Origin of the sequence: Cyanobium sp. FACHB-13342, from assembly GCF_014697415.1 — a bacterium.
Lineage (GTDB): Bacteria > Cyanobacteriota > Cyanobacteriia > PCC-6307 > Cyanobiaceae > Cyanobium_A.
Genome location: NZ_JACJRT010000008.1, coordinates 273,492 through 328,666 on the forward strand (window position 1 = coordinate 273,492; position 55,175 = coordinate 328,666).

Consider the following 55,175-nt stretch of genomic DNA (forward strand, 5'->3'; position numbering starts at 1 on the left):
GCTTGAGCGACAGCGCCAAGGCCTTTGCGATCATCCTGTTCACAGACATCTTTGTGGGGTTTCACAGCCCTGAGGGCTGGACCGTTCTCCTCGATGGTGTGGCCCATCACCTGGGGCTTCCCGCTCGCGAGAACTTCATCATGTTGTTCATCGCCACCTTCCCGGTGGTTTTGGCGACCGTGTTCAAGTACTGGATCTTCCGCTATCTCAACCGGGTCTCCCCTTCGTCGGTGGCCACCTTGCACAACATGAACGGTGGCGGTTGATTCAGCAGCAGGTCCCACCCTGGTGCTGGGCCCTGCCCGCAGTGGCAAAAGTCGTTGGGCCGAGCATCTGGCCATCCAATCCGGCCAACCGGTGGTGTATCTCGCGACCGGACCCTCACCCACGGATCAGGATCCCTCCTGGTCCAGCCGCATCGCCGCCCACCAACGCCGCCGCCCGTCCAGTTGGCGCACCCTGGAGGTGGGAGCTGATCTGGCTCCATCCCTGCTCGACCTTCGACCTCCAGGCCTCGCCCTGGTGGACTCCCTCGGCACCTGGGTGGCGGCCGGACTCGACCTGGATGCCGCAGCTTGGCGGTTGCGCTGTGCCGGCTTAGAACAATCCCTGCGTCACTGCGCCGTGTCCGTGGTGCTCGTCAGCGAGCAGGCCGGCTGGGGGGTGGTCCCGGCCACGGCCATCGGGGGACTGTTCCGGGACCGACTGGGAGCCTTGGAGCAGCAACTGGAGCCCCTCTGCTCAGGCCTTTGGCTGGTGGTGGCAGGTCGGGCCCTCGACCTGCGGGCCTGCAGCGTGCCCGTACCGGCCGGCTAAGCGGCCTTTCACCGATCACCATGCCAAGGATCGTCCTCTACCAACCCCAGATCCCCCCCAATACGGGCAACGTGGCCCGCACCTGTGCAGCCACCGGCACCGATCTGCACTTGATCGACCCGCTCGGCTTTCAGATCGACGACCGCCAACTCCGCCGTGCCGGGCTGGACTACTGGCCCCTGGTGGCTTTGGAGCGTCACGCGAGCTGGTCCGCCTTTGCTGAGCGGCGTCAATCCCGGGGGGGGCGCCTGATTGCCCTGAGCAGTCACGCCGATCAGGCCTACACCCGTTGGCGCTTTGCGCCCGACGATTGGCTGCTCTTCGGCCGTGAGACCGACGGCCTACCAGCGGAGGTGATGGACCAGGCCGATGCGGCGATCACGATTCCGATGGCCCGTTCCGCCCGTGGTGGCCAGGTCGGCGTGCGCAGCCTCAATCTTTCCGTCGCCGTGGGCGTGGTGCTGTTCGAGGCGTTGCGTCAACAGGATCTCCTGACTTCAGCGGGATCGACTGGCACCACAGGCCTCTAGACAGATGGGCCCCTGCGGGTGTAGCGGCCGTCACTTGTGGCCCAGGGTTCCGTCCGCTACTCTCTGCCCGGCTCGGGGATGTCGGCTTCTCCACGAGCTTTGTCCGATGGGAAGAACTGCATGAAGCCTTTGCTCACCAGTCTGCGAATCCTGATCCCCTGCGCCGTGGCCGTGCCGGCCGTGGTTGTGGCTCTCTCCCCCGCCGACCTCGACAAGGCTTCCGTCGACACCCTCATCGCAGCCCTCCCCGCCCCCAGTGCCGATCGGATCTGGGTCAAGGTCCGCCAACCGATCACGGTGGAGGACCTTTCCACCAGCCTCCAGCTCGACGAGGAGCGGCTGGCCAAACTGAACGACGTCAACGAAGACCACCGGTTCCGCCAGGGTGACTGGTTGGTGGTTCCCAGCCTCAAGACCCGCCAGATCAAGCATCTGGCCGCCATTGACACCAGCGAGCTCCGCCGTACCCCCCCGCTGCAGTCGCTCCCGCCCGTCGAAGATCGGGCGGTGGTTCGCTTCGGCGACACCGTCGTCAAGATCGCCCAGCGCTACGGCCTGACCCTGCAGGAGCTCCTCCAGCTCAATCCAGGCTTGGAAACCGCCCGCCTGGTGGTTGGCAGCCAGGTCCGCCTAGCCCAGTCCGCTCCCGGTCGTACCCGCATGGTGCTGGGGCTCAAGCCAACCACCAGCGGCGGCGTGAGTTGGCCGGAATTGCCTGGTTTTGGGGAACCCACCAAGCCCTTTGACGGACCCACCTCCTCCCAGGGTTGGATCTGGCCGACCCGGGGCGTGTTCACCTCCGGCTACGGCTGGCGTTGGGGGCGCATGCACAAGGGAATTGACGTGGCCAACAACGTCGGCACCCCGATCGTGGCGGCCAAGAGCGGCCGGGTTGTCTTCTCTGGATGGCACGACGGTGGCTACGGCTATCTGGTCACCCTCGCCCACCCGGATGGCAGCCGCTCCCTCTACGCCCACAACAGCCGTCTGATGGTGCGGGTTGGCCAGGAGGTGGACCAGGGATCCCTGATTTCCCACATGGGCAGCACGGGTCGCAGTACCGGCCCCCACCTCCACTTTGAGATCCACCCCCCGGCTGCAGGGGCGGCCAACCCCCTCCAGTTCTTGCCACCCAGGGCCTGATAAAGTCAGTTCACCGCGGCTCGGTAGCTCAGCTGGTTAGAGCGTGGGATTCATAACCCCAAGGTCGGGAGTTCAAGTCTCCCCCGAGCCATTGGCGTGCGGACGGCCCTCGGGCCGTCTTTTTTTTGCCAACAAGCCCCAGTGTTGGGCTTGGGCTGGCGGTGCCGTGCAAGGCCCGGAACGGTTTAGCGCAGCTCCACGGCGTTCAGGCGTTCGCGAAAGCTGGCTGACCCCGCACCGTCGTCCCCTGCCCCCTCGGTGCCTGCGGTCCAGGTGGGCTCTTGTGCCGCTTGGGGAGGGGCCTGGGGCGCAGACGCGGCCACCGTGCTTTGGCTCGCCCCACTGCGGCGTCCGCGGCCATACCCCTGGGAGCGGCCTTCAATGGCTCGAATCAGGGCCTTGCTGCGGTTCACCTCACCCACACTCTGTCCCTCCTTGGGGCGTACCAGGGGGTTGGCCTTCAGTTCGGAGCGCAACTGGTTGAGCAGGCGAAAATGGCCAGTGGTGTTGTATTTGCGCAGCACGCTCGGCTCCCAGGCCATGGACAGCGATCTCGATGGGGTGACGTCTGTCCAGACTATGGCCACAAGCACCAGGAGGCTGTGATAAATTGTTGAAGTCTCAACTGGAAGTCGATCCGACTTTGGGCTGACCGTCCCCATGGGACTTGCCCCAAGCCTGGTCTGAGCGCTGGCTCACCGTCGTCCCCAGGACTGCCCTGGAGGGCCCTACGTGTGGTTGAGCCGAGGGCCCCTTCCAGTTGGTTCGACGCCCCTGTTCTTCATCCCCTCCAGCATGTCCCGGCTCGTTGGCCTGCAGGCTCCTGACTTCACCGCCACCGCCGTGGTGGATCAGGAGTTCAAGGAGATCACCCTCTCCCACTACCGCGGCAAGTACGTGGTGCTGTTTTTCTATCCCCTCGACTTCACCTTCGTGTGCCCCACGGAGATCACGGCGTTCTCCGACCGTTACGGTGAGTTCTCCAGCCGCAACTGTGAAGTCCTGGGCGTCTCGGTGGACAGTCAGTTCAGCCACCTCGCCTGGGTTCAAACCGAACGGAAAAACGGTGGTCTTGGCGACATCGCCTACCCACTCGTCGCCGATCTGAAGAAGGACATCGCCCGTGCCTATGAGGTGCTGGACGAGGACGCTGGTGTGGCCTTGCGCGGACTGTTCATCATTGATCCCGATGGGGTGATCATGCAGAGCACCATCAACAACCTGCCGGTGGGTCGCAGCGTGGAGGAGACCCTGCGTCTGCTGCAGGCCTTCCAGCACATTCGCAACAATCCTGATGAGGTGTGCCCCGCCAACTGGACTCCTGGCGAAAAGACCATGAACCCTGACCCCGTCAAGAGCAAGGAGTTCTTTGCCGCCGTCAACTGAGCCTCGGCTCCTGAACGGCAGCAAGGGGGCCACTAGGCCCCCTTTTTTTTGAGCTTTTTGGTTGAAAGGATTTGGGCTGGAGCTCAACCCAGCAGGCTGGCCAGCAGGCGCCGGCCATCAAGGCCTCCGGTGCAGGGGTCACAGGCCCGTTCCGGGTGGGGCATCAGCCCCAGCACATTTCCTGCCGGGTTGCTCAACCCGGCCACATCGCCCACCGAACCATTGGGGTTGGCCGCGTAGCGCAGCACCACCTGTCCATTGGCCTCAAGGGATGCGAGCTCCTCGGGGGCACATTGGAAACGGCCTTCACCGTGGGCGATGGGCAGCACGATGGACTCTCCCTCGCCATACCCCCGTAACCACTGGGATCGTCCGGGATGGACCTCCAGGGGCGAGGGTTCGCAGAGGAAGTGCAGGCGGGCGTTACGGGTGAGCGCTCCGGGGAGCAAGCCCATCTCGGTGAGCACCTGGAAGCCATTGCAGATGCCCAGAACGGGCCCTCCCGCGGCGGCAAAGCCACGCACGGCGTCCAGCACCGGGGCGAAGCGGGCAATGGCTCCACAACGCAAATAGTCGCCGTAACTGAAGCCCCCGGGGATCACCACAGCATCCAGACCGCCCAGATCGGTCTCCTCATGCCACAGAAAGCGGGTCGCGAGGCCCAGGCACCCCTCGAGGGCCCAGCGCACATCCCGGTCGCAATTGGATCCTGGAAACACCACGATGCCGATGGTCCTGGCGGCGCTCATGCCGACTGCTCCCCATTGGCGTCGACCATCTCCAGGCTCCAGTCTTCGATCACGGGATTGGCGAACAGCCGATCACTGAGCAATTCGAGCTGACTCCTGGCACTGGCTGCGTCTGCAGCATCCAACTCGAGCTCAATGGCTTTGCCGATGCGCAGACGGCGAACCCCATCGACACCCAACCTGGCGGCGGCAGCCCTGGTGGCTTCTCCAGCCGGATCCAGCACCGATGGTCGGAGGGAAACCTGAACGCGAGCGCGAAAGACGGGCACCTGAGGAGCTTGAGGTTTGTTAAATCTTGGCAGCTCGATGGTCCCCGTACCCAGGCCCTGGCCAGCTTGAAAGCAGCCCCCCTGTCCATCCCGCCGTGGGCCGGCCCGTTCCCCACTCCCCAGAGGCTCCATGCCCGCCAGCGCCAGCTTCGCCTGGCCGGTGTTTTCTTCTGAGGGCTGTCTTGGCTGCCTTTGTGAGTCTGGCGGCTCTGGGGATTGGCTTGGGCCCTGCTCAGGCCGACCAGCTCCCCCTGCGCTGTCGGGTGGGTGGTGGCCCCTGGCAACGCTGCAGCATGGAGGTGGAGCAGCCGGGTGAGCGCTGGTCCCTCCAGGTTGCCGGCCGACGGATCGCTTTCCGTCATGACGGCAGCGGTACGGTGACCATGCAGGATCCCGCTCCGACGTCTCCGGCCACCGGTGGGGATGGTGGGGCCTGGGTCCCGGTGGCCACCACCTGGATTGCGGGTCCAGCACTCTGTTGGAACGGCGTCTGCGCCCAGGGAGACTTTCCCCTGGATTGATGACCTTGGGCCTCTACACCGCTGCGGCGGCCTGCAGCAAGGCTGCCTCGATCGCCGCTTGATCGAGCTGAAAACCGAGCACGACCAACTCCAGGCCCGCTGGTGGAGTGGGCTGATCCCCAGCCGGATCTGGTGATCCGGATTCAAACCAACACTCCAAACGTGGGCCGACGGCCTGGATCTGCAGGGGTCGGGCCTTGCCCTCCAGCCAGAGGCGTCCCTTCAGACGGATCAGCTTGGGATCCTGGAGCACCTGGGTCAGCTGTTGCTCCAGGGCCGACCGTCCAAAGGCTCCGCTGAGGTGCAGGGCCAGTGATTCCATGGCGACGTGGCTGTGATCGTGCCCATGGTCATGGTGGTGGTCGTCATGGTCGTGGGCGTGGTGGCCATCGCCTTGGGGCTCCTGCCGCTCCAGACCGAGGACGAGCTCGGGTGAGACCGCTCCCCGTTCCATGGCCAGCACCGCGGCCCCGGGGCGCATCTGAGGCAGCAGGCGCGCCTCGAGCTCCCGAAGAGGCCCCTCCCCAAGGGAGTCGGCCCGGCTGATCAGCACCAGATCGGCGGCTTCCAGTTGTTCGGCAAACAACTCCTCGATGGCGGAGCCATGGTCGAGGCTGGGATCGGCCTGGCGCTGCGCCTCGAGGGCGGCCGGGTTGGCCACCACAGCTCCGGCGGCCAGCGCCTCTCCATCGACGACGGCCACAACCCCGTTCACCCGGATCCGGGTGCGGATCGCCGGCCACTGGAGCGCTGCGATCAACGGTTCGGGCAGGGCCAGTCCGCTGGTTTCCACAACGATGCCGTCGAGGCTGTCGGCGCGCGCCAACAAGCGCTCCATCGTTGGCAGAAAATCGTCCTGGACGGTGCAGCAGAGGCAGCCGTTGGCCAACTCCACCAATCTGGACTCGATTTCGTCGTCCGGACAAAATCCGCAGCTGCGCAGGAGGGCTCCGTCGATGCCCACCTCGCCGAACTCATTCACCAAGACGGCGAGGCGCTGGCCGCTGTTGAGCAGGAGATGGCGCAGGAGGGTCGTCTTGCCCGCACCAAGAAACCCGGTCACCACCGTGACCGGCAAACGTTGCTGCAACGAAGCCATCGTCAGCCCGCCACAGCCGCGACAGCCCAGGTGGCCCCACAGCCGGCGAGGGCCAGGGCCATCCAGCGAAGCTTGGCGGGAGACAGCCGGGCAGCCAGGGGCCTGAGCAGGACCAGGGCAAGGATGAGCAAGCCCCCCTGGCTGATCAGCAGCCCGGCGGCGTAGGCGGCCACGGGCATCGACGTCCAACCGAAGACGGGTCCACTCAGCACGTACCCGTGCAGGGCCATGGCAGGCAGCAGGAGCCCCAGGGGGAGGCGACGCAGAAGCACCAGGGCCTCCACCACCAGCGTGCAGGCCACCAGCACTTCAGCGCCAGGCAGACCCGGCCAGAGAAGTCCCGCGGCGCTGCCCAACAATCCGACAACCAAAAGACCGAGGGACCAGCGGCGGCGGTGCTGCAGACCCACCAGTGAGAGGGCGAGCAGGAAAAGCAGGTGGTCGGGCCCGAGCACCGGGTGGGCCAATCCACTCAGCACCCCGTTGAAGGCGGTGGGCGCCAACTGGCCGAGGTCGGCCACGTGGTGGGCCAGGGCGGGGGACCCAAGCAACAGGGGAGCAACCAGGGCCGTGCCGGCGACCACTGGACCAGGCATGGATCTGGATCTGGGCAACAAGGATGGTCCTCGCAGACCGGGCGTCTGGGTCGTCTGAATACTCATGGGTCCGGTCCGCGCCGTGGATGGAAACAAAACCGGCGGGCGTTCTGACTGGACGGTCGGAATGACGCGCCTTCACAGCTGCGGGACAGTGCCGGATTCGCACCGGACTTTCCCCCTTGCGTCCGGTGGCTGTTCCCCACCGGAACCGGTGTGCTGATGCTATCGGCCTGTCGCCCTATCGGCAGGCCAGGCTGTCCCGGGTCGCCACGCCGGACACGGGGTTGGTTCCTGTGGCCCTCTGGCAGAGGGCCTTCTGCTCGGGAAGATCGAGCACCGCATCACTGAAATCAGCCCCGTCGATCTGGGCCCCCTTGAAGTGGCTCTGCATCAACATGGCGTTGCGCAGCACGGCCCCACGCAAATCCGTGTCTTCGAAGTGGCTGGCAAAGGCCACCACATCCTCCAGGTTGGCGCCCTGCAGATCAGCCCCGCGCAGGTCGCTGCTGTTGAACACCGCCCCACGCAGATCGCTGGCGCTCAGATCAAACCCGGCCAGGGAGGCCTTGAGAAACTCCTGTTGCTGCAGGTTGCGGCCATGCATATCAGGCTGAAGGTCCTGGAGCGAGCGCTGGCTTCGCAGTTCCGGTGCCGTGATGGCCCAGGCCGGTGGGACCGCCAAGCACCAGGCCAGGAGGACGCCAAGCGCCGCCATACCCCAGCCCGTCCAACGGGTGATGGGGGTTGCTGTCAGAGAGCCCATGGGCGCGCATTTACGGTGGGTCATCAAGTTATGTCAACCATGGTCATGGCCCTGCGGGTGGTGGTTCCCCCCCATCCCCTGATCGGTCACTGGTTGGGAGTGTTGCGCGATCGCCACACCCCTGCCGCGCTCTATGCCACCGCCACAGCCGAACTGGGTCGCTGGCTGAGTTACGAAGCCCTGCGCGACTGGCTACCCCACCGGCGGGTTGACCTGGACACCCCCCTGGCACCCACGCAGGCCGACCTGGTGGATGCCGCCGTTCCACTGGTGGCCATCCCCCTGCTTACCGCAGGACTAGGCCTTTGGCAGGGGGCCCAGGCCGTCTTGCCATCGGCCCGGGTGATCCATCTTTGGGACCAGCACGGGGAGATCGCCGGCCTGGACTCTCCCATCGACCCCCGGGCCGGCGTGCTGCTGTTTTGCGCGGAGTTGGGCGACGGTGATCGGTTGATCCGGGTGCTCGATCGCCTCGCCGAGCAGGGCGTTAGCGGGGATCGACTTCGGGTCGTCACGGCCCTGGCCTCGGCCCCAGGACTCCAGTCCCTGGGTGAACGGCACGGCCATCTCACCCTTTACACGGCCGCGATCGATCCAGACCTCAATGCACTCGGTCAGATCGTGCCCGGCATCGGCCCCGTGACGGAGCGACTCTTCGCAGGCACCGTGCTGGAAAGCGTCGCTGGCCCTGCCTAGGCTGGCGTCAACACACCTCGGTTTGATGGGCGATCGCAGCGGCAACGCCACCCCAACGGGCAACGGATCCGCCCTCAGCGTGCTGGCCGGAGCGGTGATCGGCGCCGCGGGGCTGGCCTGGTGGCTGCTGTCGGAAGCAGAACGGCGCCGCCTTGAGGCCGATCGCCCCAGGCGTCAGCGTTCAATCCCTCTCCAGGACGCTGTGGCCGCCGAGCCCTACACCGAGCGCGACCTCCACGATCGGGTTCATGAGCTCAACCAGGCGATCGATGACGTCCGTCGCCAACTGGAAACCATGAACCCCCAGCCCTGATCCCAGGAGCTCCTTGGCGGCCGGTCGGTAGGTTTCTCTCAGCCCGAAAACTCGCCCATGCTTCGCTCCACCGCGATCACCCAGGGGATCCAGCGCTCCCCGAACCGCGCCATGTTGCGGGCGGTGGGCTTCGGTGACGGCGATTTCAACAAGCCGATCATCGGCATCGCCAACGGCTACAGCACGATCACGCCCTGCAACCTGGGCCTGAACGACCTGGCCCAGCGGGCCGAGGAGGCCGCCCACACGGCCGGGGCGATGCCGCAACTGTTCGGCACGATCACCGTGAGCGACGGCATCTCCATGGGCACCGAGGGGATGAAGTACTCCCTGGTGAGCCGTGAGGTGATCGCCGATTCGATCGAAACGGCCGTCAACGGTCAGAGCATGGATGCGCTGCTGGCGATCGGCGGCTGCGACAAGAACATGCCGGGGGCGATGCTCGCCATGGCCCGCATGAACATTCCCTCCATTTTTGTGTACGGGGGCACGATCAAGCCGGGCAAGCTCGGCGCCTGCGATCTCACCGTGGTGAGTGCCTTCGAGGCGGTGGGTCAGTTCAGCGGCGGCAAGATCGACGAGCAGGAGCTCACGGCGATCGAGAAAAACGCCTGTCCCGGTGCCGGCAGCTGCGGCGGCATGTTCACCGCCAACACCATGAGCGCGGCTTTCGAGGCCATGGGACTGAGCCTGCCGTTTAGCTCCACCATGGCGGCTGAAGACCCCGAAAAGGCCGACAGTGCCGCCCGCAGTGCGGAGGTGCTGGTGGCAGCGATCGAAGCCAACATCCTTCCGCGGGATCTCATGACCCGCGAGGCCTTCGAGAACGCCATCAGCGTGATCATGGCGGTGGGCGGGTCCACCAACTCCGTGTTGCATCTCCTCGCCGTGGCCCGCACCGCCGGTGTACCGCTGAGCATCGACGATTTCGAAACGATCCGCCAGCGGGTACCGGTGATCTGCGACCTCAAGCCCAGCGGCCGTTACGTGACGGTGGATCTGCACCGGGCCGGTGGCATCCCCCAGGTGATGAAGCTGCTGCTCGATGCCGGGTTGCTCCACGGCGACTGCGGAACCATCGAGGGCCGCACCCTGCGCGAGGTGCTGGCGGATGTGCCCAGCGATCCCCCCGCGGGCCAGGACGTGATTCGTCCGCTCTCCAATCCGCTTTATGCCAAGGGTCACCTGGCGATCCTCAAGGGCAACTTGGCCGAGGAGGGCGCCGTGGCCAAGATCAGCGGCGTGAAGAACCCGGTGATCACGGGCCCTGCCCGGGTCTTCAACAGCGAGGAAACCTGCCTGGCGGCCATCCTCGACAAGCAGATCCAGCCTGGAGATGTGGTGGTGGTGCGCCAGGAGGGCCCGGTTGGCGGTCCCGGCATGCGGGAGATGCTCAGTCCCACCGCGGCGATTGTGGGTCAGGGGTTGCTGGATTCGGTGGCCCTGATCACCGACGGCCGCTTTTCCGGTGGATCCTTTGGTCTGGTGGTGGGTCACGTGGCACCTGAGGCCGCTGTGGGCGGCACCATTGGCTTGGTGCATGAGGGCGACAGCATCACGGTGGATGCCAACCAGTTGTTGATCCAATTGAATGTGGATGACGGTGAAATCGCCCGTCGTCGCGCTGCCTGGGTGAGGCCCGAGCCGCGCTACCGCACCGGAGTGCTGGGCAAATATGCCCGTCAGGTGAGCAGCAGCAGCCTTGGCGCCGTCACCGACCAGCCCTGAGCTGGATCCCCAGCTGGCTTTGGGGCGGCTCAGTCCAGAGGGAGCAGCAGGGCCCGCAACCGCCGGGCCAAGGCCTCCAAAGGAGCCCCATCGGGCGGCCGTTCACAGCGCTCTCCAGATGCGGGATCCATCCACACCGGATGGTTCCCATGCCAGAGCAGGGGGCGTTCCTGATCCTCAGACCAGGCCAGGTTGAGGTTGAGCGCATCGCCGCTGCGATAGATCTCCAGCTCCAGATCCTCCTCAGGGCAGCGGATCCCATCTGGTTGACGGGCCTCCAGCCGTAGACAGCAATCATCCAGGTGCTGGGCCGCACCGAGTGGGAGCACGGCGTGCCTCAGGGGCTTGCGGCAGAGGTCGGCCGCCGCTGCCACCAACTGCTGCAGGTTGGTGTTGACCAGCTCAGGGGTAGCCACGAATCGAGAGCAGTTCCAGATGGATCGGACCGGATCGAAAGCCCGCATTCAGGCCACCATCATCGGCGAATCGGGAGTGCAGCACCTGCAATCGGGTGATCCGGGCTGGATCGAAGACCAGGGGCAGGCCCACCGGTTTCGCCCGGACCGAGGCCCGCAGATCGCGGAAGGGAATGCGCAGCAGGGTGGCGCCTTTACTCTCAGTGCCGAATTCGATCACCCAACGCAAGCCACCGGGGATCAGATTGGTCAGCCCTGCCAGTCCATCGGCGCAGGCCACGGCCAACTTGAACCGTCGTCCTTCCCCCACAAGCTCGAGCTCCAGGCCTTCGCATGCCGAAAGATCCAGCGGCGGCGAAAACAGGGGGGAGCGGGCACTGATGAAGCCTCCGCCCTCCTCGATCAACAGGCCATCAAACACCAACCCCTGGGGCCCGACCCGGCAACTGCCCTGGCTGCGCCCTCCCATCACGGTGTCGTTGAGGGCGTGCCAACCACTGAAGCCGTCCCCCGAGGAAATCGGGATCACGGGGCCACTCCTGCAGCCGCCGCGCGGTCAGCCAGGATCCACACGTCGGACGAGGGTCGGACCAGCTTGGCTGGGGTGCGCTCGGGGGATTCCTGGGGATCCAGCAGGCGGCGCAGCGCCTCCACTTTTCCCGAGCCACTCACGAGGAACAGCACCTGCCGGGCCGCCGACAGGGTTGGGGCGGTCAGCGTCACCCGGGGCAGCCCCTTGCCTTCGCCGAGGGTGACGGCCCTGTCCACCACACCCGGGGCGGCGGTACCCGGAAACAGCGAGGCCGTATGGCCGTCATCGCCCAGCCCCAGCAGCACCAGATCAAGCACCGGTGGGGTGGTGCGACAGAGCTGATGCAGGGTCTCCCCATAGGCCTCGGCCCCCTGTTCGGGCGAGGCGAGGGTGGTGGGCACCGCATGAAGGCAGGCGTGGGACCCTGGCTCCCCGGCGAGCAGGGTCTCCCGGAGCATGCGGGCATTGCTGGAGGGGTCATCGGCTGGAACCCAACGCTCATCCCCAAGAAGCACATCCACCCGCTCCCAGGGGAGATGCTGCTGGCCGAGTAACCGGTAAGCCGCCTTCGGCGTTTCTCCACCCGCCAGAGCGATCTGGGCCCGGTCCCGTTCCGCCAGCACTAGATCGAGGGTTGTGGCGATGGCCTGGGCCGTGCGGCTGGCGAGCTCGTCGGCGGAATCGGCCACAACCAGGCGGTAGAGGGTCGGGGACGGATTGGCGGGGGAGGGAGGGGGATTCATGGCCTTGGGCACCGGGCAGCAGCCTCAGTCAAGCCACTCCGTGTGGAAGCTGCCCGCTTTGTCGACCCGCTCGTAGGTGTGGGAGCCGAAGCAGTCGCGCATGGCCTGCACGAGGTTCTGGGGCAACCGACCGCTGCGGTAACTATCGATGTAATCGAGGGTGCTGCTGAGGCATGGCACGGGAATCCCAGCCAGAGCCGCACCGGCCACCACCTGGCGCAACCCGGGCAGACGCCGGTTGATCTGGTCGGCGAACCAGGGGTCCAGCATCAGGTTCGGCAGCGAGGCATTGGCGCCATAGGCGTTCTGGATCCGCTGCAGCAACCGGGCCCGGATGATGCAGCCCCCCTTCCAGATCTGGCCGATGGAGGAGAAGTTGAGGTTGTAGTTGTGCAGCTTGGACGCCTCCTGCAGCAGGGCCATTCCCTGGCCATAGCTGACGATGCAGGCGGCGATGCAGGCATCCCGGAGTGGGCCCATGCCATCGGCTGGCGATCCCAGCGAAAAGGAATGGGCGGGCGGAGCCGGAATCAAGGCGCTGGCACTGAGACGTTCTGGGCGCAGCGAACTCAGCACCCGGGCGTTCAGGGCGGCATAGATCGTGGGCACTGGCACCCCCATTTCGAGGGCGCTCACCACGGTCCAAAGACCTGTGCCTTTCTGTCCTGCCGCATCGACGATGGCCTCCACCAGGTCGCCGCCCGTTTCCGGATCCTTGGTGCGCAGGCACACCTCGGTGATCTCGACCAGGAATGAGGCCAATTCCTCGGTGTCATTCCAACCGGCGAGCACATCAGCCATTTGGTCGCCGTTCATGCCGCCCACCCGCTTCATCAGGTCGTAGGCCTCAGCGAGAACCTGCTCGATGGCGTACTCGATGCCGTTGTGGACGGTCTTGACGAAGTGGCCAGCGCCCCCCGGACCGATGTAGGTCACGCAGGGACCGTCGTTCACCTGGGCCGCCATCTTGCGCACCAGGGGTTCGATGGCGTCGTAGGCCGCCTTGGTACCCCCGGGCATCATGCTGGGGCCCTCCAGGGCACCCTTGGCGCCACCGGACACGCCCATGCCGATATACCCGAAACTCTGGCTTTCCAGCTCGGCGACCCGCCGTTCCGTGTCGGTGTAGAGCGAATTGCCACCATCAATGAGCAGGTCCCCCTCCTCGAGGTAGGGAGAGATGGCGGCGATGGTGTCGTCCACCGGCTGCCCTGCCTTCACCATCATCAGGATTCGCCGGGGCCGCTCGAGTGCACCCACAAACTCCTCGAGGGTGGCGGCGCCGACGATGTCCTTGCCTGCCCCGCGCCCGGCCAGGAAGTCCTCGGTTTTGGCATAGGTGCGGTTGTACACAACCGAGGAGTAACCGTTGCGCTCCGCATTGAGCACAAGGTTTTCACCCATCACACCGAGACCAATGAGGCCGAAATGTGCCTTGCCCATGGCGGAGTTTGAATCCAATTGGGCTCAGTGTGGCGAAGCCACGCAGCCCTCCACAGCATCCGTCACAACTTGCTGGCAATGGTGTCAGCAACTCCTGGCTTAAGGGCCAACGCTGGCTCAGATCACGGTGCCGTCTGCGATCGAGCCGTTTTTCACCACCACCACAATGCCGTTACGAATGTAGAAATTCAACTCGGGCCGATCAGCCTCTTCAACGTGATCCTTATTGACGATGGTCACGTTGTTGCCGATGCGTACGTTCTTGTCGAGAATCGCGCGCTTGACCGTGGTTCCTTTTCCCACCCCGAGGGGGATACCGCCTCGCTCCCGCAGCACGAGCCGCTCTTCCGAGGATTCGAAGTAGTCAGCGCCCATCACCAGGGTGTCCTGGAGAACGACTTCATCCTCAACCCTGGTCCGCACCCCCAACACGCAGTGGTGAATGCTGCATGCCTTCAGCAACGATCCCTCGCCAATGATCGAGGCGGTGACTTGGGCGTCCTGCAACTTGCTGGGCGGCAAATAGCGGGGACGGGTGTAAATCGGGAACTTTTCGTCGTAGAAGGAGAAGGCCGGGTTGGGTTGGTCGGTCAGGGCCAGGTTCGCCTCATAGAAGGCGCCAATGGTACCGATGTCTTCCCAGTAATCGTCAAAGAGAAAGCTCTGGAGCCGATCGCCCCGGGCCAGCGAGGATGGAATGATTTCCTTGCCGAAATCGGTGGAGGTTGGGTTGGAATTCAGCAGGTCGAACAGCGTCTCACGGCTGAACACATAGATGCCCATGGATGCCAGGTAAGGACGCTTGGCTGCTTCCTCCGCCGACAGTCCCAGCGCCTGGGTATCCACCCGCATGGCAGCCAGAGCTTCGCCCTTCGGCTTCTCCCGGAATTCCTGAATGCGTCCATCGGCACTGGTCCGCATCAAACCGAAACCCTCAGCCTGGGCGGCATCAACGGGCAGGGCACCCACCGTCAGCTGGGCTCCAGTGTCGATGTGATGCTGAACGAAACGGCTGTAATCCATGCGGTACAGCTGGTCTCCGGAGAGGATCAGGTAGTGATCCACATCCCATTCCTGGAAGAGCCACTGATATTTCCGCACCGCATCGGCCGTCCCTTCAAACCAGCTCGGGCTCTCTGGGGTTTGCTGGGCTGCCAACACCTCCACGAAGCCCTGGCCGAAGCCAGCGGAGAGGTTGTAGCTCATCGTCAGGTGACGGTTGAGCGAGGCGCTGTTGAATTGGGTCAGTACATAAATCTTATTGATCTCTGAGTTGATGCAATTGCTGACCGGAATATCAATCAGGCGGTACTTGCCCGCCAGCGGTACGGCTGGCTTGGCGCGCATCTTGGTGAGCGGATAGAGGCGTGTCCCAGCACCGCCTCCCAAAATGATCGCCAGTACGCGTTTCATAAACCCTGTTGCCGGCGGTTCTCGGGGCTGACCGTACTGGAGCAGCGCGCACCAGCGCGACCCTTTTGTTCAGTGGCGGCACGAACTGTTGCAGAGCCACCCTGCCTGGAGTAGGCAGTTAGCCCTCTCCAGGCTGCTCCTGAAGCTCAAACAGCTCCTCAAGCACGCGCATGGCGCTATGGCGTTGCTGGCGTGGTTGGGGGGCACGCAGGTTGGTGACGGGGGTGTGGAGAATCTTGTTGATGATCCCCTTGCTCAGGGCTTCCACCACCTTGCGTTCCCGGGCTGACAGATCCGGTCCCATCCGGCTCAGCGCCTTCTGCAGCTCCTGCTCGCGGATGTCCTCCAACTGGCGGCGCAGGCGGTTGACGACCGGGACGGCCTCCAGACCATCCCACCACTCCAGGAACAGCCTGGACTCCTCTTCGAGCAGGCCCTCGGCTTCGGCTGCCATTTCACGCCTGGCCTCCTGGTTGCGGTTCACGACTTCCTGCAGGTCGTCCACATCGAAGGACTGGACACCCGTCAGGGCGGCTGTGTCGGCGGCGATGTTTCTGGGGACGCCAATGTCCACCAACATCAGACTGGAGCGCCGGTTGAGGCCACGGAGGCGATCGGCCGTAATGATCGGATTGTCGGCAGCTGTGCTGGTGAACACCAGGGAGCAGGTGCTCAGGCAGTGGTCCAGATCCTCGAGGGGGCGGCACTGAACGGGCAGGGCTGGAAAGTCGGCCGCCAGCAGCTCCGCTTTGCTGACCGTGCGGTTGAGCAACACCACGCCCCGGCAGCCCTTGGCCTGGAGGTGCTGGAGCAACAGGCGCGCCATGCGGCCGGCACCCACCACCGCCACCTGTTCCTGGTCCAGGGGAACCAGCTCATCGAGGCCACGGGCTTGGCCCACCTTGAGTTGGGCGAGCTCCACGGCGGCGGAACTGATCGATACCGCACCGGTGCCGAGGTTGGTCTCGGTACGAACCCGCTTGCCCGTGCTCACCGCCTGGGTGAGCAGGCGATTCAGGATTGGGCCCACGGAGCGATGCTCCTGGCCCAACCGCACCATCTTCTTCACCTGGGAGAGGATCTGGCCCTCGCCCAGCACCAGCGAATCGAGGCCGGCCGCCACCCGCAGCAAATGGCTGATCGCTTCCTCGTGGTGGAAGGTGAACAGATGGGGGGTGAGCTCTTCGACCGCCAGACCGGAGTGCTGGCTCAGAAACGAACCCACAGCGGAAATACCCTGCTCCGGATTGCGGAGCAGGGTGTAGATCTCAAGCCGATTGCAGGTGCTGAGGATGGACGCCTCAAGCACCTGGTCATCGGAGCGGAGCTGCTGAAGCGAAGCCTCCATGGTTTGCTCCGGGATGCTGAGGCGTTCCCGGATCTCCACTGGAGCCGTGCGATGACTGAGGCCGACGACGGCTATGTGCATGGAGGCTGGCTCGAGGGCGCGGGCTGCGAAGGGGTCAGCTCAGCGCGATGCTCTTGGCCCCATCCTTGATGTGGATGGTGTTGGTGAAGCGGGCCGTGTTGTCGAGGGTGCTGATCACCAGGGAGCTGGTGCGGGTGCAGTCCTTCTCAAACTTGACGCCGTGGAACAGCAGGCCGTCGGTGATGCCACTGCCGGCAAACACCACGTTTTCCCCAGAGGCCAGCTCTTCGGCCTCGTAGATCTTGTCCACATCGGTGATGCCCATCTCGTTGAGGCGGGCAATGTTGCCCTCCTTGGTGTAGTCGGCCCACTCGGAGGTTTGGGCAATGGCGGGGTCGTACACCAGCTGGCCCTGGAAGTGGCCGCCTAGGGCGCGCATGGCAGCGGCGGAGATGACGCCTTCGGGGGCGGCACCGATGCCCATCAGACAATGGGTGCCGGTGCCGGCGAAGCCACAGGCAATGGCGGCTTGCACGTCGCCGTCGGAGATGGGTTGCACCCGGGCGCCGGTGGCGCGGATTTCGGCGATCAGATCCTTGTGGCGGGCCCTGTCCATCACCACGATCGTCAGTTCACTGGCGGCAAGACCCAGGCACTGGCTGAGGATCTGGATGTTTTCCGTGGCCGACTTGCGAATGTCCACCTTGCCCTTGGCCGCCGGGGGGGCAGCCAGTTTCTTCATGTAGAAGTCGGGGGCGTTGAACAGGCCACCGCGATCGGAAGCGGCCAGCACGGCCATGGAGCCGCGTTGGCTGTTGGCGCAAAGGTTGGTGCCTTCGCAGGGATCCACGGCGAAATCCACGCCGGGACCGGTGCCACTGCCGACCTCCTCGCCGATGTAGAGCATGGGAGCTTCGTCGCGCTCACCTTCACCGATCACGATGCGGCCCTGCATCTGGATCTGGCCCATGCGCTTGCGCATGGCCTCCACGGCAGCGGCGTCCGCCTCGTCTTTCTTGCCCAGGCCTGTGAGTTCAGCGGAGGCGATGGCGGCTTGCTCAACGACCTCAAGAATTTCCTGGATGAGGGTGCGATCCACGGTGATCCGGCAGGGGAATGGGCTTCAGGGAATGGCTTTGGCCCGGCGGGACACGGGGTCTGAGTCCTGCTGCTGCTAGGCCTTTCAGGCTTGAAGCGGCCGCAACTGTATCAGTGACTTCGACCCTCGCGGCTCCTTACAATCACCGTCCCTGTGCGACGAGCCCAGCATGAGCACCAAGTCCCTGGTCATCTCCCCGTCGATCCTCTCCGCCGACTTCTCCCGCTTGGGCGACGACGTGCGTGCCGTCGACCAGGCTGGTGCCGACTGGATTCACGTCGACGTGATGGATGGGCGCTTCGTTCCCAACATCACGATTGGTCCCCTGATCGTTCAGGCCCTCCGTCCTGTCACCACCAAGGTCCTGGACGTCCACCTGATGATCGTGGAGCCGGAGAAGTACGTGGCTGACTTTGCGAAGGCCGGAGCAGACATCATTTCCGTGCAGGTCGAGGCCTGCCCCCACCTGCACCGCAACCTCGCCCAGATCAAGGATCTTGGCAAAATGGCCGGAGCGGTTTTGAACCCGAGCACTCCCCTGGACACCCTCGAGTATTGCCTCGACCTCTGCGATCTGGTCTTGATCATGAGCGTCAACCCGGGCTTCGGAGGCCAGAGTTTCATTGACAACCAGGTGCAGAAGATCCGTGACCTGCGTCGCATGTGCGACGAGCGGGGTCTCGATCCCTGGATCGAGGTGGATGGGGGCATCAAGGCCGACAACGCCTGGAAGGTGCTGGAAGCGGGCGCCAATGCGATTGTGAGTGGGTCGGGAATCTTCAACCAACCCGATTACGCCGCAGCGATCACGGGCATTCGCAACAGCAAGCGACCCGTGGCCGTCGCGGCCTGAGCCCTTCCGGCCCACCCGGCTTCATCAGCTGTGGGCCCCCCTCTCCGGAGGGGGGCTTTTGCTTGGCCGTCAGCTGTCGAAGAACCAGCCGTAGCTGTGCAGACCGATTCCCAGCAGATTCACGCCGATGTAACAGACCACGATCACCACCAAGCCAGCAGCTGCCACCAGGGCGGGTTTGCGACCCTGCCAGCCGCGGATCAAACGGGTGTGCAGATAGGCCGCATAGACGAGCCAGCAGATCAGGGCCCACGTTTCCTTGGGGTCCCAGCTCCACCAGCTCCCCCAGGCTTCGTTGGCCCACACAGCGCCACTCACCAACCCCACCGACAACAGCAGAAATCCCACCGTGATCGTGCGATAGCTGAGGGAGTCGAGTTGTTCCACCACCGGGATGGCCACGCTGCTGAGCTGCATGGCAGGGGCCGCAGCAGGGCCATCAGGGCCCTCCCCCACGGCAGCCAGGCGGGCCTGGCGATAGCCACCGCTGCCGATCGAGCTGCTACGCAGCTCCAGTGCATTGCTGCGGTCCGTGAACAGCACGGCCAACGACAGCAGGGAGCCCACCAACAGGGCTGCGTAACTCACCATGATCACACTGACATGCATGACCAACCAGCTCGAACGCAGCGCTGGCACCAGGGGTGAGGCTTCCTGGAGACGGTCGGGCAGGGCAAAACTGGCAAAGGCCACACAGCCCAAGGCCATCGGTGTGGCAGCGGCGGGCACCAGGGGCGAGGGCCAGCTGCGTTCCACCAGGAGTTGGGTGAGGGTGCAGGCCCAGGCCAGGAAGCAGAGGGATTCGTAGAGATTGCTGATGGGGAAGTGACCCGAATCCCACCAGCGCAGCACCAGTTGGGCCGTCAGGCAGAGGTTGGCGACTGCCACGAGCAGCCGCACCGCCGTGCTGGTGCGGCCCCCGCTCAGGGACCAGAAGGCCAGGGGCAAGACCAGCAGGAGCAGGGCAAAGGCCGCCAGGCCCAGGCCAAGCACCGGATCAGTCAACAGGGCAGGCACAGGCATGGCATGAGGTGGGGGCAGTCTGGCGAATCGCCGGCGCGGTCAGCGGCTGGCCTGCCGCAACAGAAACAGGCCGCCACCAATGCCGATCACCACGGGCAACCAGGCTGACAAGTAGGGGCTCAGGGTTCCCTTCACACCGAGGGAACTGAACACGAACGCCACCAGGTAATAGCCGAAGATCAACAGCACGCTGAGGCCAAAACCCTGGCTGCGACTGCGTCGGGAGTGGGGTCTGACCCCCAGGCTGCTGCCGATCAGGCCGAACACCAGGCAGACCGCAGGGAAGGCGAATTTTTCCTGGATTCGCACCCGTAACTTGCGCGCTCCTTGAAGATCGCTGGCTTCCCGCAGCAACCGTTCGGCCGTGCGGGCCTGACCAATCGTCATCGAGTTGGAGTCCTTCGGCAATTTGGCCACCTGCAGGGGCTGGCTGCCCAAGGGGTAGAGGTAACGGTCGAAATCCGCCGACGTGGTGGAACTGTCCGCCCCCTCGGTGACCCCGAAGACGTGGCCATCCAGGAATTCCCACTGGGCATCGGGTTCACTCCAACGGGCGCGATCGGCACTGAGCAGGACCCGTTGATCACTGCGCGAGAGGTCGAGCAGGGTGACCCGCTCCATCAGGCCTTTGTTGAAGCGCTGGGCATAGAAAAAATGGGTCAGTCCCTTCTCCGTACTGCCATCGGGAGCCTGAATCTCCCCATACTTCGAGAACATGACATTGTCCTTCTGCTCACCCGCCACGGCCCTGCCGATGGCCCGGTTGAGGGTGTTCTTGGCCTCCAGCACGGTACGGGGCACGATCGCCTCGTTGAAGGTGAAGGTGAGCAGGGTCATCACCAGGGCGACGGCCACGGCAGGCATCACCATGCGCCAGGTGGCCACTCCCACACTGCGCAGGGCCGTGAGTTCACTGTTCCCCGAGAGCTTGGAATAGGTGAGCAGGGTGGCCATCAAGGTGGCCATCGGGAAGGACAACACCAGAAACGACGGCATTTCCAGCACCAGCACCCGGACCGCCACGTCGAGGGGGAGGCCAGACTCGGCCACCCGACGAACCAGCTCAAACACCGCGCCCACGGACAGGGAAACGGCCGTAAAGGCGGCGATGCCAAAGATCAGCGGACCGATCAGTTCCCCCAGCAACCAGCGATCCAGCAGGGGCAGTTGGCGCCAGGGTCGCAGTAGGGATTGGCGATAGCGGTGCAGCACGGTCATAGCCGGAAGGCCTCCCCGAGATAGTGCCGGCGGACCAGGGGATCGGATCCCACCTCTGCGGAGCTACCGGAGGCCAGAATCCCCCCCTCAGAAAGGATGTAGGCCCGGTCCGTGATCGCCAGGGTTTCGCGAACGTTGTGGTCCGTGATCAACAGCCCCATGCCGCGGTTCCTGAGTTGGTCGATCAGTTGCTGCAGATCGGCCACGGCGATCGGATCCACGCCAGCGAAGGGTTCATCGAGCAGCAGGTAGCGGGGCCCCTCCAGACCGACGGCGAGGGCCCTGGCGACTTCACAACGGCGGCGTTCACCGCCGGAGAGCTGGTATCCCTTGCGGTGCTGAAAGGCCGTGAGGTGGAAATCCGTGATCAGCCCCTCCAGCCGTTCGCGACGGTGCTCGAGGGGTGTGGCACTTTCCTGCAGGGCCAAGCTGAGGTTGTCGCGCACGCTCAACTGCCTGAACACACTCGGTTCTTGAGGCAGATAGCCGATGCCCAGCCGTGCTCGCTGGGGCATGGGCAGGAGCTCGATCCGTTGGCCATCCATCAACACCTGTCCTGAATCGGGGCGCATCAGGCCTGTCACCAAGCCGAAGGTTGTGGTTTTGCCCGCCCCATTCGGGCCCAGCAAACCCACCACTTCTCCGGGCTCAAGCTGGAGCGAGACATGATTCACCAAGAGCCGGCCGCCAATCGCCAGCACCACATCAACCAACTCCAGACTCATGGCTGGGGGGCCGTTGGTGCGTTGAGGCGATAGCGGGAGACGACCTGTTCTCCGAGGGCGGGCTCAGCCACAACCCGCTCCCGTTCCACCAGGTACACCAGCCGCTCGGCACGGATGCTGTGACCCCCCTCCTGGAGAACATCCACATCTCCACTGAGGACAACCCGCCCTTCGCGGCTGAAATACTGCGCCTGACGCGCGGTGGCGACCACCCGCTGATCGGGATAGACGATGCGGACGTTTCCGGTTGCGGTGACCACCCCCGTGCTGTTGTCAGCTTTCTGCAGGTCTGACTCAATCGTCACCAACCCATTGGTGGGTGTGACCATCACCGGGTTGGCAGCCGGCGCCACTGGGGGGTGCTGTTGGGCCGTGGCGGCTGAGGCAGCGAAGGAGGCGGCCAAAACCAACGGGGCCGCCAGCCGCCAGGACCAGAAACGCAGCATCAGATCGACCAATGGCTTGGGCCTGCACCGCTCTGTGGGCAATCTACAGACGGCTGTTGGCCCCCCGTTGCAACCAATCTGGGGGTTGGACACCCATCGAGTGACCCATTGTCTTGCAGGGCACGCAAGCGCATGGCGGCTGTCTGGCGGAGCGTTTCCAGCTCGAGGCCCAGGGCGTTGGCGTCGACACGGGCCAACCTGCCCAGCCCCTCCCCCATCAAGATCGTGGCCCCACGGCGATTGCCCCGTTCGTGGTGGAGTTCGGCGACGGCAATCTGCAGGATTCCCTGCAGAACGGGCCGCATGGCGCCAGCGGTCTCGTGCCAAAGGGCCTCAAATCCGTCGTGGCAGGCATACCACTCGCCCGCATTGAATTGGGCCATGGCTTCGGCCAGTCGCGGATCGGCCATCAACCCCTGTTCCTCAAGGTCCAGGGGGATGGGCCGTTCGTGGGGCTCAGGCACCCGTCAGCGCTTGGCCGCCTTTTTGGACGGCAGCTTGCGAAGGCGGATCGATTCGGGAGTCACCTCGAGCATCTCGTCTGGACCGATGTATTCGAGGGCCCGCTCCAGGGTCATCTGAATCGGGGCCTGCAAGGTGTCCAGCACTTCAGCGCCGGCGGAGCGGATGTTGGTCACCTGCTTGGCCTTGCAGACGTTCAGCTCCAGATCGGGCGGACGGTTGTGCTCGCCCACAATCATGCCCTTGTAGACCTTGGTGCCAGGCGTGATGAAGAACTGGCCCCGATCTTCTGCGCCCTTGAGTGCATAGAAGGTGGCTGTGCCCTCCTCGAAGGCAATCAGCACGCCGTTGCGGCGATTGTCCATATCGCCCTGCATCGGGCGGTAGTCAAGGAAGGAGTGGCTCATGATCCCTTCGCCGCGGGTGGCGCGGATGAACTCCCCGCGGAAACCGATCAGGCCCCGGGAAGGCACCACGAACTCCAGTTGGGTGCGCCCGTCGTTGGTGTTCTCCATGTTCTGCATCTCGGCCTTGCGGATGCCGAGTTTTTCGATGCAGGCACCCACCGACTCCTCGGGCACATCCAGCACAAGGGTTTCGTACGGCTCCGATGGGGTGCCATCGATGGTGCGGAAGATCACCTGGGGCTGGGACACCTGAAACTCATAGCCCTCACGGCGCATGGTTTCGATCAGGATGCCGAGGTGAAGCTCACCGCGACCGCTGACGGCCCAGCGGTCGGGAGAGTCGGTGTCTTCGACCCGCAGCGCCACGTTGGTGAGCAGTTCCTTCTGGAGGCGGTCGCGCACCTGACGGCTGGTGACGAATTTGCCCTCCTTACCGGCAAACGGCGAGTCGTTGATGACGAAGGTCATCTGCAGGGTGGGCTCATCCACCCGGATCAGGGGCAGGGCTTCAGGGTGGTCGGGGCAGGCGATCGTCTCGCCAATGTTGACCTCATCAAAACCGGCCACAGCCACGAGGTCGCCGGCGCGGGCCTCGTCAATTTCAACCCGCTGCAACCCCTGGAAGCCGAGCAGTTTGCTGATGCGGCTGCGCTTGATGCTGCCGTCGTCACGGATGAGGGCGGCGGGTTGGCCCGCCTTGATGGTGCCGTTGTGGATGCGGCCGATCATGATCCGGCCGAGGAAATCCGAGTAGTCGAGGGTGGTGACCTGCAGCTGCAGGGGCTTCTCAGGGTCGCCCACCGGCGGCGGAACGTGGCGCAGGATGGCTTCGAAGAGCGGCTTCATGGTGTCGCTCTCGGTCTTCATGTCCGGCTTGGCGTAGCCACCCATACCGCTGCCAAAGAGGTAGGGGAAATCGCATTGATCGTCATCGGCACCGAGCTCGAGGAACAGGTCGAGCACCTTGTCGACGGCCACTTCGGGATCCACCCGGGCCCGGTCGATCTTGTTGACGAACACGATTGGACGCAAGCCCTTCTCGAGGGCTTTCTTCAGCACAAAGCGGGTCTGGGGCATTGGGCCCTCATTGGCATCCACGATGAGCAGGCAGCCATCCACCATGCCCAGCACCCGCTCCACCTCGCCGCCGAAGTCGGCGTGGCCTGGGGTATCGACGATGTTGATGCGAATGCCGTCGTAATCAACAGCGGTATTTTTCGACAAAATAGTGATCCCGCGCTCGCGCTCGAGATCGTTGGAGTCCATCACACAGGTAGGAACCGCCTCTCCCTCACGGAAAATGCCCGATTGACTGAGCAGAGCATCCACCAACGTGGTTTTGCCATGGTCAACGTGGGCAATGATCGCAATATTGCGAATCGGCGTGCCTGGGTGTGCACTACTCATACGTGGGATGACCTACGGTTAGATAGGTCTGATTGAGTGATCGGTTGGGGTGGATTCGAGTTTGACGAGAAGCTGTCTTGAACGAGAATCTTGAACTTGAACGAGAGTCTTGAACGAGAAGCGACTTTTCACTTGAAGCCAGCTTCTGACTCTATCCCACGCCCCGGCCAGACCTGAGACTGCCGCGGGTCACGCCGAGACGGCTGTCGAGCTGTTCGCGCTGCCACAGCTCGCGACCGCTGATCTCACCCCGCAGGGTGGCGGCGTACTGCCGCACCCTGTGTCGGGCTTCCTCAGCCGACTCCAGCAACAACTCCAGCCTCACCTGGCGCACTCCAGCCCTGAGCAGCTGGGGCAACGCCTCGGCCGCGGTCTGCGCGCGCCCATTGAACAGGGTGTTGCGGCAACCAAGATCGGCCAACAGGGGGTGGTCACTGCCGCTGCGATCGCGCAGCACAACGCTGTGCTGCTCGCAGGGTCGGCCGCAGTCGGTGTGGTCATGCCCGTCGGAGAGAAACGCACAGAACAGGCAGTGCTCCATGTGGAACAGGGGCATGTGCTGGTGCACCGTCACGGAGATCCGACCGGCGGGGCAACCGCGCACCAGGGCCAGCATCTGCTGCAAGTCGAGGTCGTAACTGGCGGTGATGGATTGGAGCCGCCAGTGCTGCAAAAACCAGGCGGCCGTCAGGGGGTTCGCCACATTCAGGGAGAAGTCGCCGTGGCACGGAGCCAGGGGGCTGAGCATCTCAAGCTGGTCGGCATTGCGGACCAGATAGGCGTCGGGGCTGACCTTCAGCAGGGGGTCCAGGGTCCATCGCTCATCCGGGCGGGTGATGCGGGATCCAGCCAGCCAGATCCCCCGCGGCCAGCAACCCCGTCCGATCGCCACGGCTTCGCGCAGGTCGCTGGGCTGCTCCAGGTCGGCGATCACTGCGGTCACCGGTTGATCCCGCAGGGCCCGCAGCTGGTCGAGGTTGCGCACCAGCACGATCAGTTCGGGGGAGGAGCTGGCCTCGCCCTCAGGGGCGGGGGGCTCAGCACCCGGTACCGCGGCGAGCCGTTGCAGACAGGCGGGCAGATCGGGGGGCTCGGGGGCCGGAAGCCGGGCCGCTGGTTCCAGCTGGGCCAGCAGCTCCACCAGCTCCCGCCGCATGCGGTTGAGCTCCGCCAGGGGGAGAAACAGCGGCCCAGCCAGCTCGAGCTCCAGCCCATCGAGGCGCCAGGGGGTTCCACCGAGCCGGCCGAGCTGGGCCACCAGCCTGTCGTGGTCGAGGGGCTGGCCCGTGGCGCGCTGGAGGCACGCGAGCGAGTGCACTGTGAGAGCAGCGCCGGCCAGACGGGGCTGCTCTGATCTTCCCTCGAGCGCCAGCAGTCGGAGCTCCAAGGGCTGCCCCTCCCGCCCGGACACCGCCAGCCGCAGTCCGACGCTGGCTTCTGGGGTCGAAGCCGTTGCCAGCCGATGCCAGTGCCGCTCCAGGGTGGGATCGCTCGTCAGCCAGCAGGGGCTGCCCTGGCCAAGGCCGCGACCATCGATCCGACCTGGCCCCAGGCGGATCGCCAGTCGGTTGTCAGGTCTTGGCTGCACGGCCATGACCCGGCCACCCACCTCGGCAGGAGCCTCCAGGGGGTTGCTACCCGCAAGCTCAAAGACCACCCCATCGCCGGGTTTGAGCGCTGCGGAGCTACGCAGCGTCCACCAGCCCTGGGGATCCAGGTGCTCCAGCACCCCGATCAGGGGGCCCCGCTTTTTGCTCCAGCGCCCGTGCACCAGCTTGCGGTGGTCGATGCCATCCAACCAACCGGTGGACAGGCCGCGCGAAAAACTCAGCTCCAGGGCCCGGCGTTGCTCCGTACTTTGGGGGCCCGGCCTGTCTCCTTCGGCAAGGCGATTCAGGCTTTGGCGATAGGCCTCGGTCACTGCGGCCACGTAGGTGGCGTCCTTCAGCCGGCCTTCGATTTTGAGGCTGGCGATCTCCAGATCGACCAGCTGGGGCAACAGCTCCCAGGCCGCCAGATCCTGGGGGGAGAGCAAATAGCGCTGATCCTGCAGGTCCCGCTCCTCCCCATCCACGATCAACTGATAGGGCAGACGGCACGCCTGGGCGCATTCCCCCCGGTTCGCGCTGCGCTGGCCCAGCGCTTCGCTGGTGAGGCACTGCCCGGAGTAGGCCACGCAGAGGGCACCATGCACAAACACCTCCAGGGGCATGGCCAGTTGACGCTGACGCAACTGCTTCTGAAGCCGGCCCAGATCGGTCAGGGTCAGCTCCCTGGCCAGCACCACCCGTTCACACCCCAGGTCGGCGGCCTGGGCAACCCCGGCGGCGCTGGTGATCGACATCTGGGTGGAGCCGTGGATGGCCAGTTCGGGCGCCAGTTCCCTGGCCAGTCGTGCCAAGCCGATGTCCTGCACGATCAGGGCATCCACCCCGGCTTCGGCCGCAGCCTGAATGAGGCCCGCAGCCTCCGTGAGTTCTTCGGTGAAGACCAGCACATTCACCGTGAGGAAGCCCTTCACGCCGCGCTGATGGAGCCAGCCCATCAGCTCCGGCAGCTCGGAACGGCGGAAGTTGGCGGCCCGCATGCGGGCGTTGAAGGCCTCCACGCCGAAATAGACGGCGTCGGCCCCGTTGGCCACCGCAGCCCGCAGGGCTTCCCAGGTGCCTGCCGGTGCGAGCAGCTCAGGAACCGCCATCAGCGGGCCAGGCGCTGGGCCGGTTCAAACACCTTCAGCGCCGCTGCGGTTCCCTCAAAGCGCCAGTGCCAGGGCTCGTAGCTCACACCCTGGGCATTGCCCCTGGGAAAGGACAGGACAAAGTGATAGCGGGCGGCATGGTCCTGCAGCCAGGCGAAGGCGGCCGTCTGGTCGAACGCGGGTGAGAGGTTGGCGGCCGGCGCCCGACCATCGCCGAGATCGACGGCATAGCCCGTGCTGTGCTCTGAAAAACCAGGCGGGGCACTCACCATCGCCCGCTCCCGGGCATTTTGGTTCCGCTCCGATTTCACCCCGAAGAACAGGTCGTTCTGGACCGGGATCGAGCGAAAGGCACTCAGCACCGCCAAATCCACCCCGGCGGCGGCCGCATCCCGTTGCATGGCCAGCAGGGCCTGGGCGGCATCGCGATGCAGTTCCAGGCCGGGAGCCACGGCCACCCGTTGGGTTGGGGCTACCTCTGGATAGGGAAAGTGGCCCAGCAGTCGGCCGTCGAGGGAGGTGCGGGCATTGAGTCCCTTCACGGGCGGCGGAGCCAACAGCCGCAGCAGGGGCTGGGGTCGCCAGACCAACACCAGCGTTAGGGCCACCAGGAGCGTGCCCGTGCCCACCGTCAACCGCAGCAACCAGCGGTTGGCGGGGGTCAGGGCCGGGCTGGTGCGCCGGGCCACAGGAATGTCGTCCAAGCCCGTACGGCGGGGAGGACGACGGGTCAGGCGGGTCCCCTGGCTGGCACCGGACAACGGCCCTGTGAAAGAAGGAATAAAGATCCTAGGTGGGGAGAGCGGATTGGCCACCAGCAGGCCGCTCAGCGGTGTTAGCTTCAGCCCAACATCCTTCCTGGCGGAGCGGTTTTCAGATGTTGCGTGTGGCAGTGGTGGGTGGCGGCCCCAGTGGTTCCTGTGCGGCTGAAGTGCTTGCCAAGGCCGGCATCCAAACGTGGATCTTCGAGCGCAAGCTCGACAACGCCAAACCCTGCGGTGGAGCGATTCCGCTCTGCATGGTCAGCGAGTTCGACCTGCCCGAGTCGATCATCGACCGCAAGGTGCGCAACATGAAAATGATTTCCCCCTCCAACCGGGAGGTGGACATCAACCTGGACAACGCTGATGAGTACATCGGCATGTGCCGCCGGGAGGTGATGGACGCCTTTCTACGCAACCGCGCTGCCGATCTGGGAGCCCACCTGGTCAATGGACTGGTCACCAAGATCGATACGGGCACCAACCGTCAGGGGCCCTACACCCTCACCTATTCCGACTACGGGGCGGGCGAGGCCACCGGCGAAACCAAAACCCTGGAGGTCGATCTGATCGTGGGCGCCGATGGTGCCAATAGCCGGGTGGCCAAGGCCATGGATGCTGGCGATTACAACGTGGCGATCGCCTTCCAGGAGCGCATCAAGCTGCCGCCTGAGGAGATGAAGTACTACGAAAGCCTGGCCGAGATGTACGTGGGAACGGACGTGTCCCCCGACTTCTATGCCTGGGTCTTCCCCAAGTACGACCACGTGGCCGTGGGCACCGGCACCATGCAGCAGAACCAGGGCCTGATCAAGAGCTTGCAGGAAGGCATCCGGGAACGGGCCAAGAAGCGTTTGGTGAACGGTGAGGTGATCAAGGTGGAAGCCCACCCGATCCCCGAGCATCCCCGGCCACGTCGCGTTGTGGGTCGGATGGCGCTGGTTGGCGACGCCGCTGGCTATGTGACCAAGAGCTCCGGTGAAGGCATCTATTTCGCCGCCAAGAGTGGCCGGATGTGTGCCGAGCAGATCGTGGAGTCCAGCGCTGGTGGCACCAAGGTTCCCAGTGAAGCCGATCTCAAAAAGTATCTGAAAAAATGGGATCGCCAGTACGGCGCCACCTACAAGGTGCTCGAGATTCTGCAAAATATCTTCTATCGCAATGACGCAGCCCGCGAAGCCTTCGTGGAGATGTGCGATGACAAAGATGTCCAACGCCTGACCTTCGACAGCTACCTCTACAAGCGGGTGGTGATGATGAATCCCTGGCAGCAACTCAAACTGACCCTGCTCACCCTGGGTTCCGTGCTGCGCGGCAACGCCCTGGCCCCCCAGGGTTACAAACCGGTGGACAGTGCCGTGCGCGATGAGGCTGAAGTCAACGCCATGCTGGCGGTGAGCACCATCAAGGGCGGTATCAAGGTGGGAGCCAAGCAGACGGCTGCAGGCCGTTCCGCCGTCAAGGGCCCCGATGCTTCTGCTACCAAGACTTCCGAAGCTGGCGACGGGGAGCGCGAGCCGGTGCTGGCGGGAAAGGGTTGAGGCCCTTAGGGCAGCTCAGCGCTGATGGGCAGGTTGGGCGGCTTCACTGAGGGTGATGAGCCGCCCAGCCTCGGCGTCCCAGAGGATGTAGGTGAAACAGCTGGCAAAATCTGACAACCTCAGCACTCGGCTGCTGGCGAGATTGTCTGCATTGGCCATGTGGCAAGCCCTCAGCTGGTAATTGGGGATCCGTTCGCACAGATGGTGGATGCTGTGGAAGGAGATATCCGCCCAGAACCAGTTGAGCAACGGGGGTACATCCAGGTTGCTGCTTCCCTCCAGCGCACCCCGCAGATAACTCCAACCCTCGCTGCCACTGGCGTAGCTGCCTTCAAAATTGTGCTGTACAAAAAAGATGCACAGAAAAATGGCCGCAGACAGGGTCATCACCAACAGGTAGCTGGCCCAGAACAGTCCCTGGCCTAGCCAGGCTCCCATCAGCCACCAGCTGGTGAGCACCACCACGTTGTTGGCCACGAGATCACGGAACTCGCCCGCGGTGTACCAGTGGCTGGACTGGAACTGGCGACTGAGGCCGGGCAGGTCGACAAGACCGGCGAGGCCCTTCTGGCCGACATGGGCGGCCATGGCCTGGAGCCATTCGGTGAGTCCGAGCAGGAGCTGCAGCCGTGGCCTGACCAGCAGGTAGTAGCAGCCCCCCGGCAGCAACACCAACGGGTGGCGACTGAGGCCATAGAGCCAGCGCTGTCTTGGCTCGAGATCGACATAGGCGCTGCGGGTGAGCAGGGCCGAAGGACCGCGGTAGAGCTCCCAGTTGCCGTTGTGCAGGTGGTGAAAGGCATGCCCCCGGGCCCAGGGGTGCTGGGGAATGGCATTGAGGCAGCCGAGCAGGAAGCCCACCGGGCGATTCAGCCAACGGGTGCGGAACAGGGATTCGTGGCCGCAGTCGTGCATCAGCGCAAAGGAGCGCGCTGAAAACAACACCAGCAGCACCAGCACCGGCAGAAGCAGGACAAGCAAGCCCGAGCCCGCCCCAGCCAGGGGACCGATGCAGCCCCACAGCAAGGCGGTGGGCACGAGCGTGTTCAAGAGCTGCCACACCGCGATGCGGTCGTCGCTGCGGCGAAAGGGCTCCAACTGAAAATCCTTGCGGCGCAGGGTCTGTGCCGGCGCCACGGCCTGGGCAAAGGGGAGGCTTGTCAGGCGGAATCCCCGGTCTGGACAGGCATCAGGATTCCTGGAATTGATTCAGCCTAAATGGACCTCAGCCGGCGATGCGGCTGAAGTCCGCCAACACGGACGCCTGATTGCGCAGAACACCGAGCAGGTTGAGTCGGTTGCTGCGGACGGCGCCGTCGTCGGCCATCACCAGCACGCTCTGCTCCCCGTCAAAGAAGGCCGCCAGGGTGTCCCGGCTGGCCGCCAGAGCCTTGGCCAGGGCGGCGTGGCGGCTGGGATCAGTGCCGGTTGCGATGGGCACCAGCTGCTCCAACACCTGGAGCATGGCCCCCTCACTGGAGGTTTCGAACAGGCTGGCATCGACGATCCCGGCGGGGCTGAGCACGGTGGCGTCCAGGCTGCCCTTTTCGGCCAGACGGGCCGCCCGGGTCACCACGGCCTGGACCCCCGCCAACTCCCCGCTGGCCCGCAAGGCCGCCAGCAGATCGGCGCGCTGGCGGGCGTCGGACGGGTCGCGGAGGATGCGCTCCAGGGGCATTCCATCCCCGGCAACGGCCTGCACCAGATCGCCATCCACGCCCTGGTCCTCCAGCAAGCTCACCAACCGCTGCCGCAGGAATTCCGCCAATTCCGCGGCCAGCGCTGGCGCGTCCACCCCGAAGTGCGGCAGTAACGCTGCCCAATGGGCCGTGCAGCGCTCCAGCAGGGCCTGCAGATCGAGGGTCCAACCCCGCTCCCACAAAATCTGCAGCAAGCCATTGCCGGCGCGGCGGAGCGCGTAGGGATCGGAGGAGCCGCTGGGCCGCTCCCCTTTGGCATAAATGCTGAGCAGCAGTTCCAGCCGTTCGGCCAGGGCAACGACGGCGCCGGCATCGGAACTGGGTAGGCGGTCGCCAGCTCCACGGGGAAGGTAATGCTCCAACACGGCCAGGCCCACAGCGGCGGGTTCCCCTTCCGCCACCAGGTACTTACCCCCCATGGCCCCCTGCAGTTCCGGGAACTCGCCCACCATCTGGCTGACCAGGTCGTGCTTGCACAGGTGGGCGGCCCGGCGGGCATGGTCCCCGCAGCTGGGGGGGAGTTGGAGCTGCTTCAGCAACACATCGGTGCACCATTCCAGACGCTCGGTGCGATCCAGCAGGGAACCCAGGCCCTCGGCGAAGGTGACCCGGGCCAGCTGATCCCGGCGATCGATGCTGGCCACGGAGCGGTCGGCCCGCACGAAGAATTCCGCATCGGCGAGCCGTGCCTTGAGCACCCGCTCGTTGCCCCGCGACACCGTGGCTGCCGCTGCGGGCAGGGCATTGCTGATGAAGAGAAAGCGAGGCAGCAGACTGTCCCTGGCATTGAGGGCCAGGGGATCTGGCGACTGCCCCTGGCGAACCAGGGGGACATAGCGCTGATGGGCCCGCATCACCGTGCTGAGCACCTCCGCTGGGAGATCCAGATAGGCGTCATCAAACCCACCTTCCAGCAAGGACGGGGATTCGACCAGGTCGATCAGTTCCTCAAACAGCGCATCGGGGAGATCGGCCTCGGCACCATGGACGCCAGCCGCCGAGGTCACCGCTGAACGAATCATGGTGCCGCGCCGTTGGCGATCCACCTCCACCCCAGCGGCGGCCAGGTCGGCCGCGTAGCTGTCCGCACTGCCAATCTCCACCGTGGCGGCCACCAAGCGATGGCCCCGGCTGATCCTGCCGGCGCAGATCATCGGATCGCTGTCGGCCAGGGTGACGGGCATGGGCGTGTCCCCCAACAAGGCCACCAGCCAGCGCACCGGCCGCGAAAACCGTCTGTCCCCCTTCCCCCAGCGCATGAAACGGCGACCCTGCAGGGCCTCGATCCAGAGGGGGATCTGGGTGGACAACACCTCCAGGCTGGTTCGGCCTGGCTCCTGGCAACGGGCAAACACGAAGGGGCCCTTGGGCGTCTCCCGCAGCTCCAGGCTTTCGGCCGGCACCCCACAGCGCTTGGCAAAGCCAAGGGCTGCGGCCGTGGGCTTGCCATCGCTCCAGGCCTGGGATCCCGGCGGGCCTTTGCGCTCCTCCACCAAATCGGGTTGCCGCTCCGGGATCCCCATTGCCTGGATCACGAGCCGCCGGGGGGTGCTGGTGCAATGGATCCCGTCGTGGTGGAGTCGCAGCGCTGCCAGGTCCTGACGCACCAGACGCTCCAGCTGGGGCAGGGCCAGCCGTGCGAAATCCGCGGGCAGTTCCTCGGTGCCGATTTCGAGCAAAAAGGTCGACACGGACAGCTGGCAACACAGCGCGACTGTATTGAACGCCGTTCGCTAACTTCAAAGGGTGCCGCGCCTTGAGCGAAGGACCTGATGCCAGAAGTCATGAACGGCTCCAGTGCCAAGGCCCCTTCCAAATTTGAACAGCTCAAGGCCAGCAGCGGCCATCTCAAGGAGCCACTGCTGACCGAGCTCGGTAACACGTCCCCGAACTTCACCGAGGGGGCGGTTCAGATCCTCAAGTTCCACGGCAGCTACCAGCAGGACAACCGCGACAACCGCCGTAAGGGGGCAGATAAGGACTGGCAGATGATGCTGCGGCTGCGCAACCCAGGCGGTCGCGTGCCCGGTTCCCTCTATTTAGCGATCGACGAACTCGCCGATCGGCTCGGCAATGGCACCCTGCGGGCCACAACCCGCCAGGCCTTCCAGATGCATGGCGTGCGAAAAGACGACCTCAAAGAGGTGATCGGCACCATCGTGCGAGAGCTCGGGTCCACCCTGGCCGCCTGCGGCGACATCAACCGCAATGTGATGGGCCCGGCCGCCCCCTTTGAGAAAGGGGGCTATCCGGCCGCTCGCAAGCTCGCCGATGACATCGCCGATCTGCTCGCCCCCCAGGCAGCGGAAGGGTCCTACCTCGACATCTGGGTGGATGGGGACCTGAGCTATCGGATCAAGCCCAGTGCCACCGTGAAATCGGCGAAGGACCGCCAGCAGCAGGGTGGGGTCTTCAGTGGCGACAGCGCGGAACCCCTCTACGGAGACACCTACCTGCCCCGGAAGTTCAAGGTGGCCGTGACGGTGCCCGGCGATAACTCGGTGGATCTGCTGACCCAGGACATCGGCCTGGTGCTGTTCACGGACCCCCAGGGCCATCCCCAGGGCTGCAATGTCTATGTGGGCGGGGGCATGGGCCGCACCCACAACAAGGAGGAGACCTTCGCGCGCACGGCCGACCCCCTCGGCTACGTGGCCTTCGAGCACGTGCTCGATCTGTTGCAGTCGATCCTCGCCCTGCAACGGGATCATGGGGATCGGGACGTGCGCCGCCACGCACGGATGAAGTACCTCATCCACGACCGCGGCGTCGCCTGGTTCCGCCAGGAGCTGCAGGCCCACTACTTCGCCCATCCGATCAAGGGGATGCGCCTGGAACCCAAGGCCAAGCTGGAGGACTATCTGGGCTGGCACCGGCAGAGCCGGGGCCTCTGGTTCGTGGGTTTGCCCGTGTTGTGTGGCCGTCTGGCAGGGGAGTTCAAGCAGGGCCTGCGCCGCCTGGTGGACACCTACAAGCTTGAGGTGAGGCTCACCCCAAACCAGGATCTGCTTCTCTGCAACATCGGCACCTCCCAGCGGGCCAGCGTGCGGGCAGAACTGGCCGCCCTCGGCTACGACACACCGGAAGCAACTCCCCTCCTGGAGCGCCATGCCCTCGCCTGTCCGGCCTTGCCGCTGTGCGGCCTCGCCGTCACGGAGGCGGAGCGGATCCTGCCCGAGGTGCTCAACCGTCTCGATGCCCTGCTGCACCGGATCGGCATCACCCGCTCCGTGCTGGTGCGCATGACGGGTTGCCCCAATGGCTGTGCCAGGCCCTACATGGCTGAGATCGGCCTGGTCGGCAGTGGGGTCGACCAATATCAGCTCTGGCTTGGGGGCACCCCCAACCTCAGCCGGTTGGCCGAGCCCTACCTCGAGAAGATGCCCCTGGAGGCCCTGGAGACCACCCTGGAGCCCCTCCTGCAGGCCTGGCACAGCGCGGGCGGGCGCCGCAGCCTGGGGGATTTCGTGGTCAAGAGTGGTCGCAGCACCGTGCAGGAATGGCTGGCGGCCGGAGCTGGATGAGCCTGGCATCGCTTATCCGGGGCCTGGTGGGCTGTCTGGTGATCTGTTGGGCTGCGGCGGAGGCCAGCGCGGGGCTTGGACGCCAGCAGCCCCCACCTCCCAGCTCCCCTCCAACCCGATACGACCCAGACCGCACCACCTGTGAAGCCGAGCGCATCCGTAGCGCGTTCCGTCAGCAACTCCAGCCCTATGGCGACCAAAGCGATGCCGTGATCGCCCAGTTGCGCCTCATCCAACTCGACATGACGCGCAGCACGTTGCGGCGCTGTGTGTCCCGCGACCTGATGACCCGCCCGCAGGCCGATCAGCTATTTCAGGAGCTCTCCACCTCCCCGACGCGGCCATAACGGGCGCTGGGGCTCCCGCTGCGCCAGGCCCAGAGCTGATCGCCCCAACTGAAATGCCACCACTCATTGGGATGTTGCACAAACCCGGCGCTGGCCATCGACAGCGCCAACAGTTGGCGGTTCCGGTGCCACAGGGCGGCCTCGCCATCCGGATCGGCCTGGGCGGCAACCCGGTGAAACTGCGGTTCTGAGACGGCCCCGATCGCATCGATGGCCCCCCCCATGGGGCAGGGAATCCCGGCGTCATCGGCCAGGGTGAGGTCCACGGCGGCTCCGGTGCTGTGGGGAGGAGGGGTGGCTGGATCGTCGCTCGGCGGGGCCCAAAACCGCCCCACCTCGGCCTCGATTCGGTCCCGTTCCGGTGAGGGTTGGTCCGGGTCTACGCCCTGCTGGCCGCATTCGTGCTCAAGGGCATGGCGCACCATGAAGCGCTGCACCGCCAACGGACGCCAGGCATCGAAAATCGCCAGCCGCAGCCCGGGAACAGCCGCCTGCAGCGCCTGCTGCGCCTGCAGCAGCCGTTCCAGCACCCCCTGACGTAAGCGGAAGGGATCGCCGTTCGGGCCATAGGGGGCCCCGAGGTCCCTGTAGGGATGGGGCTCCAGGCGCCACAGGTGGCCCGGCAAGGGCAGCAGCGGTTCGCCGCACTCGTGAATCGGAATCGGGCTCCAGGGGCGCAGCGCCATGGGCAGAAGGCGAGGGGGCGTCAGTTGAGGCGGGCAGCCTGATCCATCTGCCGGCGGCGTTGCTCCGCCAGGGCCAGGGCCAAGCCTGGATGCGCCTGGAGGTCGGGATCGGCCTCGGTGATCTGGAGGGCCACAGCACGGGCCAGCTCCAGCACCTCACCATCGTCCGTGAGACTGGCAAGGGCCAGATCGGGCAAGCCTGACTGGCGCGTACCCAGCACCTGGCCCGGTCCCCGCAGGCGCAGATCCATCTCAGCGATCTCGAAGCCGTCGCTGGAGCGCACGAGCACCTCCAGCCGCTGCCGAGCCAGCACATTGCTGCTGTCGTTGATCAACAGGCAGTGGGAGGCGGCTGCCCCCCGGCCAACCCGCCCGCGCAACTGGTGCAACTGGGCCAGGCCAAAGCGTTCGGCATGTTCAATCACCATCACGCTGGCTTCGGGCACATCCACACCCACCTCCACCACCGTGGTGCTCACCAACACCTGGGTCTGCCCGCTGGCAAAGGCGCCGATGGCGGCCTGTTTTTCAGCGCTGTTGAGTCGGCCATGCAAGAGGCCGACACGGAGATCCGGGAATTCCTCCTCACTCAACTGGCGGTGGACCTCCACGGCCGAGCGGAGATCGAGCTTGTCGGACTCCTCCACCAGGGGGAGCACCACGTAAGCCCGTTGCCCCAGCGCCACCTGCTCCCGGATCAAGCCATAGGCCTGATGGCGCTGGCTGGCCTTGATCAGGTGGGTGCGAATGGGCTGGCGACCTGGGGGCAGGGCATCGATCTGGCTGACGTCGAGGTCGCCATGGAGGGACAGGGCCAGGGTGCGGGGAATGGGCGTCGCCGTCATGGTGAGCAGGTGGGGCTGGAGCCCCTTGGCGAGCAGGCGGTTGCGTTGGCGCACCCCAAAGCGGTGTTGCTCATCCACCACCACCAGGCCCAGGCGATCGAACTGCACCGGGTCTTCGAGCAGGGCGTGGGTGCCCACCAGCAACTGCAACTGGCCATTGACCAGATCCTCCAGCAGGCCCCGGCGGCGGGGCGCGGGGGTGGATCCCGTGAGCAGGGCCGAACGGACATGCAGCTGGTTCAACCACTCGGCCAACTTGCGGTAGTGCTGCTCGGCCAGCACTTCGGTGGGCGCCATCAACGCCCCCTGGCAGCCCGCTTCGATCGCGGTGAGCAGGGAGGCCAGGGCCACGACGGTCTTGCCGCTGCCCACATCGCCCTGTACCAACCGGGCCATTGGCTGGGGACGGGCCAGATCGGCGCGGATCTCTGCCAACACCCGCTCCTGTGCACCCGTGAGCGCGAAGGGCAACAGGGCCAGAAAGCGCTGCACCAAGCCCTCCCCGCCGGGGGGCAGGGCCAGGGGGGGAGCGGGGCGCTGGCTGAGCTGGCGCCGGCGCTGGGCCAGGCCCAGTTGCAGCAGGAGGAACTCATCGAACACCAGGCGGCGGCGACTCGCCTGCAGCTGCTGTTGATTGGCCGGGGCATGGATCCAGCTGAGGGCCTCGGCGCGGGTCACCAGGCCCTGGCTTTGGCGTAGGGCCTCGGGGAGGGGATCCGGCCACTGGCGAACCAGCGGGAGCACGGCTTCCACCACCTGGCGCAGGCGGTCGGCACCGAGGCCTTCCGTCAGCCCGTACACCGGCAGCAAGCGGCCGATGGTGTCGGAGCGGACCGGAGCCTGGGGCGACTCCAACACCTCCATCAAGGGATCTTGAAAGGCTGGGCCATAGGGAGTCTCTTTGACGAGCCCACTCACCGCCACCGTGGCCCCGGGGGGGAATTGGCGCTGCTGGGTTTTCAGCCAACCCGGGCTGGAGAAGCGCTGTCCGGCAAAAAACCGGCTGACGCGAATCTTGCCGGTGCAGTCCACCAGATGCAATTCGAGGATGGAGAGATTGGGGTTGCGCGGGCTGGCGAAGGCGTGGCTGCGCCGCACGGTGGCCACAATCGTGGCGGTCCGCCCCGGTTCCAGACCACTGATCCGCACCAGGTTGGCGTAGTCGAGGTAGTCGCGCGGGTAGTAGTGCACGAGGTCACGCACCAACAGCAACCCCAGCTGGGCCAAGCGGGATGCGGTTTTGGGCCCCACCCCCCGGATCTCCGCTAGGGGGGTGTCGGCGTCGAACTGGAGCTGGCCAGTCGCGCGGGGGCCCTCGGCACCGGGCTGCACCAACCGCAGACGGGGAGGCGCCACGGCCAACACGGGGCGCTGGGCCTGGCGCAGGGCATGGAGCCGCTCGCGACATTGGCGCACCAACGACTGGCGCCGGCCCAGAGACAACCCCCCATAGCCCTCGAAGCCCGGCCGGAGCTCCAGGACCCGTGCCAGGGCTTCCCCGGGCAGCTCAGCGGGAGGCTCGCCCAGCTGCTGGACCATGAACACACTGAAACTGCAGTGCCGCCCCTTGAGGTCGCCGAAACCGCGGTCAGCCTCCAGCTGCAAGCCCTGCTGGAGGGCCTTGAGCCAAGCTGCTACACCGGCTGGCTCGGAGGGGGCGGGGCTGGATTGATGTCCTGCAGCCACAGCTGTTCCGCCTCGAGCGCCTGAACCCGCCGCTGAATGCGGCGATAGTGCTGGGCCATTCTGCGCACCTCCTGGCGGTGCTGCTGGATGCGACTGCGGCAGGTGCGCAGGCGGGGCAGGGCCAACTCCAGATCCGTGGTGCGCAGCAGCAAGGCCGTGGCGTCCAGCCGGGAAGGGGCCGGATCGGGGCCGAAGGGGAGGGGCAGCCGCATCAGATTGGCGGGTGCCTCCTGGGTTTCGAGCTGGCCGGCGAGGGCAGCATCGAGCAGGCTCACCGGCAACAGGGTGCGGGTGATTCCCAGGCGCAGCAGATCCACATTGAGGGCATGGGACAGGTTGCGCAGCCTGCGGCTCAGAGCGGCCTCAAAGCCCTTGATCCAAGTGAGCAACAGATCCGGATTCGTGGGCAGTGCCCCCCCCTCCCAAGCCGTGACGGCTGGGCTGGAGGTCTGCTGGCCGATCCACTCGGCGAGAGCTTCCGCCATTGCCGCCATGGTCGCTTCACTGTCATCTCCCGAATCGTGATCTCCCGAGACGTCATCTGCCGAATCGGCAGCACCAGAGGCAGCATCCCTGTCGTCGTCTTGATCCGAATCGGGCTGCTGCGGGAAAAAACGCGAGGGCTGGAGGAAATCAGCGCCGATAGGCAACCGGAGTCCCAGATGGACCGAGCCCTGCGGAGTGGGCTCGGGGTCGGGGTCATGGCTGGATTCCAGTGCCTCCAGCAAGCGGCCCCGCTGGCGCCGACGTTCCCGGTGCTCTTCCCGCGAGATCTGCACTGCCAAATGGGTCAGTTGCTCCACCGTGAGCAGGCTGCAGGCGCGTTGCACCAGATTGGCCATACGACGGTGTAACACCAGCCGCTGGGACTGGGGCAGATCGGCATAGCGCTCGGGGTAAACCTGGGTAGCCAGATGGAAGCAGGCCTGCTGAACGGCCCCCAGCAGGCCCTCGCGGAGGACCTGTAGATAGAGCGCCAGGTGTCTGTAGAGCTGGGGGTTCGACGCCCCCAGCCGTTCTTCCAGATCATGCAGCTGCTGGTGGGCAGCATCCAGCAGCGTCACGGGCGGACCGCTCAGGCAGCTTGGGTCATGGCTGCCACTTCGGCGGCGAAATCAGCTTTCTCCACCTCGATGCCCTCCCCGAGGGTGAAGCGGGTGAAGCGACGCACCTGGATGTTCTCCCCCACCTTGCCGGCCACCTGCTTGACCATTTCGGCCACGGAGACGGTGCTGTCCTTGATGAAGGGCTGGTCCAGCAGGGCAAGTTCCTTGAGGCGCTTGCCGATGCGGCCCTCAACAATCTTCGCCTTCATCTCTTCTTTTTTGCCGGCCAAGTCATCCCGGCCCATCTCAATGGACTTCTCCCGTTCGGCCACCTCAGCGGGGATCTGATCCACGCTGACGTACTCGACGCCAGGGCAGGCCGCGATCTGCATGGCGACGTTGCGCAGCAGTTCCTGGAACACCTCGCCGCGGGCAACGAAGTCGGTTTCACAGTTGACCTCCACCAACACGCCGACGCGGGCACCGGTGTGGATGTAGCTGCCGATGGCTCCTTCCGCAGCCGTGCGGCCGGCCTTTTTCTCGGCGGTGGCAATGCCTTTCTGACGCAGCCATTCGGTGGCCTTGGTGGCATCGCCACCGCATTCCGAGAGGGCCTTCTTGCAATCCATCATGCCTGCGCCGGTCTTATCGCGCAGTTCCTTGACGAGCTTTGCTGAAATCTCAGCCATGGGAGGTAGGGATAGGGAGGGACATCCCGCCGGGCGGGAGATGGGATGGGGGCCTGGGGAGGGGCTCAGCCCTCGTCATCACGGCCCTGATCCTGGGCACCGTGACGGCCTTCATTAATGGCATCTGCCAGACGGCCGAGCACCAGTTGCACCGAACGCACGGCGTCGTCGTTGCAGGGAATGGGGACGTCGCAGAGGTCAGGGTCGCAATTGGTGTCGAGCATGGACACCAGGGGAATGTCGAGCTTGCGGGCCTCGAGCACGGCGTTGGTTTCGCGGCGCTGGTCCACCAGCACCACCACGTCGGGCAAACGACGCATGTTCTTCAGACCACCCAGGTACTTCTGCAGGCGCTCCAATTCCCGGCGCAGCACGGCCGCTTCCTTCTTGGGACGCATGGCGATGGCACCCGAGCTCTCCATGCGCTCCAGGTCCTTGAGGCGATCGATACGGGCGCGCATTGTGGTCCAGTTGGTGAGCATGCCGCCCAACCAGCGCTGGTTGACATAGGAGGCCCCGCAACGGGTGGCTTCCTGGGCAATCACTTCGGAGGCCTGCTTCTTGGTGCCCACGAACAGGAAGCGCTTGCCGCTGCGGGCGGCACTGCGGGTCCATTTGTAGGCGTTGTTCATGCAGACGGCGGTCTGCACAAGATCGATGATGTGAACGCCGTTGCGTGCGCAATAGATGTAGCGCGACATCTTCGGGTTCCAGCGGCGCGTTTGGTGCCCAAAGTGGGCACCCGCCTCCATCATTTCGGCGAGAGTGACAACAGCCATGGCTTGTTAGGGGTTTCGGGTTTGCCTCCACCTGCCAGGGATCAAGAGCCGCCCAGCCAGCCAAGGGAGCTGGTGAGGTGAATCGCTCAGATCACCCGAAACACGCAGGTGTGCGGGGTGAGTGGAACCCAGGCACCCTATCAAATGGTGTTGCGGGCCTCGGCATGCAGGGCCCTCACCCCCAAACGATTGAGCGGGAGCCGCAGCAGCTCCATCGCCAGGCCCGGATGGCCCTTGCGGATCAGCCAGGCCAAGAGGGGGCGCAGGCTGTTCTCATTGAGCAGGCCGCCCAGGGTGAGCAGCTCCCAGAGCAGCTGGTGAAGCCAGGTGTACTGAATGATGAACCGCACCCGACGGGTGGGGTGCTTGAGATAAAACACCCAACCCATTTTGGCCCGCTCCCGTTCAACCCGGATCAGGTCGGGAATCTGCTCCAGGCGCAGGGCCGGATGCCAGTGGTACCCCACCGCCTCAGGACAACGCACCAGTTCGACCCCGAGCTGCCGCAGCCGTTCTCCCAATTCCAGATCCTCCCAGCCGTAGAGCCGGAAGCGGGTGTCGAACAGACCTGCCTGCTCCAGCACCTGGCGGTCGATGGCCACATTGCCTGTGGCGAAATAGGCAAACGAGAGATCCTGGAGCTTGTGGGGCTCACTGGTGGGGTCGTCAAACCTGGCGGTGTTGACCACAGCGCCGTAGGTGAAGCAGCGGCGGTGCCCCCGCTGGCGCCAACGTCGCTCGAGGGCCTGGGCGTGACAGCGCAAAAAACTGGGGGTCACCACCAGGTCGCTATCGATGAACACGATGACGTCACCACGGGCCTGGCTGACCCCCCGGTTGCGGCCTTCCGCCGGCCCCCCATGCTCCTGCTGGATCAGCCGCAGATGGGGGAGCTCAGCCCCGTGCTCATGGAGCCAGGCCACGGTGGCATCGGTGGAGCCGTCGTCGACCAGCACCACCTCGTAACCCGTGATTGGCGAGGCCAGGTGCTGGTCTTCCAAGGCCTGCAGACACTTCTGCAGGATCGGCAGGCGGTTGTAGGTCGGAATGACGACGCTGAGGAACATCGTGGTCGCCTGAAGGGTTGGGGTGGCCGAAGCAGACTGAACAGCAAAAAGGGGATCCCGCAGGATCCCCCGAGCAACGCCACAGGGCGCTGATCAGTCAGCAGCTCCGCCGTTGTTGGCCGTGCCGGTCACACCGTTGCCGGCACCTTCACCACGGCCGTCGTTGCGCAGCTTGCGCTTCTTGAACTTGCGCGCGTAGGCGCGGTTGCGTTCCTGCTTTTCTTTCTTGAGATTCCTGCGCTTGGCCATGCGGACGGCGGCTTGGGGGAGAGGCGAAGTCTCAGCCTACTCAATCGCGTAAGCCCCCTGGCTCAACTGGCCGTCCTCCATTTGAACGAGGCGGTCTGCCACATCCAGGATGCGGGGGTCATGGGTGACCATCAACACGCCGCAGCCCTGATCCTTCGCCAGACCCTTCAACAACTCCACCACCTCCCGACCGGTGCGGGAGTCAAGCGATGCAGTGGGCTCGTCCGCCAGGAGCAACTGGGGCCTGGCGGCGAGGGCCCGGGCGATGGCGACGCGCTGCTTCTGGCCACCGGACAGATCGTGGGGCAGCTTGCCGAGGTGGTCACTGAGCCCAACGGCGCGCAACCACTCCCTGGAACGATCGCGGCGGGCCCGATAGCTGAGCCCTTGGAGAAGGTCCGCGCCCATCTGCACGTTCTGTTCAGCGGTGAGGCAGCGCAGCAGGTTGTGGCCCTGAATGATCATGCCGATCCGGCGGCGCAAGGTCAGGCGAGTCGAGCGACTGGCATCCCGCAACTCCTGGCCGAACAACCGCACCGACCCCTCCTGAACCTGGCGCAAGGCGCCGATCAGGGTGAGCAGCGTTGTTTTGCCGCAGCCGGATGGGCCCGTCAGCAAAACCACTTCCCCGGGATCCACGCGCAGGCTGATGTCCTGCAGCACCTGGCGGCGCATGGAGCCACTGCCGTAGCTGTGCCGCAATCCAGACACCAGGACCATCGGTGCCATCAAAAAATCTCCGCCGGATCGGCATCGCCGAGCTTGCGCATGGCCAGCACCGCCGAGGCCATGCACATCACCAAGATCATGGTGAACACCGTGAGGGCCCGGGTGGTGTTCATCGTCACCGGCAACTGGGTGGCATTGCGCACCAGCAGATAGAGGCCCTGGCCTGCCGCATAGGCCGGCAGGTAGCCGAAGGTGGCCAGGAGCAAGCCCTCCCGGGCCACCACCCCCAACAGGGTTGGCAGGCGGTAGCCCATCGCCATCAAGGTGGCGTACTCCGGCAGGTGATCACTGACGTCGGAGTAGAGGATTTGATAGACAATCACGCAGCCCACCACAAAGCCCATGGCCGCGCCCAGGGTGAAGATGAAGCCAATCGATGTGCTGGTGCGCCAATAGTTCTGCTCAAAGGCAATGAAGCCGTCCTTGGTGAGCACGGTCACGTCATCCGGTAACTGACGCTGGAGCCGCTCCACCGCGGCCACGGCATCGGAACCCGGCCGCAGCCGGATCAAGCCCACCTCGATGCTCCCCGGAGGGGTATTGGGGAGCAGTTTCAGGTAGGTCTCATGGCTGGTCAGCAGGTTGCCGTCGGCACCGAACGAGGTGCCCAGGCCCACCAATCCCGCAACCCGAACGCGCTGCCCGCCGATCTCACTCTCGACGATGCGACCGCTGCGAAACCACTCGGCTACGGGACCGAATTCAGGCCTGGAGCGCTCATCAAAGAGGACCCGGCCCCGATCCTGCAGCAGCTTCGCCTTGGGCTGCAGCGATGGATCGATGAACAGGGGATCACTGGGCTCGAATCCGAGGGTGAGGATGGAGCGGGTGGAACGGTTTTCCGGATTGCGCCAGAGCAACAGATTCCAGTGCACCGGCGTGATCCCCTCCACGGCAGGATCCGCCATGGCCTGCACCAGCCGGCGGCGGGGAAAGCCCGCCATGCTCACCGAGCTGCTGGAGCGGGGGCTGATCAACACCAGATCAGCGTCAAACAGCCGGTGAATCGTGACGCTGGCATCGAACAGGCCGTCACGGAAACCCAGCTGCATGAACATCAAAATGCCGGCAAAGGCAATCCCAGCCAGCGCCACCAACAGGCGTACCGGCTGCCGGGTCAAGAGCAGCCAAGCCAGGGGGATCCGCCGGCCCGTCCAAAGGCGTCCGAGCATCAGCCGCCCGTACCAACGGCACCCGGGGCAACGGCCCCAAGCCGGGCAATGACTTTCAGGCCGGTGAGATCTCTCACCCGCTGGCTGTCGGCAGGATTGAGGGCCACCCGCACGTCCACGACCCGGGCATCCGCATCACCCGTGGGATCGGTGGACAACAGCGACCGCTGGCGGACCTGGGGACTGATCCGAATCACCTGACCTTGAAGGGTGCCCTGGAAGCCCCCGTTTTCACTGATCAGGCTCACGGACTGGCCGAGCTGGACCCGGTCGATGTCGCTTTCGTAGACCTCCACCACCGCCTGCATGCGCATGCTGGCGCCGAGTTCGAGCACGCCGGCATCGCCAGGTCGCTCACCGACCCGCGCATGGAGCTTGAGCACCACACCCTCGATGGGGGCCCGGAGCTCGGTGAGCAGCAGTTCCGCCTTGATGCGCTCCCGCTCTGCCCAGGCTTCATTGCGTTGACCCTGGAGTTCCAGCAACGCCGTTTCCCGGGTATCCAGTTCTCCACTGGGGATGGCGCCGGAGCGGCTCAACTGGCGGTAGCGCCCGATGTCGCGGGTTTGGACCTGCAAGCGCCTGTCCAGGTTGGAGAGGCGCGCATCGAGCAGGCGCCGCTGGGCCACCAGGGAGGGTGCCGTGTCGAAACGGGCCAACAACTGGCCGCGGGTCACCGCGTCACCCTCCTCCACCAGCAAGGTGGTCAGGCGAGGGCTGCCCCCAATGCCACTGATCGGCGCGGCGAGCCGGCGCACATCTCCGGCCGGTTCCAGCCGCCCCAGGGCCGCGACCGCTTCCGGTGCTCGCGCGGGCTGGGACACCTGGGGCGTTGAGACGGACTTGGGTCGTTGCTGCCGGCTGAGCACCAGGCCAACAACCAGGGTGAGCCCAATACCCAGGACCCACCAGGCCTTGGGAGCGGTCTTCAGGGCGCGGCCCATGGAGCCGGCGGATCGTCGAAGAGCAAGTCTTCGATGTACCGGTCGGCCCACGCGGGGTTGAAGGCCTTCTCCAACACCCGCCGCGTCTTGTCGTTTTGTTTCTGGTGCTTGCAATATCGGAGCTGACCCTGCCAGCGATCAACCGTAGCCGGATGGTCGGACGGCTGCGCTTCGGCGGCACCAACCGCCGCGGCGAGCACCGTCAGAAAGCCACCCACCTCGTCGAGAAACATGGCTTCCTCATCGGGGCTGGTGGGGCGCACAAAACGCACGAAGGGAGAAAAGATGGATCCCCAGCCCGGAAGATCGCGCTGCTGGCTGTAAGCGCCGGAGGGGAGGGCCGCCAAACCGGCGGCGATGGCCTCGGGCAAGGAGTCCCGAACCGGGGAGAGGTCGACGATCGCGGCGGAGACCCCAGCCGGGCCGGCGACGATGTCGGCCCCAAACACCGGCAGGTCGTAGCGGGGATCGGGAAACAGCACGCAGTGCAGGATCTGCAGCCCCGCCCCCAGGCGGGCGGTTTCCAGATGGAGCTTGCGCAGGCCCCGGCACTGGAACAGCTCATTGCGAATGAACAGGGCCTCGCCATCAAGGCTGCCGCTGATGGCTTCCAGTTCGGGGTCCACCGCCAAGGGGGCCAGCTCAGGTAGCCCCTGCCACGCGATGCGGATGCGCTCGGCCAAGGCGTCCACCAGGGGGTGGATGCCTCCGCTGCTGCGCACACCGGGAACCTGGGGCGAAGGGGAGGCGGAACTCACGGCGGGGGGCGCAGCCAGCAGAATGCAGATCCTGCCACGCATCTGAGCCTTGCCCCTGGCCCCTGCCGACTCCCTGCTGCCGGGCCTGGCTCCCCCCAGGGATCACCAGCTGGCGAATGGCGCCAGGGTGGTGAGCCTGCCGCTGGCGGAGGCTCCCCTGGTCTGCCTGGATTTCTGGTGTCGGGCGGGCAGCATTTTCGAAAACAGCCAGGAAAGCGGCATGGCCCACTTTCTTGAGCACATGGTGTTCAAGGGCAGTGAACAGCTGGGGCCAGGCCAATTCGATCTCCGCATCGAGGCCATGGGGGGCAACAGCAATGCCGCCACCGGGTTTGACGACGTGCACTACCACGTGTTGATTCCGCCAGAGGCCGCCGCCGACGCCCTAGACCTGCTCCTTGATCTGGTGTTGAGGCCTCGGCTGGAGGCGGAAGCCTTCCAGATGGAGCGGCAGGTGGTGCTTGAGGAACTCGCGCAAAGCGAGGACCAGCCTGACGAGATGGCCCTGCAGAAGCTGCTGCACCTGGGCTGCCCCGGCCACGCCTACGGCGAGCCAATCCTGGGCCGACGGGAGTTGTTGCAGTCCCAAACCCCGGCGGCCATGGCGGAGTTCCACCAACGGCTGTATGGAGCCGATCGCTGTGTGCTGGCTCTAACGGGCTCCCTCGACTCTGAAGAGCTGATCGAGCGCATCGAAGGCAGCGCCCTGGCGGCGCTCGCGACCGTGGGGGAGCCCCCCCCGCGCCCGCCCCTGGCCGTGTGTCCTGGCGACCATCGGCTGGCGCTACCCCGTCTGGAGTCGGCCCGCCTGTTGATGCTCTGGGGCCTGCCCCCAGCCGCCGATCTCCACGGCGTCATGGGCGCCGATCTGCTCACCACCGTGCTGGCCGAGGGGCGCCGCAGCCGGCTGGTGGAGCGGCTGCGGGAGCAGCTGCGGATCGTCGAGAGCATCGACCTCGATCTGCATGTGATGGAAAGCGGCAGCTTTGCCCTGCTCGAGGCCATCTGCGAACCGGATGAACTGCCGGCGGTGCGCCAGGCCATCAGCGAGGTGTGGAGCCGGCTCATGGCCGAGGGCCTGCCCGAGGCCGAATGGCGGCGAGCCCAACGGCTGGTGGCCAATGGCTACCGCTTCGGCCTGGAGGCAGCCGGTGGGGTGGCGGGCCTGATTGGCAACAACCGGCTTTGGGGACGTTGCCACGGGCTGGGCCTGCCGTTGGCAGACATCCAGGCCTGGAGCCCCGATGCTCTCCTGCAGGACTGCCTGCCCCTGCTCGATCCCAGTCGGGCCTGCGTGCTGGAGGCGGTGCCGGCATGAGCGTGACCTTGCCCCCACCGTGGCCATGGCACCAAACCAACCTGCCGGGGGGGCTCCCCCTCATCTGGCAGTCGAGGCCAGGTCCGGCGATCGTGGCCACCCGGCTCTGGATCCGGGGCGGCAGCAGCGAAGACCGGCCCGGTCAACGGGGCGCCGCCCAGCTGTTGGCCGGACTGATGACCCGCGGTTGTGGCCATTACGGAGCGGAAGCCCTGGCCGACCTGGTGGAGGGCCGCGGGGCTGCCCTGCGCTGCGAAGCCAACGAGGACAGCCTGGTGCTCAGCCTCAAATGTGCCAGCGGTGACGCCCCTGACCTGCTGCCCCTGCTGCTCGCGATGGTGCGCGAACCCTGGATCCAGGGCGACCAGCTTGAGCTGGAGCGGGGGCTGAACCTGCAGAGCCTGCAGCGGCAGCGGGAAGATCCATTCCAGCTGGCCCACGACCAGCTGCGCAGCCAGCTCTACGGGCAGGGTCCCTACGGCCACGACCCCCTTGGTGTGGAGGAGGAGTTGGCCAATCTGCAGGTGGGCCCGATCCGTGAGCTGGTGCCGTCCCTGGGGGGCGGCGGAGCCCTGCTGGTGGCCTGCGGCGACGTGGATGGGGATCTGGCAGCGCTGTTCCAGGACGAACTGCACCAGACCCCTTGGGCAACGTCCGCTCCCCGCCCGGGGCCAGGCCCGGAGGCACCCGCCTGCACCCAGCGCTTCGCCAGCCTGGAGCAGGACACGGAGCAGCTGGTGGTGATGCTGGGGGCTGCCACCGTTCCCCTCGGCGACCCGGATGGTTTGGCCCTACGCCTGCTCCAGGCCCACCTCGGCATGGGCATGTCCAGCCGCCTGTTCGTGAGCCTGCGCGAAGAGCGCGGCCTGGCCTACGACGTGGGCGTGCACCTACCGGCCCGCCGCGGCGCTACCCCGTTCATCTGGCACCTCTCCACCTCGGCGGATCGGGCGGAGGAAGCCGTCACAGCCCTGCTCGAGGAGTGGCAACGGATGCTGGACGACCCGCTGAGCGCTGGGGAACTCGACCTGGCCAAGGCCAAATTCCGCGGTCAGGACGCCATGGGACGGCAGACCTGCGGCCAGATTGCCGACCGCCAGGCCCTGGTGCTGGGCCATGGCCTGGGCTGGTCCTACGTCGCTGACACCCTGCTGCGGGCCCACCAGCTCAGCGCTGACGACCTCATGGCCGCTGCACGCCGGCAACTGGCGGCTCCGGCCCTGAGCCTCTGCGGTCCGCCGATGGCGCTGGAGGCAGGCGAGCGGGCCTGGTGCAGCCATGCCCTCAGCCGCTGAGCTGGTTGACGTCGATCAGGAAGGTGCCACGCCGGAAGCGCACCGCCAGTTGTTGCCTCGCCTTGATCGCCACCACCTGGCCCAGCTCCTCCGGATCCACCAGATCGGGCGGGCGCAGCATGGGCATGGGATCGGCCGTCTTGAGATAGCGCAGCGGCCCCTTCAGGCGCACCTGAGCTCCGAGCTCGAATGGGGGTGCCTCGGCTTGCTCCTGCGGAGCGTTGGACTGGGTGGAGTGGTCGTCCATGGGCGCAACCTAACTGCCGCCGCAGCCGGGACCCGGTTGGCGCGACCCCGCAGAATGGGTAGTAGACACGATGGAACAGTTGCGGGCCCTAGCCACTTGGAGCGGCGCCATCGCCGGCCTGTTGCTGATTCTGGTGGGCGGACTGATTCAGGCCGCTGCCCCCCTGCCCACCGCCGGGGGCAGCTGGAGCTTGGCCATTCTGCCGATCACCCTGCAAGTGCCGGCCCTCCTACTCACCGCCTTGGTGTGCGGCCCCCGCAGCGGGATGCTGGCCGCGGTGGCCTATCTGAGCCTGGGGTTGTTCCAACTGCCGGTATTCCACGGCGGTGGCGGAGCGGCCTATCTGCTGGATCCGGGGTTTGGCTACCTGGCTGGGTTCGTTCCCGCCGCCTGGCTCACCGGCAAGCTGGCCCGCCAACCCGGCATGGACGACCTGCTCAGCCTGTTCGGCGCGGCCGTGGTGGGACTGGGCGTGCTGCAACTCTGTGGCATCGCCAACTTGCTGCTGGGCGGCCTGGCCGGTCGCTGGGGCCCCAACCTGGGCGTGCTGCTGGTCAGCTACAGCCTCGCTCCCCTGCTCCCCCAGCTGGTGCTCTGCTGTGCGGTCGCGGTTGTAGCCCTGCTGCTTCGACGCTTGCTGCTGGTTGAGCCATGAGACGGCTTCGAGGCCTGGCCTTCAGCTGCGCTGGCCTGGTGGTGATGGGCGACCAGCTCAGCAAGGCCTGGGCCGTCACCCACCTGACGCCCTATGCAGCCACTCCCTGGCTGCCGGGACTGCTGGCCCTCCAGCTCACCCGCAACACCGGAGCGGCCTTCAGCCTGTTCAGCGGCCATCCCGAGTTACTGGGCCTCGTGAGCCTGGTGGTGGGCCTTGGGGTTACCTTCTGGATCCAGCGGCAGGGCGCCATGCCCCTATCCCGCTGCCTGGGGCTGGGGTGTCTATTGGGCGGTGCGATCGGCAATGGCCTGGACCGTTGGCGACTCGGCTATGTGGTCGATTTTCTGGCCCTGGTGCCGGTGTCCTTCCCCGTGTTCAACCTGGCCGACGTGGCCATCAATGTGGCCGTGCTCTGCTTTGCCATCGACCTGTTGGGGCAGCGTGGTGAACCCCAGGCTTGAGGCGATCCGGCGCCGCTGGCAGCGGTTCAGCCAACCCGGCCAGGCCCAGCTGCGCATCCACCTGCCCGGCCAACCGTCACGGCTGCTGGCGCTCCACGACGGCGCCTACGGCATCGGCCGCGATAGCGACTGCCAGATCTGCATTGAGCACCAGGCGGTGAGTCGGCGGCACGCCCTGCTGGAACGGCGGGGCCCCCACTGGCTGATCACGGACCTGAACTCCACCAATGGGCTCTGGTGGCAGGGACGGCGCGTGCAGACCCTGCTCCTGCGGGACGGAGATGCCCTGCGGTTTGGCCCCAGCCAGGAGGCGGGCCTGCCCGAACTGGACTTTGAGGTGCGGCCGATGCCCCAGCTGCAGAAGCTGCTGCGGGGGGCCAGCCTGGGCCTGGCGGCCCTGGCGATCTCCGGCCTTGGGCTGCTGGGCCTCTCCAGCCTCCAGGCGCCGATCCGCGGCAGCCTGGCGACGGTGCGTGGACCGTTGGTTCTCTACGACCGTCAGGGGCGCCCCCTCAATACGGCTGACGCCCGGGAACATCGGGAACTCAAGGCCCTGCGCGCCTATCCCGCGGTGCTGATCGATGCGCTGCTGGCCAGCGAGGACAGCCGCTTCTGGTGGCACCCCGGGGTCGATCCGGTTGGCACCGCCCGAGCCCTGGTGACCAACGTGCTGGGTGGTCGGGTGCTGGAGGGCGGCAGCACCCTCACCCAGCAGCTGGCCCGCAGCCTCTACCCCGACCAGGTGGGCCAGGGGGAGACCCTCGGCCGCAAATGGCGGGAGCTGCTGGTGGCACTGCAACTGGAGGCCCGCTTCAGCAAGCGGGATCTGCTGTTGAACTACCTCAACCGGGTGTACCTGGGCGTGGGCTGGGGCTTTGAGGACGCCTCCCGGCATTACTTCGGCAAACCGGCCACCCAGCTGGAGCTGGAGGAGGCCGCCTTGCTGGTGGGTCTTCTGCCCTCGCCCAACGGCTACGACCCCTGTTTTGACCCCCAGGCCGCCCTGGACGCGCGCAATGCCGTCCTGGCCAAAATGGGGCAGACGGGCCGCATTTCCGCGGATCGGGCTCGCAGGGGCAGGCGCAGTCCCATCCGGCTCTCTCCCCAGGCCTGCCGCAGCAACCCCGGCCGGCGTGGGGCCCCGTTCTACTCCGACCAGGTGCGCCGGGATCTGGACCAGTTGGTGGGACAGGACGTGGCGGCGGAAGGCAATTTCCTGATCGACACCCACCTCGATCTGCGGTTGCAGGAGCAGGTGGAGCGGTTGTTGCGGCAGCGGATCCAGGCCAGCAGGGGGCTGGGGGTGACCGAAGGGGCGGTGGTGGTGCTCGACACCCGCAGCGGAGGGATTCTGGCCATTGCCGGTGGTCGCGATTACCGCCAGAGCCAGTTCAACCGGGCCACCATGGCCCTTCGCCAGCCCGGCAGCACCTTCAAACTGATTCCCTATCTGGTGGCCCTGGAACGGGGCCGCCGGCCCGGAGATCCGATTAGCTGTGCACCCTTGCGTTGGCGCGGGCAGAACTTCGCCAGCGGCTGTCAAGGCTCCCTCAGTCTGGTCAGTGCCTTTGCCACCAGTAGCAACACCGCCGCCCTGCGGCTGGCCCAGCAGTTCGGTCTCGACGGGTTGGTGCTGAAGGCCCGGGATCTGGGCATCACCAGCCCCCTGGCGGCCGTGCCCGGCCTGGCGCTCGGCCAGAGCGAACTCACCCTGCTGGAACTCACCGCGGCCTACGGGGCCATTGCCAACGACGGCACCTGGCATCCGCCCACCACGATTCGACGCTTGACCGATGGGGAGGCCTGCACGGACGCCTCCGGGACCTGCCGCCGCAGCACCCTGGCCCAGCCTGGTCGGCGGGTGACCTCCGTCGCCACCGCCCGGGCCATGCAGCAACTGCTGCGGGCGGTGGTGCAGCGGGGAACGGGCCAGATGGCCAGCGTTGGCGGGCAGGAAGGGGGCAAAACCGGCACCACCAACGACAGCCGAGATCTGCTCTTCATCGGATACGAACCGCAGCGGCACTGGGTGATCGGCATCTGGCTCGGCAACGACGACAACAGCCCCACCCGGGCCAGCAGCTCCCTTGCCGCCGGCCTCTGGGGCGAGATCATCCGCACAAGCCGGTCGTGATGAGATCCCCCTCGCCGTGACAGCCGTTCCGTGAACACCCGCACCCGTCTTTGGCTGATTGCCGGGCTGAGCCTGCTGGCGCTGATCGTCGTGGGGTTGGTGCTGCAGGCCATCAACACCCTCTATTTCCAACTCAGTTGGGTGTTGCCGGCCTGGATCGTTCAGCCGATTTTTTTTCTGGTGTTTGCCGGTCTGGTGGTGCTGCTGGTGCAGCTGGCCTGGCCCTGGATCCAGGGGAGTCTCGGCGGCAAAGGGAGGCAGCGGAGTGGATCCGCGCTCCCGCCACCAGGCAATCGCCGGGAGGCCGCCGCCCAGAACCTGGCCGCCATCGACCAGACCCTCGACCAGGTGCGCGATGCGGTGGAGCGTGAAGCCCTCCGCCTCGAGCGCCAGCGGATGGCCGCCGAACTGGAGCGGGGGGATCTGGTGATCGTGGTGTTCGGCACGGGGTCTGCGGGCAAGACCTCCCTGATCCGTGCCCTGCTGCAGGAGCTGGTAGGGGAGGTGGGCGCGGCGATGGGCTCCACCAGCCAGACCCAGCGCTACCGCCTGAGGCTACGGGGACTGCAGCGGGCCGTATGGCTGGTGGATACCCCCGGGATCCTCGAGGCCGGTGTTGCCGGTCTGCAGCGCGAGCGCCTGGCCCGCGACCAGGCCGCCAAGGCCGACCTGTTGCTGCTGGTGGTGGATGGGGATCTGCGGGCCAGCGAACTGGAGGTGTTTGACACCCTGGCTGGCCTCGGCAAACGATTGATCCTGGTGCTCAACAAATGCGATCTGCGGGGCGAGCAGGAGGAGTCCCGGCTGCTCGACCTGCTGCGCCAGCGCACCCGCGGTCGGATCGCTGCCGAGGACGTGATTGCCGCCAGTGCGGCCCCCCAGAGTGTGCCCATGCCCGGCGGCCGCCCCCTGCAGCCACCCGCCGAGGTGCAGGCCCTGTTGCGACGCATCGCCGCCGTGCTGCATGCCGACGGCGAGGAGCTGATTGCCGACAACCTGCTGCTGCAATGCCGCCAGCTCAGTGAGGCCAGCCGCTCCCTTCTGGCCCGCCAACGGCGTAGCGACGCGGAAACCATCGTCGATCGCTACATGTGGATTGGGGCCGGGGTGCTCGCGGTCACGCCCCTGCCGGGATTGGACCTGCTTGGTGCAGCTGCGGTGAATGCCCAGATGGTGGTGGAGATCGCCCGGGTGTACGGCATCACCCTGAGTCGCCAGAGCGCCCAGGATCTCGCCCTCTCGGTGGGCCGCACCATGGCGGGTTTGGGGCTGGTGAAGGGAGGAGTGAGCCTGCTGACGGCCGCCCTGAGCCTCAACGTGCCGGCCCTGGTCTTGAGCCGGGCGGTTCAGGCGGTGAGTGCCGCCTGGCTGACCCGGGTGGCGGGGCTCAGCTTTGTCACCTACTTCGAACGCGACCAGGACTGGGGGGATGGGGGGGTCCAGGAGGTGGTGCAGCAGCAGTACGACCTCAACCGCCGCGACGGAGCCCTGAGCCGGTTTCTGGACGCGGCCTTCAGGCGGGTGGTGGAACCGCTCCAGGCCAAGCAACCGAGCCTGCCGCCCCGGCCGGAGCGTCGCTGAGGGCCTCGGGAGGGGGGGGCTGCAAGGGGCCACGGCTGTCCAGCACCACGATCAGGGCCAGATACAGCACACCGATCAGGATGGAGATGGCGCCGGTAATGATGGCCACCCAGCGCCCCCGGGGCGAGGGGGAAGGGGGAAGGGGCTCGCTCATGGCAGCGGCTCCAGGCTGGCCTGAACCACCATCGCCAGGGTCTCAAGATGACTGGTGCGGGTGTGGGGGTTGCCGAGCACGGCCTTGAGGTGATGGCGGCCGGAGTAGTGGGGGCGGGAGAGCATCAGCTGCTGTTGCAACAGCAGCTGGCGGGTGTCCTGGCTCCAGGCCTCCGCACCTGCGCGGTCCAAGCCGGCTGGCGTGAAGGCCAGCAGGTGGAACGGGCCGCTGCGCAGCAGCAGACGGTCGTTGGCGGCCAGCAGGGCACGCAACTGGCGGCGGCGGGCGATGGCCCCATCGAGAACCGCTTCGATGCCGTTCAACCCCAGCTGGCGCAGACCCAGCCAGAGCTTGAGGATCTCTGCCGGCCGGGTGCCCTGCAGGCCGCTCTCACCCCCATGGCCACCCCCCCAACTGGGCTCCATATAGGGCAGACCCGTGTGGAAAGCCTCCCCAAGGGCCTGGGGCCTGGCCAGCAGCAACAGCGATGACGTCTTGGTGATGCCCAGCAGTTTCTGGGGGTTGATCGTGATCGAATCGGCCAGCTCCAGACCGGCCACGCGGGAACGGTGCGACTCCACCAGGCCAAACACGGCTCCAATCGCCCCGTCCACGTGCAACCACAGGCCCCGGCGACGGCAGATCTGGGCCATTCCCTCCAAGGGGTCCACGGCGCCCCGCACGGTGGTGCCGGCGGTGGCGACCACGGCCATCACGGGACGACCCTGACGTCCCAGGCTGGCCAGCTCCTCATCGAGGGCCGGGAGCTGGAGGCGGCCATCCCCATCCACCGCGACGAGCCGCAGGGCATCGGCAGGCAAGCCCATCACGGCCAGGGACTTGGCCAGGGAAACATGGGCATCGGCGCTGGCGACCACCACCGCATCGGATGCCGTAGCCAGCCCCTGATGCCGCCGGGCGGTGACCAGAGCCATCAAATTGGACAGGGTGCCGCCACTGGCCGCCACCCCGCCACTGCCGAGGGGCAGTCCCAGGCGCTCCGCCAACCAGGCGGTGAGGCTGCGTTCCAGGCGGGTGAGGCTGGGGGAAAGCTCTTCGGCCAGCAGATTGTTGTTCAGACCGGCGCAGATCAGATCCGCAGCCAGGGAGGCCCCCAAGGGGGGAGGGTCCAGGTGGGCTAGGGCACCCGGGTGGTTGGGGTTGTAGGCCCCATCCATCACCACCTGCAAATCTGCCAGCAAGGCATCCGGAGCCAGGCCATGCAGCTGGGGTTCCACCGCCGGCAGCATGCTCAGGCCAGGCAGGGGGGAACGCTGCACAGCCGAACCCAGCCATCCGCAGAGCTGGCGGGAGGCCTGCTCCAGAAAATCCTGCAGCACCGGATCCAGCTGCTCCGGGCTGGCAAAGGGCAGGGGCTGGCTCGCCCGCGGGGCAGGTGGCGCGCTTGCCAACGACGAACGATCAGATCGGGCCATTCTCACCTGCGGGGGTGGGCTACAAGGGAAGGGCTGCCACAGCTCTTCGGGCATTGGAGTCATCCCCATCTCCCCAACCGGATCCCGGGGTCCGGCCCAACCGCCATGAGCAGTGGATGGAGCGGGTGCTGCGCCACGGAGCACGGGCGGGATCCCGGGGGGAAATCCCTGTGGCTGCAGTGGTGCTCGATGAGGTGGGTCGCTGCATCGGCTGGGGCAGCAACCGCAGGGAAGCCGGGTCCGATCCCCTCGGCCATGCGGAGCTCGTGGCCCTCAGCCAGGCCGCCCGCATTCGAGGCGACTGGCGCCTGAATGGCTGCACCCTGGTGGTGAGTCTGGAGCCCTGCCCGATGTGTGCGGGGGCTCTGGTGCAGGCCCGCATGGGCGCCGTGGTGTTTGCGGCCGCGGATCCCAAGCGCGGAGCCCTGGGCAGTTGCCTCAACCTCGCCACCGACTCCAGTGCCCATCACCGCATGGAGGTGACGGGAGGGGTGCTGGGCGA

The 55,175-nt window shown here is 66.0% G+C and carries 57 protein-coding genes, 1 tRNA gene and 1 riboswitch (2 of these 59 cut by a window edge); of the genes, 21 read left to right on the forward strand and 37 right to left on the reverse strand.

What is annotated here, in order from left to right:
• From pxcA to H6G16_RS06855, 5 genes are all read left to right on the forward strand, one after another.
• Positions 1-266, forward strand: partial view of a proton extrusion protein PcxA gene (pxcA, locus tag H6G16_RS06835; protein ID WP_190389528.1) — the 3' end only. The gene continues 880 nt to the left of window position 1, outside the view; 266 of the gene's 1,146 nt are visible here — the last part of the coding sequence; the start codon falls outside the window, past its left edge; the stop codon is at positions 264-266.
• Positions 256-816, forward strand: coding sequence for a bifunctional adenosylcobinamide kinase/adenosylcobinamide-phosphate guanylyltransferase (gene cobU / locus H6G16_RS06840; RefSeq protein ID WP_190389529.1), 561 nt, complete (start codon positions 256-258; stop codon positions 814-816). Before pxcA ends, cobU begins: the two co-directional genes overlap by 11 nt.
• A gap of 20 nt (positions 817-836) precedes the next feature.
• A complete protein-coding gene (locus H6G16_RS06845) occupies positions 837-1,346 on the forward strand; it encodes a tRNA (cytidine(34)-2'-O)-methyltransferase (protein WP_190389530.1) in 510 nt (169 codons plus the stop codon).
• A 120-nt stretch (positions 1,347-1,466) separates the two neighbouring features.
• Positions 1,467-2,489, forward strand: coding sequence for a M23 family metallopeptidase (locus tag H6G16_RS06850; RefSeq protein ID WP_190389531.1), 1,023 nt, complete (start codon positions 1,467-1,469; stop codon positions 2,487-2,489).
• 17 nt (positions 2,490-2,506) lie between these two features.
• Positions 2,507-2,580, forward strand: a tRNA-Met gene (locus H6G16_RS06855).
• Between the two features lie 94 nt (positions 2,581-2,674).
• On the opposite strand, the gene H6G16_RS06860 is transcribed toward H6G16_RS06855, so the two are convergent.
• Positions 2,675-3,031, reverse strand: coding sequence for a hypothetical protein (locus H6G16_RS06860; RefSeq protein ID WP_190389532.1), 357 nt, complete (start codon positions 3,029-3,031; stop codon positions 2,675-2,677).
• Positions 3,032-3,284: 253 nt separating this feature from the next.
• Here H6G16_RS06860 and H6G16_RS06865 point away from each other — a divergent pair, with 253 nt between their 5' ends.
• Positions 3,285-3,875, forward strand: coding sequence for a peroxiredoxin (locus H6G16_RS06865; protein WP_190389533.1), 591 nt, complete (start codon positions 3,285-3,287; stop codon positions 3,873-3,875).
• An 83-nt stretch (positions 3,876-3,958) separates the two neighbouring features.
• Here H6G16_RS06865 and purQ read toward each other — a convergent pair whose 3' ends face one another.
• Both purQ and purS read right to left on the reverse strand, forming a co-directional pair.
• Positions 3,959-4,624: a phosphoribosylformylglycinamidine synthase subunit PurQ gene (purQ, locus tag H6G16_RS06870; RefSeq protein ID WP_190389534.1), complete on the reverse strand. Its 666-nt coding sequence runs from the start codon at positions 4,622-4,624 to the stop codon at positions 3,959-3,961.
• A complete protein-coding gene (purS, locus tag H6G16_RS13085; protein ID WP_190389535.1) occupies positions 4,621-4,893 on the reverse strand; it encodes a phosphoribosylformylglycinamidine synthase subunit PurS in 273 nt (90 codons plus the stop codon). The genes purQ and purS overlap by 4 nt, the downstream gene beginning before the upstream one ends.
• Positions 4,894-5,075: 182 nt before the next feature.
• Here purS and H6G16_RS06880 point away from each other — a divergent pair, with 182 nt between their 5' ends.
• Positions 5,076-5,414 carry a hypothetical protein gene (locus tag H6G16_RS06880; RefSeq protein ID WP_190389536.1) on the forward strand — a complete coding sequence of 113 codons (339 nt, stop codon included), beginning with the start codon at positions 5,076-5,078 and terminating at the stop codon, positions 5,412-5,414.
• A 13-nt stretch (positions 5,415-5,427) separates the two neighbouring features.
• On the opposite strand, the gene cobW is transcribed toward H6G16_RS06880, so the two are convergent.
• From cobW to H6G16_RS06895, 3 genes are all read right to left on the reverse strand, one after another.
• Positions 5,428-6,513, reverse strand: a complete 1,086-nt coding sequence (cobW, locus tag H6G16_RS06885) for a cobalamin biosynthesis protein CobW (protein WP_190389537.1) — start codon at positions 6,511-6,513, stop codon at positions 5,428-5,430.
• 2 nt (positions 6,514-6,515) lie between these two features.
• The gene (locus H6G16_RS06890; protein ID WP_190389538.1) at positions 6,516-7,109 is read right to left on the reverse strand and encodes a HupE/UreJ family protein; all 594 of its coding nucleotides are present in this window, start codon (positions 7,107-7,109) and stop codon (positions 6,516-6,518) included.
• An 82-nt stretch (positions 7,110-7,191) separates the two neighbouring features.
• Positions 7,192-7,340, reverse strand: a riboswitch (cobalamin riboswitch).
• Between the two features lie 10 nt (positions 7,341-7,350).
• Positions 7,351-7,827, reverse strand: a complete 477-nt coding sequence (locus tag H6G16_RS06895) for a pentapeptide repeat-containing protein (protein ID WP_190389539.1) — start codon at positions 7,825-7,827, stop codon at positions 7,351-7,353.
• 87 nt (positions 7,828-7,914) lie between these two features.
• On the opposite strand from H6G16_RS06895, the gene H6G16_RS06900 reads away from it, so the two are divergent.
• Genes H6G16_RS06900 through ilvD form a run of 3 tightly spaced genes read left to right on the forward strand, consistent with a single transcriptional unit; the run spans position 7,915 to position 10,612 of the window.
• Entirely contained in the window at positions 7,915-8,571 is a 657-nt protein-coding gene (locus H6G16_RS06900) for a uracil phosphoribosyltransferase (protein ID WP_190389540.1), read from the forward strand.
• 25 nt (positions 8,572-8,596) lie between these two features.
• Positions 8,597-8,884 (forward strand): hypothetical protein, encoded by a 288-nt coding sequence (locus H6G16_RS06905; protein ID WP_190389541.1) that lies wholly within the window; start codon positions 8,597-8,599, stop codon positions 8,882-8,884.
• Positions 8,885-8,941: 57 nt separating this feature from the next.
• Complete coding sequence (gene ilvD, locus H6G16_RS06910) at positions 8,942-10,612, forward strand: dihydroxy-acid dehydratase (RefSeq protein ID WP_190389542.1); 1,671 nt, start codon at positions 8,942-8,944, stop codon at positions 10,610-10,612.
• A gap of 29 nt (positions 10,613-10,641) precedes the next feature.
• On the opposite strand, the gene H6G16_RS06915 is transcribed toward ilvD, so the two are convergent.
• From H6G16_RS06915 to glpX, 7 genes are all read right to left on the reverse strand, one after another.
• The gene (locus tag H6G16_RS06915) at positions 10,642-11,028 is read right to left on the reverse strand and encodes a hypothetical protein (RefSeq protein WP_190389543.1); all 387 of its coding nucleotides are present in this window, start codon (positions 11,026-11,028) and stop codon (positions 10,642-10,644) included.
• Positions 11,015-11,557, reverse strand: coding sequence for a CIA30 family protein (locus H6G16_RS06920; protein ID WP_190389544.1), 543 nt, complete (start codon positions 11,555-11,557; stop codon positions 11,015-11,017). Before H6G16_RS06920 ends, H6G16_RS06915 begins: the two co-directional genes overlap by 14 nt.
• Complete coding sequence (gene pgl / locus H6G16_RS06925; RefSeq protein WP_190389545.1) at positions 11,554-12,303, reverse strand: 6-phosphogluconolactonase; 750 nt, start codon at positions 12,301-12,303, stop codon at positions 11,554-11,556. Before pgl ends, H6G16_RS06920 begins: the two co-directional genes overlap by 4 nt.
• A 24-nt stretch (positions 12,304-12,327) precedes the next feature.
• Positions 12,328-13,746, reverse strand: a complete 1,419-nt coding sequence (gndA, locus tag H6G16_RS06930; protein WP_190389546.1) for an NADP-dependent phosphogluconate dehydrogenase — start codon at positions 13,744-13,746, stop codon at positions 12,328-12,330.
• A 117-nt stretch (positions 13,747-13,863) separates the two neighbouring features.
• Positions 13,864-15,159 carry a glucose-1-phosphate adenylyltransferase gene (locus tag H6G16_RS06935; RefSeq protein WP_190389547.1) on the reverse strand — a complete coding sequence of 432 codons (1,296 nt, stop codon included), beginning with the start codon at positions 15,157-15,159 and terminating at the stop codon, positions 13,864-13,866.
• A 118-nt stretch (positions 15,160-15,277) separates the two neighbouring features.
• On the reverse strand, positions 15,278-16,588 hold the full coding sequence (locus tag H6G16_RS06940; RefSeq protein ID WP_190389548.1) for a glutamyl-tRNA reductase: 1,311 nt from the start codon (positions 16,586-16,588) through the stop codon (positions 15,278-15,280).
• A 34-nt stretch (positions 16,589-16,622) separates the two neighbouring features.
• Entirely contained in the window at positions 16,623-17,627 is a 1,005-nt protein-coding gene (gene glpX, locus H6G16_RS06945) for a class II fructose-bisphosphatase (RefSeq protein WP_190389549.1), read from the reverse strand.
• Positions 17,628-17,796: 169 nt separating this feature from the next.
• Here glpX and rpe point away from each other — a divergent pair, with 169 nt between their 5' ends.
• Positions 17,797-18,480, forward strand: coding sequence for a ribulose-phosphate 3-epimerase (gene rpe / locus H6G16_RS06950; protein WP_190389550.1), 684 nt, complete (start codon positions 17,797-17,799; stop codon positions 18,478-18,480).
• Between the two features lie 69 nt (positions 18,481-18,549).
• Here the strand turns inward: rpe and ccsB are convergent, their stop codons facing one another.
• From ccsB to H6G16_RS06990, 8 genes are all read right to left on the reverse strand, one after another.
• Entirely contained in the window at positions 18,550-19,503 is a 954-nt protein-coding gene (ccsB, locus tag H6G16_RS06955; protein WP_190389551.1) for a c-type cytochrome biogenesis protein CcsB, read from the reverse strand.
• 39 nt (positions 19,504-19,542) lie between these two features.
• Positions 19,543-20,721: an LptF/LptG family permease gene (locus tag H6G16_RS06960; RefSeq protein WP_190389552.1), complete on the reverse strand. Its 1,179-nt coding sequence runs from the start codon at positions 20,719-20,721 to the stop codon at positions 19,543-19,545.
• Positions 20,718-21,446, reverse strand: coding sequence for an LPS export ABC transporter ATP-binding protein (lptB, locus tag H6G16_RS06965; protein WP_190389553.1), 729 nt, complete (start codon positions 21,444-21,446; stop codon positions 20,718-20,720). Before lptB ends, H6G16_RS06960 begins: the two co-directional genes overlap by 4 nt.
• Positions 21,443-21,892 carry an LPS-assembly protein LptD gene (locus H6G16_RS06970; RefSeq protein ID WP_190389554.1) on the reverse strand — a complete coding sequence of 150 codons (450 nt, stop codon included), beginning with the start codon at positions 21,890-21,892 and terminating at the stop codon, positions 21,443-21,445. The genes lptB and H6G16_RS06970 overlap by 4 nt, the downstream gene beginning before the upstream one ends.
• Complete coding sequence (locus tag H6G16_RS06975; protein WP_347238821.1) at positions 21,892-22,356, reverse strand: DUF309 domain-containing protein; 465 nt, start codon at positions 22,354-22,356, stop codon at positions 21,892-21,894. Before H6G16_RS06975 ends, H6G16_RS06970 begins: the two co-directional genes overlap by 1 nt.
• A gap of 3 nt (positions 22,357-22,359) precedes the next feature.
• The gene (gene typA, locus H6G16_RS06980; RefSeq protein ID WP_190389555.1) at positions 22,360-24,168 is read right to left on the reverse strand and encodes a translational GTPase TypA; all 1,809 of its coding nucleotides are present in this window, start codon (positions 24,166-24,168) and stop codon (positions 22,360-22,362) included.
• 151 nt (positions 24,169-24,319) lie between these two features.
• The gene (locus tag H6G16_RS06985; RefSeq protein ID WP_190389556.1) at positions 24,320-26,866 is read right to left on the reverse strand and encodes a U32 family peptidase; all 2,547 of its coding nucleotides are present in this window, start codon (positions 26,864-26,866) and stop codon (positions 24,320-24,322) included.
• Complete coding sequence (locus H6G16_RS06990; RefSeq protein WP_190389557.1) at positions 26,866-27,570, reverse strand: M15 family metallopeptidase; 705 nt, start codon at positions 27,568-27,570, stop codon at positions 26,866-26,868. Before H6G16_RS06990 ends, H6G16_RS06985 begins: the two co-directional genes overlap by 1 nt.
• A 173-nt stretch (positions 27,571-27,743) precedes the next feature.
• Here H6G16_RS06990 and chlP point away from each other — a divergent pair, with 173 nt between their 5' ends.
• Complete coding sequence (gene chlP, locus H6G16_RS06995; protein WP_190389558.1) at positions 27,744-29,168, forward strand: geranylgeranyl reductase; 1,425 nt, start codon at positions 27,744-27,746, stop codon at positions 29,166-29,168.
• A 15-nt stretch (positions 29,169-29,183) separates the two neighbouring features.
• On the opposite strand, the gene H6G16_RS07000 is transcribed toward chlP, so the two are convergent.
• Both H6G16_RS07000 and glyS read right to left on the reverse strand, forming a co-directional pair.
• Positions 29,184-30,305, reverse strand: a complete 1,122-nt coding sequence (locus H6G16_RS07000) for a fatty acid desaturase (protein ID WP_190389559.1) — start codon at positions 30,303-30,305, stop codon at positions 29,184-29,186.
• Positions 30,306-30,393: 88 nt separating this feature from the next.
• Entirely contained in the window at positions 30,394-32,559 is a 2,166-nt protein-coding gene (gene glyS, locus H6G16_RS07005; protein ID WP_190389560.1) for a glycine--tRNA ligase subunit beta, read from the reverse strand.
• Between the two features lie 93 nt (positions 32,560-32,652).
• Here glyS and sir point away from each other — a divergent pair, with 93 nt between their 5' ends.
• Complete coding sequence (gene sir, locus H6G16_RS07010; RefSeq protein ID WP_242036238.1) at positions 32,653-34,392, forward strand: sulfite reductase, ferredoxin dependent; 1,740 nt, start codon at positions 32,653-32,655, stop codon at positions 34,390-34,392.
• Complete coding sequence (locus H6G16_RS07015) at positions 34,389-34,739, forward strand: hypothetical protein (protein WP_190389562.1); 351 nt, start codon at positions 34,389-34,391, stop codon at positions 34,737-34,739. The genes sir and H6G16_RS07015 overlap by 4 nt, the downstream gene beginning before the upstream one ends.
• On the opposite strand, the gene H6G16_RS07020 is transcribed toward H6G16_RS07015, so the two are convergent.
• The 11 genes from H6G16_RS07020 to H6G16_RS07070 all read right to left on the reverse strand — a co-directional run bounded on the left by H6G16_RS07020 (position 34,706) and on the right by H6G16_RS07070 (position 45,389).
• Complete coding sequence (locus H6G16_RS07020) at positions 34,706-35,425, reverse strand: M15 family metallopeptidase (RefSeq protein WP_190389563.1); 720 nt, start codon at positions 35,423-35,425, stop codon at positions 34,706-34,708. The genes H6G16_RS07015 and H6G16_RS07020 overlap by 34 nt on opposite strands.
• A 20-nt stretch (positions 35,426-35,445) precedes the next feature.
• Positions 35,446-37,956: an ATP-dependent DNA helicase RecG gene (gene recG, locus H6G16_RS07025; protein ID WP_190389564.1), complete on the reverse strand. Its 2,511-nt coding sequence runs from the start codon at positions 37,954-37,956 to the stop codon at positions 35,446-35,448.
• Entirely contained in the window at positions 37,905-39,020 is a 1,116-nt protein-coding gene (locus H6G16_RS13090; protein WP_190389565.1) for a hypothetical protein, read from the reverse strand. The genes recG and H6G16_RS13090 overlap by 52 nt, the downstream gene beginning before the upstream one ends.
• An 11-nt stretch (positions 39,021-39,031) precedes the next feature.
• Positions 39,032-39,691 carry a translation elongation factor Ts gene (gene tsf, locus H6G16_RS07035; RefSeq protein ID WP_190389566.1) on the reverse strand — a complete coding sequence of 220 codons (660 nt, stop codon included), beginning with the start codon at positions 39,689-39,691 and terminating at the stop codon, positions 39,032-39,034.
• Positions 39,692-39,756: 65 nt separating this feature from the next.
• A complete protein-coding gene (gene rpsB, locus H6G16_RS07040) occupies positions 39,757-40,470 on the reverse strand; it encodes a 30S ribosomal protein S2 (protein ID WP_190389567.1) in 714 nt (237 codons plus the stop codon).
• Between the two features lie 140 nt (positions 40,471-40,610).
• Entirely contained in the window at positions 40,611-41,537 is a 927-nt protein-coding gene (locus H6G16_RS07045) for a glycosyltransferase (RefSeq protein ID WP_190389568.1), read from the reverse strand.
• Between the two features lie 93 nt (positions 41,538-41,630).
• The gene (locus tag H6G16_RS07050; protein ID WP_006171625.1) at positions 41,631-41,786 is read right to left on the reverse strand and encodes a hypothetical protein; all 156 of its coding nucleotides are present in this window, start codon (positions 41,784-41,786) and stop codon (positions 41,631-41,633) included.
• A 36-nt stretch (positions 41,787-41,822) separates the two neighbouring features.
• Positions 41,823-42,515 (reverse strand): DevA family ABC transporter ATP-binding protein, encoded by a 693-nt coding sequence (locus H6G16_RS07055; RefSeq protein ID WP_190389569.1) that lies wholly within the window; start codon positions 42,513-42,515, stop codon positions 41,823-41,825.
• Positions 42,515-43,687, reverse strand: coding sequence for an ABC transporter permease DevC (devC, locus tag H6G16_RS07060; RefSeq protein WP_190389570.1), 1,173 nt, complete (start codon positions 43,685-43,687; stop codon positions 42,515-42,517). Before devC ends, H6G16_RS07055 begins: the two co-directional genes overlap by 1 nt.
• On the reverse strand, positions 43,687-44,631 hold the full coding sequence (locus H6G16_RS07065; RefSeq protein WP_190389571.1) for an HlyD family efflux transporter periplasmic adaptor subunit: 945 nt from the start codon (positions 44,629-44,631) through the stop codon (positions 43,687-43,689). Before H6G16_RS07065 ends, devC begins: the two co-directional genes overlap by 1 nt.
• Positions 44,616-45,389: a phycocyanobilin:ferredoxin oxidoreductase gene (locus H6G16_RS07070; RefSeq protein WP_347238822.1), complete on the reverse strand. Its 774-nt coding sequence runs from the start codon at positions 45,387-45,389 to the stop codon at positions 44,616-44,618. Before H6G16_RS07070 ends, H6G16_RS07065 begins: the two co-directional genes overlap by 16 nt.
• A 49-nt stretch (positions 45,390-45,438) precedes the next feature.
• Between H6G16_RS07070 and H6G16_RS07075 the strand changes: the two genes are divergently transcribed.
• Positions 45,439-46,707 (forward strand): pitrilysin family protein, encoded by a 1,269-nt coding sequence (locus H6G16_RS07075; RefSeq protein ID WP_190389573.1) that lies wholly within the window; start codon positions 45,439-45,441, stop codon positions 46,705-46,707.
• Positions 46,704-48,002, forward strand: coding sequence for a pitrilysin family protein (locus H6G16_RS07080; RefSeq protein WP_190389574.1), 1,299 nt, complete (start codon positions 46,704-46,706; stop codon positions 48,000-48,002). Before H6G16_RS07075 ends, H6G16_RS07080 begins: the two co-directional genes overlap by 4 nt.
• Here the strand turns inward: H6G16_RS07080 and H6G16_RS07085 are convergent.
• Positions 47,992-48,249, reverse strand: a complete 258-nt coding sequence (locus H6G16_RS07085; protein WP_190389575.1) for an NAD(P)H dehydrogenase assembly family protein — start codon at positions 48,247-48,249, stop codon at positions 47,992-47,994. The two genes, H6G16_RS07080 and H6G16_RS07085, sit on opposite strands and share 11 nt — an antisense overlap.
• 79 nt (positions 48,250-48,328) lie before the next feature.
• Here H6G16_RS07085 and H6G16_RS07090 point away from each other — a divergent pair, with 79 nt between their 5' ends.
• From H6G16_RS07090 to H6G16_RS07105, 4 genes are read left to right on the forward strand one after another with little or no spacing between them, the layout of a single operon-like run.
• Positions 48,329-48,904 carry a biotin transporter BioY gene (locus H6G16_RS07090; RefSeq protein ID WP_190389772.1) on the forward strand — a complete coding sequence of 192 codons (576 nt, stop codon included), beginning with the start codon at positions 48,329-48,331 and terminating at the stop codon, positions 48,902-48,904.
• The gene (lspA, locus tag H6G16_RS07095; RefSeq protein WP_190389576.1) at positions 48,901-49,368 is read left to right on the forward strand and encodes a signal peptidase II; all 468 of its coding nucleotides are present in this window, start codon (positions 48,901-48,903) and stop codon (positions 49,366-49,368) included. Before H6G16_RS07090 ends, lspA begins: the two co-directional genes overlap by 4 nt.
• The gene (locus tag H6G16_RS07100) at positions 49,352-51,502 is read left to right on the forward strand and encodes a transglycosylase domain-containing protein (protein ID WP_347238823.1); all 2,151 of its coding nucleotides are present in this window, start codon (positions 49,352-49,354) and stop codon (positions 51,500-51,502) included. Before lspA ends, H6G16_RS07100 begins: the two co-directional genes overlap by 17 nt.
• 30 nt (positions 51,503-51,532) lie before the next feature.
• Positions 51,533-53,083, forward strand: a complete 1,551-nt coding sequence (locus H6G16_RS07105) for a DUF697 domain-containing protein (protein WP_190389578.1) — start codon at positions 51,533-51,535, stop codon at positions 53,081-53,083.
• Here the strand turns inward: H6G16_RS07105 and H6G16_RS07110 are convergent.
• Together H6G16_RS07110 and H6G16_RS07115 are read right to left on the reverse strand one after the other, a co-directional pair.
• Positions 53,016-53,237, reverse strand: a complete 222-nt coding sequence (locus H6G16_RS07110; protein WP_190389579.1) for a hypothetical protein — start codon at positions 53,235-53,237, stop codon at positions 53,016-53,018. The two genes, H6G16_RS07105 and H6G16_RS07110, sit on opposite strands and share 68 nt — an antisense overlap.
• Positions 53,234-54,649: an aminotransferase class V-fold PLP-dependent enzyme gene (locus H6G16_RS07115; RefSeq protein WP_242036240.1), complete on the reverse strand. Its 1,416-nt coding sequence runs from the start codon at positions 54,647-54,649 to the stop codon at positions 53,234-53,236. The genes H6G16_RS07110 and H6G16_RS07115 overlap by 4 nt, the downstream gene beginning before the upstream one ends.
• Positions 54,650-54,726: 77 nt before the next feature.
• Here H6G16_RS07115 and H6G16_RS07120 point away from each other — a divergent pair, with 77 nt between their 5' ends.
• On the forward strand, positions 54,727-55,175 hold the 5' portion of the coding sequence (locus tag H6G16_RS07120) for a nucleoside deaminase (protein ID WP_277874979.1). Its footprint extends 97 nt past the window's final position; 449 of the gene's 546 nt are visible here — the first part of the coding sequence; the start codon lies at positions 54,727-54,729; its stop codon lies off the right edge, out of view.

Bases quoted from the DNA above. Each gene is read 5' to 3' on its own strand.
- H6G16_RS06845 (WP_190389530.1), top strand. From the start codon at position 837: ATGCCAAGGATCGTCCTCTACCAACCCCAGATCCCCCCCAATACGGGC.
- H6G16_RS06850 (WP_190389531.1), top strand. From the start codon at position 1,467: ATGAAGCCTTTGCTCACCAGTCTGCGAATCCTGATCCCCTGCGCCGTG.
- H6G16_RS06860 (WP_190389532.1), bottom strand. From the start codon at position 3,031: ATGGCCTGGGAGCCGAGCGTGCTGCGCAAATACAACACCACTGGCCAT.
- H6G16_RS06865 (WP_190389533.1), top strand. From the start codon at position 3,285: ATGTCCCGGCTCGTTGGCCTGCAGGCTCCTGACTTCACCGCCACCGCC.
- purQ (WP_190389534.1), bottom strand. From the start codon at position 4,624: ATGAGCGCCGCCAGGACCATCGGCATCGTGGTGTTTCCAGGATCCAAT.
- cobW (WP_190389537.1), bottom strand. From the start codon at position 6,513: ATGGCTTCGTTGCAGCAACGTTTGCCGGTCACGGTGGTGACCGGGTTT.
- H6G16_RS06890 (WP_190389538.1), bottom strand. From the start codon at position 7,109: ATGCCTGGTCCAGTGGTCGCCGGCACGGCCCTGGTTGCTCCCCTGTTG.
- H6G16_RS06895 (WP_190389539.1), bottom strand. From the start codon at position 7,827: ATGGCGGCGCTTGGCGTCCTCCTGGCCTGGTGCTTGGCGGTCCCACCG.
- H6G16_RS06900 (WP_190389540.1), top strand. From the start codon at position 7,915: ATGGTCATGGCCCTGCGGGTGGTGGTTCCCCCCCATCCCCTGATCGGT.
- H6G16_RS06905 (WP_190389541.1), top strand. From the start codon at position 8,597: ATGGGCGATCGCAGCGGCAACGCCACCCCAACGGGCAACGGATCCGCC.
- ilvD (WP_190389542.1), top strand. From the start codon at position 8,942: ATGCTTCGCTCCACCGCGATCACCCAGGGGATCCAGCGCTCCCCGAAC.
- pgl (WP_190389545.1), bottom strand. From the start codon at position 12,303: ATGAATCCCCCTCCCTCCCCCGCCAATCCGTCCCCGACCCTCTACCGC.
- gndA (WP_190389546.1), bottom strand. From the start codon at position 13,746: ATGGGCAAGGCACATTTCGGCCTCATTGGTCTCGGTGTGATGGGTGAA.
- H6G16_RS06935 (WP_190389547.1), bottom strand. From the start codon at position 15,159: ATGAAACGCGTACTGGCGATCATTTTGGGAGGCGGTGCTGGGACACGC.
- H6G16_RS06940 (WP_190389548.1), bottom strand. From the start codon at position 16,588: ATGCACATAGCCGTCGTCGGCCTCAGTCATCGCACGGCTCCAGTGGAG.
- rpe (WP_190389550.1), top strand. From the start codon at position 17,797: ATGAGCACCAAGTCCCTGGTCATCTCCCCGTCGATCCTCTCCGCCGAC.
- ccsB (WP_190389551.1), bottom strand. From the start codon at position 19,503: ATGCCTGTGCCTGCCCTGTTGACTGATCCGGTGCTTGGCCTGGGCCTG.
- H6G16_RS06960 (WP_190389552.1), bottom strand. From the start codon at position 20,721: ATGACCGTGCTGCACCGCTATCGCCAATCCCTACTGCGACCCTGGCGC.
- lptB (WP_190389553.1), bottom strand. From the start codon at position 21,446: ATGAGTCTGGAGTTGGTTGATGTGGTGCTGGCGATTGGCGGCCGGCTC.
- H6G16_RS06970 (WP_190389554.1), bottom strand. From the start codon at position 21,892: ATGCTGCGTTTCTGGTCCTGGCGGCTGGCGGCCCCGTTGGTTTTGGCC.
- typA (WP_190389555.1), bottom strand. From the start codon at position 24,168: ATGAGTAGTGCACACCCAGGCACGCCGATTCGCAATATTGCGATCATT.
- H6G16_RS06985 (WP_190389556.1), bottom strand. From the start codon at position 26,866: ATGGCGGTTCCTGAGCTGCTCGCACCGGCAGGCACCTGGGAAGCCCTG.
- chlP (WP_190389558.1), top strand. From the start codon at position 27,744: ATGTTGCGTGTGGCAGTGGTGGGTGGCGGCCCCAGTGGTTCCTGTGCG.
- sir (WP_242036238.1), top strand. From the start codon at position 32,653: ATGAACGGCTCCAGTGCCAAGGCCCCTTCCAAATTTGAACAGCTCAAG.
- H6G16_RS07015 (WP_190389562.1), top strand. From the start codon at position 34,389: ATGAGCCTGGCATCGCTTATCCGGGGCCTGGTGGGCTGTCTGGTGATC.
- H6G16_RS07020 (WP_190389563.1), bottom strand. From the start codon at position 35,425: ATGGCGCTGCGCCCCTGGAGCCCGATTCCGATTCACGAGTGCGGCGAA.
- tsf (WP_190389566.1), bottom strand. From the start codon at position 39,691: ATGGCTGAGATTTCAGCAAAGCTCGTCAAGGAACTGCGCGATAAGACC.
- rpsB (WP_190389567.1), bottom strand. From the start codon at position 40,470: ATGGCTGTTGTCACTCTCGCCGAAATGATGGAGGCGGGTGCCCACTTT.
- H6G16_RS07045 (WP_190389568.1), bottom strand. From the start codon at position 41,537: ATGTTCCTCAGCGTCGTCATTCCGACCTACAACCGCCTGCCGATCCTG.
- H6G16_RS07050 (WP_006171625.1), bottom strand. From the start codon at position 41,786: ATGGCCAAGCGCAGGAATCTCAAGAAAGAAAAGCAGGAACGCAACCGC.
- H6G16_RS07055 (WP_190389569.1), bottom strand. From the start codon at position 42,515: ATGGCACCGATGGTCCTGGTGTCTGGATTGCGGCACAGCTACGGCAGT.
- devC (WP_190389570.1), bottom strand. From the start codon at position 43,687: ATGCTCGGACGCCTTTGGACGGGCCGGCGGATCCCCCTGGCTTGGCTG.
- H6G16_RS07065 (WP_190389571.1), bottom strand. From the start codon at position 44,631: ATGGGCCGCGCCCTGAAGACCGCTCCCAAGGCCTGGTGGGTCCTGGGT.
- H6G16_RS07080 (WP_190389574.1), top strand. From the start codon at position 46,704: ATGAGCGTGACCTTGCCCCCACCGTGGCCATGGCACCAAACCAACCTG.
- H6G16_RS07085 (WP_190389575.1), bottom strand. From the start codon at position 48,249: ATGGACGACCACTCCACCCAGTCCAACGCTCCGCAGGAGCAAGCCGAG.
- lspA (WP_190389576.1), top strand. From the start codon at position 48,901: ATGAGACGGCTTCGAGGCCTGGCCTTCAGCTGCGCTGGCCTGGTGGTG.
- H6G16_RS07110 (WP_190389579.1), bottom strand. From the start codon at position 53,237: ATGAGCGAGCCCCTTCCCCCTTCCCCCTCGCCCCGGGGGCGCTGGGTG.